General features: G+C 70.7%; 55 protein-coding genes and 1 pseudogene (2 of these 56 only partly in view). 24 read left to right on the forward strand and 32 right to left on the reverse strand.

The window, feature by feature from the left end:
- Window positions 1-134 carry the 5' end (the start) of a toxin-antitoxin system HicB family antitoxin gene (locus tag ACFYSH_RS16710; protein ID WP_359470429.1) on the reverse strand. It extends 379 nt beyond the left edge of the window, so the window shows 134 of its 513 coding nt (coding positions 1-134); the start codon lies at window positions 132-134; the stop codon falls past the left edge of the window.
- Window positions 135-408: 274 nt separating this feature from the next.
- Here ACFYSH_RS16710 and ACFYSH_RS16715 point away from each other — a divergent pair, with 274 nt between their 5' ends.
- A complete protein-coding gene (locus tag ACFYSH_RS16715) occupies window positions 409-1,602 on the forward strand; it encodes a hypothetical protein (RefSeq protein WP_359470241.1) in 1,194 nt (397 codons plus the stop codon).
- Window positions 1,603-1,676: 74 nt separating this feature from the next.
- On the opposite strand, the gene ACFYSH_RS16720 is transcribed toward ACFYSH_RS16715, so the two are convergent.
- From ACFYSH_RS16720 to ACFYSH_RS16735, 4 genes are all read right to left on the reverse strand, one after another.
- Window positions 1,677-3,161 (reverse strand): penicillin-binding protein 2, encoded by a 1,485-nt coding sequence (locus ACFYSH_RS16720; RefSeq protein WP_359470243.1) that lies wholly within the window; start codon window positions 3,159-3,161, stop codon window positions 1,677-1,679.
- 134 nt (window positions 3,162-3,295) lie between these two features.
- On the reverse strand, window positions 3,296-4,141 hold the full coding sequence (locus ACFYSH_RS16725) for an LLM class F420-dependent oxidoreductase (RefSeq protein WP_359470431.1): 846 nt from the start codon (window positions 4,139-4,141) through the stop codon (window positions 3,296-3,298).
- A gap of 356 nt (window positions 4,142-4,497) precedes the next feature.
- Entirely contained in the window at window positions 4,498-6,420 is a 1,923-nt protein-coding gene (locus ACFYSH_RS16730) for an AMP-dependent synthetase/ligase (RefSeq protein WP_359470434.1), read from the reverse strand.
- A gap of 110 nt (window positions 6,421-6,530) precedes the next feature.
- Entirely contained in the window at window positions 6,531-7,808 is a 1,278-nt protein-coding gene (locus ACFYSH_RS16735; RefSeq protein ID WP_388753330.1) for an acetyl-CoA C-acetyltransferase, read from the reverse strand.
- A gap of 74 nt (window positions 7,809-7,882) precedes the next feature.
- Here ACFYSH_RS16735 and ACFYSH_RS16740 point away from each other — a divergent pair, with 74 nt between their 5' ends.
- Together ACFYSH_RS16740 and ACFYSH_RS16745 are read left to right on the forward strand one after the other, a co-directional pair.
- Window positions 7,883-9,205: a 3-oxoacyl-ACP reductase gene (locus tag ACFYSH_RS16740; RefSeq protein ID WP_359470246.1), complete on the forward strand. Its 1,323-nt coding sequence runs from the start codon at window positions 7,883-7,885 to the stop codon at window positions 9,203-9,205.
- A gap of 3 nt (window positions 9,206-9,208) precedes the next feature.
- Window positions 9,209-10,051 (forward strand): MaoC family dehydratase, encoded by an 843-nt coding sequence (locus ACFYSH_RS16745; RefSeq protein WP_388753210.1) that lies wholly within the window; start codon window positions 9,209-9,211, stop codon window positions 10,049-10,051.
- 6 nt (window positions 10,052-10,057) lie between these two features.
- On the opposite strand, the gene ACFYSH_RS16750 is transcribed toward ACFYSH_RS16745, so the two are convergent.
- Entirely contained in the window at window positions 10,058-10,678 is a 621-nt protein-coding gene (locus ACFYSH_RS16750) for a TetR/AcrR family transcriptional regulator (RefSeq protein WP_359470439.1), read from the reverse strand.
- A 239-nt stretch (window positions 10,679-10,917) separates the two neighbouring features.
- On the opposite strand from ACFYSH_RS16750, the gene ACFYSH_RS16755 reads away from it, so the two are divergent.
- Window positions 10,918-12,096, forward strand: coding sequence for an alpha/beta hydrolase (locus ACFYSH_RS16755; protein WP_359470442.1), 1,179 nt, complete (start codon window positions 10,918-10,920; stop codon window positions 12,094-12,096).
- Window positions 12,097-12,165: 69 nt separating this feature from the next.
- Here ACFYSH_RS16755 and ACFYSH_RS16760 read toward each other — a convergent pair whose 3' ends face one another.
- The 5 genes from ACFYSH_RS16760 to ACFYSH_RS16780 form a co-directional block, all read right to left on the reverse strand.
- Window positions 12,166-13,521, reverse strand: a complete 1,356-nt coding sequence (locus tag ACFYSH_RS16760) for a dicarboxylate/amino acid:cation symporter (protein WP_359470252.1) — start codon at window positions 13,519-13,521, stop codon at window positions 12,166-12,168.
- A 403-nt stretch (window positions 13,522-13,924) separates the two neighbouring features.
- Window positions 13,925-14,221, reverse strand: coding sequence for a DUF4229 domain-containing protein (locus ACFYSH_RS16765; protein ID WP_359470255.1), 297 nt, complete (start codon window positions 14,219-14,221; stop codon window positions 13,925-13,927).
- A 144-nt stretch (window positions 14,222-14,365) separates the two neighbouring features.
- On the reverse strand, window positions 14,366-14,893 hold the full coding sequence (locus ACFYSH_RS16770) for a GNAT family N-acetyltransferase (RefSeq protein WP_359470258.1): 528 nt from the start codon (window positions 14,891-14,893) through the stop codon (window positions 14,366-14,368).
- 151 nt (window positions 14,894-15,044) lie between these two features.
- The gene (mqnE, locus tag ACFYSH_RS16775) at window positions 15,045-16,208 is read right to left on the reverse strand and encodes an aminofutalosine synthase MqnE (RefSeq protein WP_031098411.1); all 1,164 of its coding nucleotides are present in this window, start codon (window positions 16,206-16,208) and stop codon (window positions 15,045-15,047) included.
- A 91-nt stretch (window positions 16,209-16,299) separates the two neighbouring features.
- Window positions 16,300-16,755 carry an Lrp/AsnC family transcriptional regulator gene (locus ACFYSH_RS16780; RefSeq protein WP_359470262.1) on the reverse strand — a complete coding sequence of 152 codons (456 nt, stop codon included), beginning with the start codon at window positions 16,753-16,755 and terminating at the stop codon, window positions 16,300-16,302.
- A 121-nt stretch (window positions 16,756-16,876) separates the two neighbouring features.
- Here ACFYSH_RS16780 and ACFYSH_RS16785 point away from each other — a divergent pair, with 121 nt between their 5' ends.
- The gene (locus ACFYSH_RS16785; RefSeq protein ID WP_359470450.1) at window positions 16,877-17,026 is read left to right on the forward strand and encodes a hypothetical protein; all 150 of its coding nucleotides are present in this window, start codon (window positions 16,877-16,879) and stop codon (window positions 17,024-17,026) included.
- A 34-nt stretch (window positions 17,027-17,060) separates the two neighbouring features.
- Here ACFYSH_RS16785 and ACFYSH_RS16790 read toward each other — a convergent pair whose 3' ends face one another.
- Window positions 17,061-17,741 (reverse strand): UbiX family flavin prenyltransferase, encoded by a 681-nt coding sequence (locus ACFYSH_RS16790; protein ID WP_359470445.1) that lies wholly within the window; start codon window positions 17,739-17,741, stop codon window positions 17,061-17,063.
- A 192-nt stretch (window positions 17,742-17,933) separates the two neighbouring features.
- Here ACFYSH_RS16790 and ACFYSH_RS16795 point away from each other — a divergent pair.
- Window positions 17,934-18,293 (forward strand): annotated as a pseudogene (locus tag ACFYSH_RS16795) (rhomboid family intramembrane serine protease); the annotation flags it as partial.
- Here the strand turns inward: ACFYSH_RS16795 and mqnP are convergent.
- Both mqnP and ACFYSH_RS16805 read right to left on the reverse strand, forming a co-directional pair.
- Window positions 18,283-19,194: a menaquinone biosynthesis prenyltransferase MqnP gene (mqnP, locus tag ACFYSH_RS16800; RefSeq protein ID WP_388753215.1), complete on the reverse strand. Its 912-nt coding sequence runs from the start codon at window positions 19,192-19,194 to the stop codon at window positions 18,283-18,285. The pseudogene ACFYSH_RS16795 and the gene mqnP overlap by 11 nt on opposite strands.
- Window positions 19,191-20,648 (reverse strand): menaquinone biosynthesis decarboxylase, encoded by a 1,458-nt coding sequence (locus tag ACFYSH_RS16805; protein WP_388753219.1) that lies wholly within the window; start codon window positions 20,646-20,648, stop codon window positions 19,191-19,193. The genes mqnP and ACFYSH_RS16805 overlap by 4 nt, the downstream gene beginning before the upstream one ends.
- 221 nt (window positions 20,649-20,869) lie before the next feature.
- Between ACFYSH_RS16805 and ACFYSH_RS16810 the strand changes: the two genes are divergently transcribed.
- Window positions 20,870-21,277, forward strand: a complete 408-nt coding sequence (locus ACFYSH_RS16810) for a PLD nuclease N-terminal domain-containing protein (protein ID WP_359470272.1) — start codon at window positions 20,870-20,872, stop codon at window positions 21,275-21,277.
- 43 nt (window positions 21,278-21,320) lie between these two features.
- Here the strand turns inward: ACFYSH_RS16810 and ACFYSH_RS16815 are convergent, their stop codons facing one another.
- Entirely contained in the window at window positions 21,321-21,761 is a 441-nt protein-coding gene (locus ACFYSH_RS16815; RefSeq protein ID WP_359470274.1) for a MarR family transcriptional regulator, read from the reverse strand.
- Window positions 21,762-21,933: 172 nt separating this feature from the next.
- Between ACFYSH_RS16815 and ACFYSH_RS16820 the strand changes: the two genes are divergently transcribed.
- Window positions 21,934-22,629 carry a type 1 glutamine amidotransferase domain-containing protein gene (locus ACFYSH_RS16820; RefSeq protein WP_359470276.1) on the forward strand — a complete coding sequence of 232 codons (696 nt, stop codon included), beginning with the start codon at window positions 21,934-21,936 and terminating at the stop codon, window positions 22,627-22,629.
- Entirely contained in the window at window positions 22,626-23,951 is a 1,326-nt protein-coding gene (locus ACFYSH_RS16825; protein WP_359470279.1) for an aldehyde dehydrogenase family protein, read from the forward strand. Before ACFYSH_RS16820 ends, ACFYSH_RS16825 begins: the two co-directional genes overlap by 4 nt.
- Before the next feature lie 63 nt (window positions 23,952-24,014).
- On the opposite strand, the gene ccsB is transcribed toward ACFYSH_RS16825, so the two are convergent.
- The 7 genes from ccsB to hemL all read right to left on the reverse strand — a co-directional run bounded on the left by ccsB (window position 24,015) and on the right by hemL (window position 31,698).
- Entirely contained in the window at window positions 24,015-25,097 is a 1,083-nt protein-coding gene (gene ccsB, locus ACFYSH_RS16830) for a c-type cytochrome biogenesis protein CcsB (protein WP_388753224.1), read from the reverse strand.
- Window positions 25,094-26,782 (reverse strand): cytochrome c biogenesis protein ResB, encoded by a 1,689-nt coding sequence (locus tag ACFYSH_RS16835; protein WP_388753227.1) that lies wholly within the window; start codon window positions 26,780-26,782, stop codon window positions 25,094-25,096. Before ACFYSH_RS16835 ends, ccsB begins: the two co-directional genes overlap by 4 nt.
- A gap of 6 nt (window positions 26,783-26,788) precedes the next feature.
- Window positions 26,789-27,553 (reverse strand): cytochrome c biogenesis CcdA family protein, encoded by a 765-nt coding sequence (locus tag ACFYSH_RS16840; protein WP_388753230.1) that lies wholly within the window; start codon window positions 27,551-27,553, stop codon window positions 26,789-26,791.
- A gap of 5 nt (window positions 27,554-27,558) precedes the next feature.
- A complete protein-coding gene (locus ACFYSH_RS16845; protein WP_388753233.1) occupies window positions 27,559-28,161 on the reverse strand; it encodes a TlpA family protein disulfide reductase in 603 nt (200 codons plus the stop codon).
- Between the two features lie 67 nt (window positions 28,162-28,228).
- Window positions 28,229-29,485 (reverse strand): hypothetical protein, encoded by a 1,257-nt coding sequence (locus ACFYSH_RS16850; RefSeq protein ID WP_388753236.1) that lies wholly within the window; start codon window positions 29,483-29,485, stop codon window positions 28,229-28,231.
- A 219-nt stretch (window positions 29,486-29,704) separates the two neighbouring features.
- Complete coding sequence (locus tag ACFYSH_RS16855) at window positions 29,705-30,394, reverse strand: histidine phosphatase family protein (RefSeq protein ID WP_388753239.1); 690 nt, start codon at window positions 30,392-30,394, stop codon at window positions 29,705-29,707.
- Window positions 30,391-31,698 carry a glutamate-1-semialdehyde 2,1-aminomutase gene (gene hemL, locus ACFYSH_RS16860; RefSeq protein WP_359470298.1) on the reverse strand — a complete coding sequence of 436 codons (1,308 nt, stop codon included), beginning with the start codon at window positions 31,696-31,698 and terminating at the stop codon, window positions 30,391-30,393. Before hemL ends, ACFYSH_RS16855 begins: the two co-directional genes overlap by 4 nt.
- 292 nt (window positions 31,699-31,990) lie before the next feature.
- On the opposite strand from hemL, the gene ACFYSH_RS16865 reads away from it, so the two are divergent.
- From ACFYSH_RS16865 to ACFYSH_RS16880, 4 genes are all read left to right on the forward strand, one after another.
- Window positions 31,991-32,587, forward strand: coding sequence for a hypothetical protein (locus tag ACFYSH_RS16865; protein WP_388753242.1), 597 nt, complete (start codon window positions 31,991-31,993; stop codon window positions 32,585-32,587).
- A 33-nt stretch (window positions 32,588-32,620) separates the two neighbouring features.
- Window positions 32,621-32,860: a hypothetical protein gene (locus ACFYSH_RS16870; protein WP_388753244.1), complete on the forward strand. Its 240-nt coding sequence runs from the start codon at window positions 32,621-32,623 to the stop codon at window positions 32,858-32,860.
- 91 nt (window positions 32,861-32,951) lie between these two features.
- On the forward strand, window positions 32,952-33,464 hold the full coding sequence (locus ACFYSH_RS16875) for an ATP-binding protein (protein ID WP_359470303.1): 513 nt from the start codon (window positions 32,952-32,954) through the stop codon (window positions 33,462-33,464).
- A 65-nt stretch (window positions 33,465-33,529) separates the two neighbouring features.
- Window positions 33,530-33,901 carry an STAS domain-containing protein gene (locus ACFYSH_RS16880; protein WP_359470305.1) on the forward strand — a complete coding sequence of 124 codons (372 nt, stop codon included), beginning with the start codon at window positions 33,530-33,532 and terminating at the stop codon, window positions 33,899-33,901.
- On the opposite strand, the gene ACFYSH_RS16885 is transcribed toward ACFYSH_RS16880, so the two are convergent.
- Both ACFYSH_RS16885 and ACFYSH_RS16890 read right to left on the reverse strand, forming a co-directional pair.
- Window positions 33,853-35,010 (reverse strand): B12-binding domain-containing protein, encoded by a 1,158-nt coding sequence (locus ACFYSH_RS16885; RefSeq protein ID WP_388753247.1) that lies wholly within the window; start codon window positions 35,008-35,010, stop codon window positions 33,853-33,855. The genes ACFYSH_RS16880 and ACFYSH_RS16885 overlap by 49 nt on opposite strands.
- A complete protein-coding gene (locus tag ACFYSH_RS16890) occupies window positions 35,007-36,683 on the reverse strand; it encodes a SpoIIE family protein phosphatase (protein ID WP_359470309.1) in 1,677 nt (558 codons plus the stop codon). The genes ACFYSH_RS16885 and ACFYSH_RS16890 overlap by 4 nt, the downstream gene beginning before the upstream one ends.
- Before the next feature lie 328 nt (window positions 36,684-37,011).
- Between ACFYSH_RS16890 and ACFYSH_RS16895 the strand changes: the two genes are divergently transcribed.
- On the forward strand, window positions 37,012-37,314 hold the full coding sequence (locus ACFYSH_RS16895; RefSeq protein ID WP_359470311.1) for a hypothetical protein: 303 nt from the start codon (window positions 37,012-37,014) through the stop codon (window positions 37,312-37,314).
- Here the strand turns inward: ACFYSH_RS16895 and ACFYSH_RS16900 are convergent.
- Window positions 37,247-37,819, reverse strand: coding sequence for a TIGR03086 family metal-binding protein (locus ACFYSH_RS16900; RefSeq protein WP_359470314.1), 573 nt, complete (start codon window positions 37,817-37,819; stop codon window positions 37,247-37,249). The genes ACFYSH_RS16895 and ACFYSH_RS16900 overlap by 68 nt on opposite strands.
- A gap of 74 nt (window positions 37,820-37,893) precedes the next feature.
- Between ACFYSH_RS16900 and ACFYSH_RS16905 the strand changes: the two genes are divergently transcribed.
- From ACFYSH_RS16905 to ACFYSH_RS16925, 5 genes are all read left to right on the forward strand, one after another.
- A complete protein-coding gene (locus tag ACFYSH_RS16905) occupies window positions 37,894-38,712 on the forward strand; it encodes a DUF6597 domain-containing transcriptional factor (RefSeq protein ID WP_388753251.1) in 819 nt (272 codons plus the stop codon).
- A 95-nt stretch (window positions 38,713-38,807) separates the two neighbouring features.
- Window positions 38,808-39,557 carry a Mut7-C RNAse domain-containing protein gene (locus ACFYSH_RS16910; RefSeq protein ID WP_359470320.1) on the forward strand — a complete coding sequence of 250 codons (750 nt, stop codon included), beginning with the start codon at window positions 38,808-38,810 and terminating at the stop codon, window positions 39,555-39,557.
- Between the two features lie 120 nt (window positions 39,558-39,677).
- Window positions 39,678-40,013 carry a YnfA family protein gene (locus ACFYSH_RS16915; protein ID WP_103760135.1) on the forward strand — a complete coding sequence of 112 codons (336 nt, stop codon included), beginning with the start codon at window positions 39,678-39,680 and terminating at the stop codon, window positions 40,011-40,013.
- Between the two features lie 108 nt (window positions 40,014-40,121).
- A complete protein-coding gene (locus tag ACFYSH_RS16920) occupies window positions 40,122-40,880 on the forward strand; it encodes an SDR family NAD(P)-dependent oxidoreductase (RefSeq protein WP_359470324.1) in 759 nt (252 codons plus the stop codon).
- Window positions 40,881-41,052: 172 nt separating this feature from the next.
- Window positions 41,053-41,937 (forward strand): hypothetical protein, encoded by an 885-nt coding sequence (locus ACFYSH_RS16925; RefSeq protein WP_359470327.1) that lies wholly within the window; start codon window positions 41,053-41,055, stop codon window positions 41,935-41,937.
- 53 nt (window positions 41,938-41,990) lie between these two features.
- On the opposite strand, the gene ACFYSH_RS16930 is transcribed toward ACFYSH_RS16925, so the two are convergent.
- Complete coding sequence (locus ACFYSH_RS16930) at window positions 41,991-43,184, reverse strand: RtcB family protein (protein WP_359470329.1); 1,194 nt, start codon at window positions 43,182-43,184, stop codon at window positions 41,991-41,993.
- Window positions 43,185-43,356: 172 nt separating this feature from the next.
- Here ACFYSH_RS16930 and ACFYSH_RS16935 point away from each other — a divergent pair, with 172 nt between their 5' ends.
- The 3 genes from ACFYSH_RS16935 (at window position 43,357) to ACFYSH_RS16945 (ending at window position 46,735) form a co-directional block, all read left to right on the forward strand.
- Window positions 43,357-44,187: a DUF3558 domain-containing protein gene (locus ACFYSH_RS16935; RefSeq protein ID WP_359470332.1), complete on the forward strand. Its 831-nt coding sequence runs from the start codon at window positions 43,357-43,359 to the stop codon at window positions 44,185-44,187.
- A gap of 171 nt (window positions 44,188-44,358) precedes the next feature.
- Window positions 44,359-45,195, forward strand: coding sequence for a DUF3558 domain-containing protein (locus ACFYSH_RS16940; RefSeq protein ID WP_359470334.1), 837 nt, complete (start codon window positions 44,359-44,361; stop codon window positions 45,193-45,195).
- Between the two features lie 190 nt (window positions 45,196-45,385).
- Window positions 45,386-46,735, forward strand: coding sequence for a DUF2637 domain-containing protein (locus tag ACFYSH_RS16945; protein ID WP_388753257.1), 1,350 nt, complete (start codon window positions 45,386-45,388; stop codon window positions 46,733-46,735).
- A gap of 67 nt (window positions 46,736-46,802) precedes the next feature.
- Here the strand turns inward: ACFYSH_RS16945 and lysS are convergent, their stop codons facing one another.
- Window positions 46,803-48,563 carry a lysine--tRNA ligase gene (gene lysS, locus ACFYSH_RS16950; protein ID WP_359470339.1) on the reverse strand — a complete coding sequence of 587 codons (1,761 nt, stop codon included), beginning with the start codon at window positions 48,561-48,563 and terminating at the stop codon, window positions 46,803-46,805.
- 147 nt (window positions 48,564-48,710) lie between these two features.
- On the opposite strand from lysS, the gene argS reads away from it, so the two are divergent.
- Together argS and ACFYSH_RS16960 are read left to right on the forward strand one after the other, a co-directional pair.
- Window positions 48,711-50,480: an arginine--tRNA ligase gene (gene argS, locus ACFYSH_RS16955; protein ID WP_359470343.1), complete on the forward strand. Its 1,770-nt coding sequence runs from the start codon at window positions 48,711-48,713 to the stop codon at window positions 50,478-50,480.
- A gap of 275 nt (window positions 50,481-50,755) precedes the next feature.
- Window positions 50,756-51,982 (forward strand): cytochrome P450, encoded by a 1,227-nt coding sequence (locus ACFYSH_RS16960; protein WP_359470346.1) that lies wholly within the window; start codon window positions 50,756-50,758, stop codon window positions 51,980-51,982.
- Between the two features lie 53 nt (window positions 51,983-52,035).
- Here the strand turns inward: ACFYSH_RS16960 and ACFYSH_RS16965 are convergent, their stop codons facing one another.
- From ACFYSH_RS16965 to ACFYSH_RS16985, 5 genes are all read right to left on the reverse strand, one after another.
- Complete coding sequence (locus ACFYSH_RS16965; protein WP_359470349.1) at window positions 52,036-53,307, reverse strand: cytochrome P450; 1,272 nt, start codon at window positions 53,305-53,307, stop codon at window positions 52,036-52,038.
- The gene (locus tag ACFYSH_RS16970) at window positions 53,304-53,921 is read right to left on the reverse strand and encodes an ATP/GTP-binding protein (RefSeq protein ID WP_359470351.1); all 618 of its coding nucleotides are present in this window, start codon (window positions 53,919-53,921) and stop codon (window positions 53,304-53,306) included. Before ACFYSH_RS16970 ends, ACFYSH_RS16965 begins: the two co-directional genes overlap by 4 nt.
- Entirely contained in the window at window positions 53,902-54,258 is a 357-nt protein-coding gene (locus ACFYSH_RS16975) for a DUF742 domain-containing protein (RefSeq protein ID WP_359470354.1), read from the reverse strand. The genes ACFYSH_RS16970 and ACFYSH_RS16975 overlap by 20 nt, the downstream gene beginning before the upstream one ends.
- Window positions 54,255-54,713, reverse strand: coding sequence for a roadblock/LC7 domain-containing protein (locus tag ACFYSH_RS16980; RefSeq protein ID WP_359470356.1), 459 nt, complete (start codon window positions 54,711-54,713; stop codon window positions 54,255-54,257). The genes ACFYSH_RS16975 and ACFYSH_RS16980 overlap by 4 nt, the downstream gene beginning before the upstream one ends.
- A gap of 99 nt (window positions 54,714-54,812) precedes the next feature.
- Window positions 54,813-55,562 carry the 3' end of an ATP-binding protein gene (locus ACFYSH_RS16985; protein ID WP_388753262.1) on the reverse strand. Its footprint extends 1,068 nt past the window's final position, so only the last 750 of its 1,818 coding nucleotides appear in the window; its start codon lies off the right edge, out of view; its stop codon occupies window positions 54,813-54,815.

The following is a 55,562-nucleotide window of genomic DNA, read 5'->3' on the forward strand; positions in this document are numbered from 1 at the left end:
AGCATGGTCAGCCGGGCCGCCGACTCCAGGGGGGCGGTGAGCCGCTCCGCCAGCTCGCGGGCTTCGTCGCCGCCGGCATCGGCGGCCACCGCGAGTTCACGGCGGAGAGAGTCGACATACGGGGTGAGGTCCATGACGCCATTATGGCGCCACAATGGCGCCATGCGCAAGGCGTCCGCCACCACGCCCGCCCCGTTCTCGTTCGAAAACAGCTTGACCTGCGGAAACGTGATGGCATCTTCTTGGGCAACCATGGCACCACGCTCCACCCACACCATGGTGACGCCTACGATGGCACCCGGGTGGCACCACAGGGCGCCACTTCCCCACCGCCGGGCCGTTCCCGCCCCTCCCGTAGTCTCCAGCCGGTCAGAAGATTGACGGGGTGCGATCAACAACGGGGGCCTCATGACATACCTGCGCGCAGCGGTACCGGCACTGCTCGGAGGACTGATACTCACGGCGCTTCTGTGGTGGGCGGGGGCGAGCGTGAACGCGCTGCGCCTGCCGGGGGCCGGCGACGCGCTCGGCGGCCGGATGACCGCCGAACTCCAGACCTGGCTCACCCCCTGGTCGTACGATCCCCCGGACTCGGTCCGGTTCGGCACCGGGGTGCTGGGGGACATCGGGGATCCCGCCTCGGCCGACCCCGCCCGTTACCTCTCGCTGTACGAGACCGGCATGCAGGTCAGGTTCGCCGCGGTCGTCGCCTTCTTCGTGCCCGGGGCGCTCCTGCTGGTCCGCAGACTGCCACCGGTGAACCGCCGGACGCCGGTCACGCTGCTCGCGGTGTGGGCCTGGGGCCTGGTGGCGGGGACCCTGGCGGTGTCCGTCTCCACGCCCTGGCTCATCGCCTCGCACGGGCACGGCAGTTACCGCGTCCTGCCGCAGCTGGCGGCCTCGGGCGGGCGGCAGGCCGTGGTGGTGACCGCGCTCGTCGCGGCGGCCGTCACCGTGCTCGTGGCACGGATCACGGCCAAGGGCGCCGGACCGCTGCCGCTCCATGACGTCCCCGCGCGGGCCGCTCGGTTGGCCGCCACCGCCGGCACCGCCGTGGTCGCCTTCTCCTCGGTGGTCCTGTCCCACCAGTCGGTGGCCGCGTCCATCCAGTCGGTCCACCTGTCCGACGGCCTGCTCTCCGAACCGGGCGACCTGCTGCGCCAGTGGCTGCTGCTCGGCGGCTGGTCGGGGCCGACAGCGGGTTCGACCGGCCACTGGTTCCTGTACCGCCTCGCCGACGCGCTGCTGCTCGCCGTGGTGTGGTGGGCTCTGCGGCTGCTGCCCGTACTGCTCACCCGGGCCACCGTGTGGGCGACGGCGATCGGGGCGGTCTGCGCGACGGTCGTGGGGCTGCTGGCGAACCAACTGCTGCAGGGGGCGGTGACCGGGGCGGACTCGGGGCTGCGCTGGGGCTGGCAGCACCTGTCCGGCAGCCTCGGCCACGGCGTCCCGGCCGCCGTGACCTGGGGCGTACTGGCGGGCCTCACCGCCGTGGTGACCCTGCGGCTGGCCGGAGGCGGCACGGGGGCCGCCTCAGCCACTCCGCCCACCGCACCGACCGCGTCGGCACCCGCGGAGCTGCCGGGCCGACCCGTCGGGTGACCGCGGCGGCCCCCGTCCGGCAGCAGCACATCGCCGGGCGGGGGCCGCCGTACACGGACCGTCGGAGGGCCGTCCTACTTCTGCAGCACCGCCTTCATCACTTCCCGTGCGATCGGGCCACCCAGGCCACCGCCGGAGATGTCCGAGCGGGAGATGTCCATGGCGGTCGGGTCGATGAACACCGCGACCGCCACCGCCTGTCCGTCGGACTTCTTGCCGTACGAGACGAACCAGCCGTACGGGACTTCCTTGCGCACGTCGTTGCCGCGCTGAGCCGTACCCGTCTTGCCGCCCACCGTCACGCCGTCGATCAGGGCGCGCTTCGCGCTGCCCTCCTTGGCGGTGAACTCCATCATCTCCTGGACCTTCTTCGCCGTCTCCTCGGAGACCGCCTGGCTCTTGACCTGCGGCTCGTGCTCCTCCAGGGTCGACAGGTCCGGGCCGAGCAGCTTGTCCACGATGTACGGCTGCATCAGCTTGCCGCCGTTGGCGAGGGCCGCCGTGACCATCGCCATCTGCATCGGGGTGCTCGTGAGGCTGCCCTGGCCCATGCCGGTGAGGGCGGTGCCGGGCTTGTCCAGCTTCTCGGGGTAGAGGCTCTTCGTGGCGAGCATGTCGCCGAAGTCCTCGGAGTAGACGTCCTCGTTGAAGCCGAACTTCTCGGCCGTCTCACGCATCCCCTCGTCGCCCACCTTGAGAGCGGCGTCCAGGAAGACGTTGTTGCAGGAGTACTGCATGGCCGTCTTCATCGACGCCTTGCTGCACGTGGCGTCACCGGCCTCACTGCTGATCGTGCTCGAGGACAGCGGGAGCTTGTACGGGGAGGCGGCGTCGGTCTTCGCGTCGACGTCCGTGACGACACCGTGCTCCAGGGCCGCGGCAGCCGTGAGGACCTTGAAGGTGGAGCCGGGCGGGAAGGTCTCGCGCAGCGGCCGGTTGGCCAGCGGCTTGCCCTTGTCGTCGACCAGCGCCTGGAACTTGTCGCCCTCCTTGAAGGAGTTGCCGGCGAAGACCGAGGGGTCGTACGAGGGTGTCGAGACCAGGGCGAGGACCTTGCCGGTGGCCGGGTCGAGGGCGACGACCGCGCCCCGGGCGTCGAGGTCGGTCAGCCCCTTGTAGGCCGCCTCCTGCGCCTTCGGGTCGATGGTGGTGACCACATCACCGCCGCGCCGCTCCTCACCGGTGAGGATGTCCTTGGCGTGCCGGAAGGCGAAGCGCTCGTCCTGGCCGCTGAGGATGGTGTCGTACGTGTTCTCCAGGAGGGACATGCCCTGCGCCTGCGAGGCGTAGCCGGTGACGGGGGCGTACATCGCGCCCTGCTTGAAGGTGCGCTGGTACTTGAAGTCGGTCCCCTCGACCGCCTTCGACCCCGTGATCGCCTTGCCGCCCACGATGATGTCCCCCCGCGGGGTGGCGAACTGGGCGATCTTGACCCGGCGGTTGTGCTCGTGGGTCGCGAGTTCCTCGCTCTCGGCGTACTGCAGCCAGTTGGCCCGTATCAGCAGGGCCAGCATCAGCAGCCCACAGAAAATGGCTATATGCCGCAACGGCCTGTTCATCGTGCTCCCGCCTCAGGCAGCCGGGCACACACGCACACGGGCCGCACCATCGATGTCCGGAGGTGATAGATGCGATTTTAGCGTCCGTGGTTCCGCCGGAAGATCGCCCCGGCTACTTCACGGACACAGGTTTCTCACAGGTACGCCGCATACGCGTCCAGCGCGCGCAGCACCTCGGCCTCCCCGGCCGGGGGCAGTTGCAGGACGACCTCGTCCACGCCCAGATCCGCGTAGTACGCCAGCTTCCCCGGGGACGGCTGGACGGCGTAGGGCACCACCTGGAGGTGCTTCGGGTCGCGGCCCGCCTCCTCCCAGGCCGTACGCAGCTTCGGCACGGACTCCGACAGACCGCGCCCGCCGATCGGCAGCCAGCCGTCCGCTTCCTGGGCGATCTGCGCGAACAGCTTCGGCCCGGCCGCCCCGCCGATCAGGGTGCGCGGACCGCTCACCGGACCGCGCGGCCGCTGCACCGGCTTCGGATAGGCGTCGCTCGCCCGGACCGAGCCGAACTCGCCTTCGTACGCCGTCGGTTCGTCCGCCCACAGGGCCCGCATCAGGGCCAGCCGGTCGCTGCCGAGCGCGCGCCGGGTCGGCCACTCCACGCCGTGGTCGGCGGCCTCCTCCTTGTTCCAGCCGAAGCCGATGCCGAGCGTGAGGCGGCCACCGGAGAGGTGGTCGAGCGTGGCGGCCTGCTTGGCCAGGTCGATGGGGTCGTGCTGGGCGATCAGCGTGATGCCGGTGCCGAGGGCCAGTCGCTCGGTGACGGCGGAGGCCTGCCCCAGGGCCACGAAGGGGTCGAGGGTCCGGCCGTACTCGGGAGGCAGTTCGCCGCCCGCCGGATACGGGGACTCCCGGCTCACCGGGATGTGGGTGTGCTCGGGCAGGTAGAGCCCGGCGAAGCCCCGCTGTTCCAGCTCGCGTGCGAGCCGGACCGGCGTGATCGTCTCGTCGGTGAGGAAGATCGTTGTGGCGATCCGCATGCGAGGCACCTCCGTCGTCGTCCGTGACGGCTCCACGGTATGCGGTGGAGCGGGCCGCCGAGTCCGCTTCCGCGATGCCCGGTGCGCACCGCTCAGTCGTTCACCGAGCCAGAAGGAGGAGGTGGCGACGCCCGCCAGGTTCGACAGGGCGATGATCGTCGCGATGACCAGGCCCCCGCCGCACATCCAGCCCAGGCGGGGCCCGAAGGCCTTCACCGTCCAGGTGAAGGAGGTGCCGCAGTCCGGCATGACCTTGTTGGGCTCCCGGTAGGCGAAGGCGACCAGCAGCATCGGGAGGAATCCGGCCAGGAACCTGCCGGAGGCGCCCGCCGGCACCTCCGGCGACGCGGCCCCGGCTACGGCCTGCGGTACAGCTCCTCGATCTCCGCGTCGAAGTCCCGCGTGATCGCATCCCGCTTCAGCTTCAGCGACGGCGTGAGATGACCGCTCTCCTCGGTGAAGTCCTGCGGCAGGACGGTGAACGCACGGATGGACTCGGCGCGCGAGACGAGCCGGTTGGCCTCGTCGACCGCTCGCTGCAGCACGGCGCGCAGGTCCTCGTCCCGGACGAGCTCCCGCAGCGGGACGTCCACCTTCTTCCGCATCCGGCGCCAGTGGGCGAGACCGTCCGGCTCCAGGGTGATCAGGGCGCTGATGAACGACCGGTTGTCCCCGACCACCATGCACTGGCTGACCAGCGGGTGGGCGCGCAGCCAGTCCTCCAGCGGGGCGGGGGTGACGTTCTTGCCGCCGGAGGTGATGATGATGTCCTTCTTGCGACCGGTGATCGTGAGGTACCCGTCCTCGTCCAGGGCGCCCAGGTCGCCCGTCGGGAACCAGTCGCCTCCCTCGTACGGTGTGGCCTCGCCGCGCCCGGTGTCCCAGTAGCCGTGGAAGACCTGGCCACCGCTGAGCAGGACCTCCCCGTCGTCCGCGATCCGCACGGCGGTGCCCGGCAGCGGCCAGCCCACCGTGCCGAGGCGGGGCTTGAGGGGCGGGGTGACCGTGGCGGCCGCGGTGGTCTCGGTCAGGCCGTAGCCCTCGAAGATCTGCATGCCCGCCCCCGCGTAGAACGCGGCGAGCCTGCTTCCCAGCGGGGAACCGCCGCAGATCGCGTACCGGACGTGGCCGCCCAGCGCGGCGCGGATACGCCGGTAGACCAGCGGGTCGTACAGCGCGCGGGCGGCGCGGAGACCGAGGCCGGGGCCGGGGCCCGTGCCGTGTTCGGCGGCCTCGACCGCCTCGCCGTAACGCTGCGCGATCCGGGCCGCACGGTCGAAGGAGGAGACGCGGCCCATCTTCTCGGCCGTGGCGCGGCCGGTGTTGTAGACCTTCTCCAGGACGTACGGGATGGCCAGGAGGAACGACGGCTTGAAGCCTGCCAGGTCCGCGAGCAGGTCCTCGGTCCGGATGGACGGCGCGTGCCCGAGCCGGACCCGGGCGCGCATGCAGCCGATCGCCACCATGCGGCCGAAGACATGGGAGAGGGGGAGGAACAGGAGGGTCGACGCGGGGTACTTCGACACCGACTTGAAGACGGGGTGGAGCAGCTCTATGGCGTTGTCGACCTCGGCGAAGAAGTTCCCGTGGGTCAGGACGCAGCCCTTGGGCCGGCCCGTGGTGCCCGAGGTGTAGACGATGGTGGCGGGGCTGTCCGGCCCCAGGGCGGCGCGACGGTCGGCGACGACCGCGTCGGGTACGTCCTGGCCGAGCGTCTTGAGCCGGCCCACCGCGCCCGAGTCGAACTGCCAGACGTGGGTGAGGTCCCCGAGCTGCTGCCGCTCCTGGCTGACCAGTCGCTCCTGCTCCTTCGTCTCCACCGCGCAGGCGACGGCTCCGGAGTCCTGGAGGATCCAGCGCGTCTGGAAGGCCGACGAGGTCGGGTAGACGGGCACGGTGACCAGTCCGGCCGCCCAGGAGGCGAAGTCGAGCAGCGTCCACTCATAGGTCGTACGGGCCATGATCGCGACCCGGTCCCCGCTCTGCAGGCCCTCCGCGATCAGGCCCTTGGCCACGGCCCGGACCTCGGCGGCGAAGGCGGCGGCGGTCACGTCCTGCCAGCCGCCGTCGGCCTGCTTGCGGCTGAGGACCGCCTCGGAGGGGGCCTGGCGGGCGTTGTCGAAGGGGATTTCGGCGAGCGAGCCGTGCCGCACGGTCGGCGCGAGCGGCGGCACGGACACTTCCCGTACGGTGCCGTCGGCCGCCCGGACCTTGGTCGGTTCGACCAGTACGGGAACGGCGGGCGCGGCGGATACGGCGGCGGGGTCGGGCGTGGACACGAGCGGCTCCTCGACGTGGGGTCCGGCGCCGGGCCCGTCCTCGGGGCCCGGCGCCGAGGCGGCTGCTGGGTGCGCGGGGTCGTTCACGTACGGATGGTGGCCTGCGGGGTTCAAGGGCGTTCCAGGATCGCGGTGACCCCCTGGCCGCCTGCGGCGCAGATCGAGATCAGGCCCCGGCCGGGGGCGTCCCGCTCCGCGAGGAGCTTGGCCAGGGTCGCCACGATCCGGGCGCCCGTGGCGGCGAAGGGGTGGCCGGTGGCGAGGGACGATCCGGCCACGTTCAGCGTGGCCCTGTCGACGGGGGCGAGCCCCTGCTCCTCCCAGGACGCCAGGGTGGCGAGCACCTGGGAGGCGAAGGCCTCGTGGATCTCGAAGAGGTCGAAGTCCCCGACGGTCAGCCCGGCCCGCTCCAGCATCCGCGGTACGGCGTACGCGGGCGCCATCAGCAAACCGTCCTCGCCGCTCACGTGGTCCACGGCAGCCGTCTCGTACAGCGACAGGTACGCCAGCGGTTCCAGGCCGCGCGCCTCGGCCCATTCCTCGCTCGCCAGCAGCACGGTGGCGGCGCCGTCGGTGAGCGGGGTCGAATTGCCCGCGGTCATCGTCGCGTCGGGGTGTCCGGCGCCGAACACCGGTTGCAGCGTGGCGAGTTTCTCCACCGTGGAGCCGGGGCGCAGATTCTGGTCGCGGTCCAGGCCGAGGTAGGGGACGACGAGGTCGTCCAGGAAGCCGCGTTCGTACGCCGCGGCGAGCCGCTGGTGGCTGGTGGCGGCCAGCAGGTCCTGGTCCTCACGGGCCACGCCCCACTTCCGGGCGGTGAGCGCCGCGTGCTCGCCCATCGAAAGGCCGGTGCGGGGCTCGGCGTTGCGCGGGATGTCCGGGACGAGGTGGCCGGGCCGGACGGCTGCCAGCGCCTTGATCCGGGCGCCCGTCGACCTGGCGCGGCGCGCCTCGAGCAGGATCCTGCGCAGCCGGTCGTTGACGCCCAGGGGCGCGTCACTCGCGGTGTCGGCGCCGCCGGCGATCGCCGAGTCGATCGCGCCGAGCGCGATCTTGTTGGCGGCGGCGACGACGGCCTGCAGCCCGGTGCCGCACGCCTGCTGGATGTCGTACGCGGGTGTGCGCGGGTCCAGGGCCGAGCCCAGGACGGTCTCCCGGGCCAGGTTGAAGTCCCGGCTGTGCTTGAGGACCGCGCCGGCGACGAACTCGCCGACCTGCCGGCCCCGCAGGCCGAAGCGCTCGACGAGACCGTCCAGCGCCGCCGTCAGCATGTCCTGGTTCGACGCCCGCGCGTACGGGCCGTCGGAGCGGGCGAACGGAATGCGACTGCCACCGATGACCGCGACCCGGCGCGGCTGCGGAAGTGCGAGGGGAATCAACTCGACCAGCTCATCTCGACAACTCCTGACCCTTGAGTAACCTTACTCCGGAGTAAATCTACGACCGAGCAGGAGTCCAGACAATGGCCGACCGCTATCTGCACTTCGCCGGCACCGCACCCGGCCGGTTCCTGACCCGCAAGCTCGGCCTGCCGCAGCCCGCGCCGCTGCGCCGCTGGACGCTGGAGACCCCGTCCCTGGACGGGCCGTTGCTCCACCTCACCGCAGGTGGCACCGACCGCTCCGGCACGCTCGGCCCGGTACTCGCGGCGACCGGCCTGAAGGTCACCGACCGGGCGGAACGCCCGGCCGCCGTCGTCCTGGACGCCACCGGAATCACCACGGCCGCCGGACTCGCCGGCGTACACGCCGCCCTCCACCCGGTCGTACGGTCACTGGCCACCGGCGGCCGCGTCGTCGTCGTCGGCACCACGCCGTCACCCGACGACCACCACCAGGCGGCGGCCCAGCAGGCGCTCGAAGGCTTCGTACGCTCCCTCGGCAAGGAGATCGGACGGGGCACCACCGTACAGCTGCTGCGGCTCGCCCCCGGGGCCGGCGCCGCCTCGGCCGAGTCGACCCTGCGCTTCCTGCTGTCCCCCCGCTCCGCGTACGTCAGCGGCCAGGTCGTCGAACTCACCGCCGACGCACCCGGCACGGTGACCGACTGGGCCGCGCCCCTGTACGGGCGCACCGCACTGGTCACGGGTGCGGCACGTGGCATCGGCGCGTCCGTCGCCTCCGTCCTCGCCAGGGACGGCGCCCAGGTGATCTGCCTGGACGTCCCACAGGCGCGGGAGGAGCTCGTCCGCACCGCCGACCGCCTCGGCGCCACCGCCCTGCCGCTGGACATCACCGCACCCGACGCCGCCGGCCTGATCGCCCGGGCCGCCCCCGACGGCCTCGACATCCTCGTCCACAACGCGGGCATCACCCGGGACCGCCGGCTCGCCAACATGCCGGCCGACCGCTGGGACCCGGTCATCGACGTCAACCTGGACAGCGTCCTGCGCACCACGGACGCCCTCATCGGCTCGGGCACCCTGCGCCGGGGCGGGCGGATCGTCGCCACCGCGTCCATCGCCGGGATCGCGGGCAACAACGGCCAGACCAACTACGCGGCCGCCAAGGCGGGCATCATCGGCCTGGTCCGCTCCCTGGCCCCGCGCGCGGCCGCCGAGCACGGCATCACCGTCAACGCCGTCGCGCCCGGCTTCATCGAGACGAAGATGACGGCCGCCGTGCCCCTCTTCATCCGGGAGGCCGGGCGCCGCATGAACTCCCTGTCCCAGGGCGGGCTTCCGGTCGACGTCGCCGAGACCACCGCCTGGCTCGCCCAGCCCGCGTCCGGCGCGGTCAACGGCCAGATCGTACGGGTCTGCGGCCAGAGCCTGCTGGGGGCGTGAACCATGACCGGCCTGAGCCTGTCCCTCGTCCGCGGAGCCGTCACCTCGCCCTTCAAACGGGCCGGACGCCCCGGCGCCACGTTGCCCACCGGCCGTGCGGTGCTCCCGCCCTCGCGTACGGCACCCGGCCCCCTCGCCGCGTACCGCGAGATCTGCGGTTTCACCGAGCCGGGCCCGCTGCCGCTCACCTATCCACACGTCCTGGGCTTCCCCCTGGCCATGCGGCTGATGACGGGCAGGGACTTCCCGCTGCCGGTGCTGGGACTGGTCCACACCTGGATCGAGATCACCGGGCACCGGGCGCCCCTGCCGACGGACGCACTCGAACTCACGGTGTACGCCGCTGAACTCGCGCCGCACCGGCGCGGCACGGAGGTCACGATGGTGACCGAGGCGCGGCTCGGGGACGAGCTGGTCTGGGAGTCACGCAGCGGTTACCTGTCCCGGCACGCGACCGCAGCGGAGGCACCCCCACCCCCTTCCCGGGCCGCACCCCCGCACCTGCCCGCCGTGGCCGAGTGGCGGCTGCCCGCCGACCTGGGACGGCGCTACGGAGCCGCGTCGGGAGACCGGAACCCCATCCACCTGAACCCCCTGACGGCACGGCTCTTCGGCTTCCCCCGGCACATCGCACACGGCATGTGGACCGTCGCCCGCTGCCTGGCCGAGGCCGGGAGCGGCAGCGACACCGGCGGGCCGCAGGGCCGGATCCTGTCCGTGCGGGCGGACTTCAAGGCGCCCGTCCCGCTGCCCTCCACCGTCACGTACGCCACCGACGGGAACGCCTTCCAGATGCGCGGCGCCGGCCGCGTCCACCTCGACGGCAGCGTGACCCGGGAGGGCTGAGCTCCCTCAGTCCCCCCGGGGCTGCCAGCCACGCCCGTGCATGAGGTTCTCCAGACCCGCCCACGAGAAGTTCATCAGGGTGGTGGCGGCCTCCTTGGCCGAGACGCCGGGAGTGACGTTCGCCCACCCGGCGAGGGCCTCCGCCGCCCCCACCAACGCCTGCGCGAGCCCCGCCACATCCCGGTCGGGCAGCGCAGGATCACTGTGCGCCTGACGCGCGGCCGCACCGATCAGGCCCGTCACGAACGCAACGATCTCCTTGCGCAGCGCCCCCACCTCGCTGACGAAGGGCTCCCCGTGCGAGCTCGCCTGCTGGTGCAGCACCGCCCAGCCGTCCGGGTTCTCGGCGGTGTGCGTGAAGAACGCCCGCAGCCCCGACCACAGTTGCCGGTCAGCCGCGATACCCGGTTCCACGCCCGCCTGCACGGCTTCCACCAGCGCCTTCGACTCACGGCGGATGCACGCGGTGAAGAGCTCCTCCTTGGAATTCAGATACAGATAGACCAGCGGCTTGGACACCCCGGCCAGTTCCGCGATCTCGTCCATCGAGGCGGCCCGGTATCCGCGCTGCGCGAAGGTCCGCACGGCCGCGTCCATCATCTGCTGCTCACGCACCGCGCGCGGCATCCGTTTGCTCTTCACTGCACTCACGTCAGAGATCCCTCCCGCCCCCACTGCGCTACTCCTCGGTAAGAGTACGGCGCGGCCCGGTCCGCCGTCGTCCGGAAGGGCGGTGCCCGGCCACACCGGCCGGTCGTCGTCCACCATCCCCTGGGTGGACCGCGTACGTCTCCGGTCGAACACGGGATCAACCCTGGGTCCGATGCCTTCGCCCTACGCCGCCGCCTAGCGTTCCCGGCATGACGATGAGACTCCGCAGACGGACGGCGGCCACCGCCCTCGCAGCCATGGTCCTGCTGACCACGCCCGTCGCCACCGCCCAGGCCTTATCCGGCCCCGAGCCCGCCACGGCCACGCTCGCACTGCCCCGCCCCACCGGTCCGTACGCCGTCGGCACCGAGACCCTGCACCTCACGGACCACAGCCGCACCGACCCCTGGGTCCCGGAGGCCGGGGACCGCGAACTGATGGTGTCGGTCCACCACCCGGCCAGGCAGGGCGGGACGGGGACCTCCACGCCGTACATGAGCACGCGGGAGGCCGAGGCCCTCCTGGCGGGCCTCGGGCTGGGGGACGACGCCCCCGCCGCGGTCAGCTCCCTCGGCACCCACGCCCGCACGGGCGCGGTCACCGCCCGGGGCCGATTCCCCCTGGTGCTGCTCTCCCCGGGCTTCGGTCATCCCCGGGCGCTACTGACCTCCCTCGCGGAGGACCTGGCGAGCCGTGGCTACGTCGTGGCGAGCGTCGATCACGCCTATGAATCCACGGGGACGGCCTTCCCCGGCGGACGGATCCTCCCGTGCGCTGCCTGTGACGCGGTCGAGGCGGCACCGGACGAGGCCGCCGAACGGGCGGTGGTGAGGACCGTCTCCACCGGACGGGCCGCCGATCTCTCCTTCGTGCTCGACCGGCTCACCGGTCCGCGTCCCGTCTGGGAGCACGCCCGCATGATCGACCGTCGCCGGGTCGCCGCCGTGGGCCACTCCATCGGCGGCAGCGCCGCGGCCTCCACGATGCTCGCCGACCGCCGTGTCGACGCCGGGATCAACATGGACGGCACCTTCTGCGAGCGGATACCCGCGTCCGGGCTCGGCGAGCGCCCCTTCATGATGCTGGGCACCGCGTCCCACTCCCCCGGCGGCAGGGACGACTCATGGGACGAGGCCTGGCAGCGGCTGGACGGCTGGAAGCGCTGGCTCGGCGTCGAGGGCTCCGGCCACTCCAGCTTCACGGACGTCCCCGTCCTGGAGGACCGGATGGACGTGGTCCTGGACCCCACGGTCACGCTCTCCACCGACCGGCAGGTCCGGATCACCCGTGACTACGTCAGCGCCTTCCTCGACCAGCACCTGCGCGGACGGCACCAGCCGCTGCTCGACGGGCCGACCGTCGGCAACCCCGAGGTCTCCTTCCACCAACCCTGACGGCCCCCGCCGAACACAGGAACGCCCCCGGACACAGTGGTCCGGGGGCGGCGCCTGCGTGCTTGAGGGTCACACCGTGACGGGGACGCCCTTCGTCTCCACGTCGTGCACCTCGGGCTCCTCGACCGGGGAGAACGACGCCGAGTTGTAGGCGTCGTGGTCGAGGATCTTCTCGCGGGCCGCGACGATCACCGGGATCAGAGCCTGGCCCGCCACGTTCGTGGCGGTACGCATCATGTCCAGGATCGGGTCGATGGCGAGCAGCAGACCCACGCCCTCCAGCGGGAGGCCCAGGGTCGACAGGGTGAGGGTCAGCATGACCGTGGCGCCGGTGAGACCGGCGGTGGCCGCCGAGCCGATGACCGAGACGAACGCGATCAGGATGTAGTCGCCGATGCCCAGCTGCACGTCGAAGATCTGCGCGATGAAGATCGCGGCCAGCGCCGGGTAGATCGCGGCGCAGCCGTCCATCTTCGTGGTGGCGCCGAACGGGACGGCGAAGCTCGCGTAGTTCTTCGGGACGCCGAGGCGCTCGGTGACCTGCTGGGTGACCGGCATGGTGCCGACCGAGGAGCGGGAGACGAAGGCCAGCTGGATCGCGGGCCAGGCGCCCTTGAAGAACTGCAGCGGGCTGACCTTGGCGACCGTGGCGAGCAGCAGCGGGTAGACGCCGAACATCACCAGGGCGCAGCCGATGTAGACGTCCGCGGTGAAGGTCGCGTACTTACCGATCAGGTCCCAGCCGTACGTCGCGATCGCGTAGCCGATGAGGCCGACGGTGCCGATCGGAGCGAGACGGATGACCCACCACAGGGCCTTCTGGAGAAGTTCCAGGATCGACTCGCTGAGGGCGAGGATCGGCTTGGCCTTCTCGCCGAGCTTGAGCGCGGCGATGCCGGCGACGGCGGCCATGAAGACGATCTGCAGGACGTTCAGCTCGGTGAACGGCGTGATGACGTCGGTGGGGACGATGCCGGTGAGGAAGTCGATCCAGGAGCCGGCGTTCTCGGGCTTGGCGCCGTCCTTCGGGGTGAGGCCGGTACCGGCGCCCGGGTTGGTGACCAGACCGATCGCGAGGCCGATGGCCACGGCGATCAGCGAGGTGATCATGAACCAGAGCAGCGTGCGCGTGGCCAGCCTGGCCGCGTTGTTGACCTTGCGCAGGTTGGTGATCGACACCAGGATCGCGAAGAAGACGAGCGGCGCGACGGCCAGCTTCAGCAGCTGGACGAAGATGCCGCCGACCTTGTCGAGGGTGGTGACGAGCCAGCTCACGTCCTGGCTGCGGGCGAGCCAGCCGAGCAGGACACCGAGCACCAGACCGGCGACGATCTGCGCCCAGAAGGGAATGCTGGGCAGGCGGAAACCGGAACCGGACGGCTTACCGGCTTCGGTCTCTGCGGCGGGCGCGGGATTCGGGGACACGGGCACACTCCAGATGTGACGCATCGGGACGTACGGGGACAGACGTACGGTCGTGCGGTCGAACAGGGGGACGGGGGTGCGGCGCCCGCGTCAGGGGCGGCGCCGCTGCATGATGCCGGTTCAGACGTTGCGGCAACAGGCCGCGGACATACAGCGGCAGAGATCGATATGCAGGCGCACCACGAGCGGGACGCCCAAGGCGTGGTGGGTGCGCACTGCTGTCATCATGCCGAATACGTTAACACTGAAACTTTGAGAACCTCAAAGGTCCACTTCTCGATCAACTCGGTCCGACGGTGGCCGAGGGACTCCGGGACACGCCGAAACCCCGGTACGGGAGCGGTTGCTCCGGCCCGGGGCCTGGTCTGTACGGGGTGCGGGTGTGAGGAACCTTACGCGGCGCCTACCGGGCGACGCTGTCCTCGCGGGTGCGGTTCGCCTCGAGCCTGGCCTTGGTCCGGTCGACCGTCGAGACGAGCTGCTGGGACATCTCGTCGCGCTGCTTGCGCAGCAGGATGAAGCTGAGCGGCGCGGAGAGCAGCAGGCCGAGGAGGATGACCCAGACGGCGTTGGATCCGCCGACACCCGCGGGCAGGACGCCGAAGTGGACCGCCACACCGGCGACGAAGAAGCAGCCGACGAAAATCAGCAGGCGCATGGCGGTGTACCGGATCGTTGCGCTCGGCTTGGCAGCGGACACGGCTGGCCTTCTCTCTACGTCCGACGTTCCTGCGGTCGTGCAGTCTGGGTTCCTGCCCGACCAGTGAAGCATGCCCCGAATTCGATCAGTTCGCAGGGTTGCCGTGCCACGTCTGCCGCATCCCCCCACCAGGCCGTGACGCCGCTACCGCAAGAGCGGGAGCAGCATGATCACATCGTCGCGGTCGTCACCCTCGGCGACCCGGATGGCGTCCGGGACGCGGCCCACCTCCTTGTATCCGCAGGAGGTGTAGAAGCGGTCGGCCCCGGTACCGCCGCGGCAGGTGAGCCGGATGGCCTCGATGCCCTCGATCGCCCTGGCGGCGTCGGCCGTGGCCTCCATCAGTGCCCGCCCGTACCCCTTGCCCTGGTGGCGCGGGTGGACCATCACCGTGTAGGCGCCGATCCAGTGCCGCATGAGCCGGTGGGTGTTGCGGGTGAGGAAGGCGGTGGCGGACACCGTGCCGTCCTCGTCCCGTCCGACGATCAGGTGGGTGCGCCCTTCGACCATCCCGGCGAGGTGCTTGACCAGCTCGGGGCGGACCTCGTCCTCGGTGACGGGCGGCAGGAAGCCGACGGCCCCGCCGGCGTTGCTGACGTCGGCCCAGAGCGCGGTGATGCCGTCCCTCAGGGCTCGGTCGAACGCGGGGTCCACTGCGAAGGTAAGTGCCATGCGGGCAGGTTAGCCATTACGACCGGGGTCACTCAAACCGCGTCCACCTCGCGAGAAAGCCCCGGCCGGGGGACGGCAGGCCGGGGCTTTCGTACAGCGGGACACCCAGGGCACCCGCGACGGGAACGGGGTGCCGGGCGGGTGCGCTACCTCAGACGCGCATCGGCTGCGGCGTCTCGCGCCGGCCGGCGTCCGGGCCCGGGTACTCGCGGAGGATCTCGTACCGGGTGTTGCGCTCCACGGGCCGGAAGCCCGCGTCCCTGATGAGGTCCAGCAGGTCCTCGCGGCCGAGCTTGTTCGGCGTGCCGTAGTCGTCGGCGTCGTGCGTGATCTTGTACTCGACGACCGAGCCGTCCATGTCGTCCGCACCGTGCTGGAGCGCGAGCTGAGCGGTCTGCACGCCGTGCATGACCCAGAAGACCTTGACGTGCGGGACGTTGTCGAAGAGCAGCCGCGAGACCGCGAAGGTCTTGAGCGCCTCGGCGCCGGTCGCCATCGACGTCCGCGCCTGGAGGGTGTTGCGGACCTTGCCGTCCTTCATGTCCACGAAGTCGTGCTGGTAGCGCAGCGGGATGAAGACCTGGAAGCCGCCGGTCTCGTCCTGCATCTCCCGCAGCCGCAGCACGTGGTCGACGCGGTGACGGGGCTCCTCGATGTGCCCGTACAGCATCGTCGCCGGGGTCTTGAGACCCTTCTCGTGCGCGAGACGGTGGATGCGCGACCAGTCCTCCCAGTGGGTGTTGTGGTCGACGATGTGCTGGCGGACCTCCCAGTCGAAGATCTCCGCGCCGCCGCCGGTCAGCGACTCCAGACCGGCCTCGATCAGCTCGTCGAGGATCTCGGAGGCCGAGAGCCCCGAGATCGTCTCGAAGTGGTGGATCTCTGTCGCGGTGAACGCCTTGAGCGCCACCTCCGGCAGGGCTTCCTTGAGCGCGCTGAGCGAGCGCGGGTAGTAGCGCCACGGCAGGGTGGGGTGCAGCCCGTTGACGATGTGCAGCTCGGTGAGGTTCTCGCCCTGCATCGCCTTCGCGAGGCGGACGGCCTCCTCGATGCGCATCGTGTACGCGTCCTTCTCGCCCGGCTTGCGCTGGAACGAGCAGTACGCGCAGGACGCGGTGCACACGTTGGTCATGTTGAGGTGGCGGTTGACGTTGAAGTGGACGACGTCGCCGTTCTTCCTCGTACGCACCTCGTGGGCCAGTCCGCCGAGCCAGGCGAGGTCGTCGGACTCGTAGAGCGCGATCCCGTCCTCGCGGGTCAGCCGCTCGCCGGCCCGGACCTTCTCCTCCAGCTCGCGCTTGAGTCCCGCGTCCACCAGGGCGCCTCCATATCTCCATGTGACAGATCCGGCAGCCCACGGTACTCCCCCGCCCTCCGGTCGGAGGGACCCCCGTCGCCGCTCCGCGTCAGGCCTCCTCGGGAAGTTCCCCGACCCGGTTCTCCCACTTGGTGGAGAGCACGACCGTCGTACGGGTGCGGGAGACCCCCCTGGTGCCGCTGAGCCGGCGGATGGTCTTCTCCAGGCCATCCACGTCGCCGACCCGCACCTTGAGCATGAACGAGTCGTCGCCCGCGATGAACCAGCAGTCCTCGATCTCGGCGAGGTCCTTCAGCCGGTGCGCGACGTCCTCGTGGTCGGCCGCGTCCGAGAGGGAGATGCCGATCAGCGCGGTGACGCCGAGCCCCAGCGAGGCGGCGTCGACGGTCGCGCGGTAACCGGTGATGACACCGGCGGTTTCCAGCCGGTTGATGCGGTCGGTGACGCTGGGCCCGGAGAGCCCGACGAGCCGCCCCAGCTCGGCGTACGACGCCCTGCCGTTCTCTCTGAGGGCCTGGATGAGCTGCCTGTCCACCGCGTCCATGTGACTGAAACCTTCCATTGTTCAGCAGTACCGCGAGTTTACGTGTAGAATCTAAGGCGCAATAGGGTTAAGCCCTGTAAATCTTTTCCATCATCCAAGAAACGCTTTCGAATCCTCAGGAGTGACCTTCACCGTGTACACGATCGAGATGGCCTACGCCCGGATGCGCGAGCTGCAGGACCTGGCCAACCGCTCGCGTGCCCACCAGCCCGCCGCCGCCCACCAGGTCGACCGCACCCGCATCCCGCGCGTGAACAGGAAGAAGCGCTGACCCCACCGGTTCAGGGGCGCCGTCGGGCGGCCTCTCAGCCCCGGGAGGCGCCACCGAGCTCCCCTTCCCAGCGCCGGTACAGCTGGTGCGGCACCCCGGCCGCGTCGAGCACCCGCCCGGCGACGAAGTCCACCAGGTCCTGGATGTGCGTCGCTCCCGCGTAGAACGCCGGAGAGGCGGGCAGCACCACGGCGCCCGCCTCGTCGAGCGCGACCATCTGCTTCAGCGTCTGACCGCTGAGCGGGGTCTCGCGCACCGCCACGACCAGCTTCCGCCGCTCCTTGAGCGTCACGCTCGCGGCCCGCTGCAGCAGATCCTTCGAGAGCCCGAGCGCGACCCCCGCCACACACGCCGTCGACGCCGGGACGATCAGCATCCCCTTCGCCGGGTACGACCCCGAGGACGGCCCGGCCGCCAGGTCACCTGCCGCCCAGTGGCGTACGTCGGCGATGCCCGCCGGAAAGGCGTCCGTCCGGAAGGTGTCAGGCTTCCCGTCCGCGCCCCGCGCCAGCCAGCCACGCAGGTCCTCCTGCCAGTGGGCGTCGCGGAAGGCGATGCCCGTCTCGTCCAGGAGCGTCAGCCGTGACGCACGGCTGACCACCAGATCGACGCTCTCCCCGGCCGCCAGCAGCCCGCGCAGCACCGAAGCCGCGAAGGGTGTGCCCGATGCGCCCGACACCCCGACAATCCAAGGCCTGCGCTGCTGTCGACTCATCGAAGTCCCGGCTTTCACACCACCGAGCCTATCCGGCACCCTCCTCCAGGAACTGAGCCAGGGGCTCCGCACGTTGCACCGGACGGGGCAACAGCCAAGGACAGGGGGTGACCATGACGGGAACACGCACGAGCGCCACCGCACGGGCCGTCACGGCCGGAGCGGTCATGCTCGCCTGGGTCGGCCTGCTGTGGCTGCTGCGCCGCGCTCGGCGGGATACGCAGGTTCGCCGCCGTGGTCCTCGTGGTGATCGTGACCGCCGGCCTCGGCGTCTGGCTCACCGCGCCGGCGCACACGGTGACGCTCGGCGCGTCCGGGGTGGTCTTCGGCCTGTTCGGCTATCTGCTGGTCCGCGGTTTCGTGGACCGACGCCCGCTGGACATCGTCATCGGCGTGATCATCGCCGCGGTCTACGGCTCGCTGCTCTGGGGAGTGCTGCCGACGGACTCCGGCATCAGCTGGCAGGGCCATCTCTTCGGACTGACGGGCGGGGTGGCGGCGGCGTTCTTCTTCCGCCGCCCCCGCCGCCCCAGGAGTCACGTCACGGTGTGAGGCCCCGCACCAGCAGGTCGAGCAGCGCGCAGGCGAACAGCGCGATCCCGATGAAGCCGTTGACCGAGAAGAAGGCCCGGTTCAGCCGGGACAGGTCGTGCGGACGCACGACCCGGTGTTCGTAGACGAAGGCCACGGCGACGATCACCATGCCGATCCAGTAGAAGATCTCCGCGTCCGTCGCGAGCCCGAACCACACCAGCAGCCCGGTCGTCACACCATGGCAGACCCGCGCGCCCCACAGCGCGGCCGGGATCCCGAAGCGCGCCGGGAAGGACTTCACCCCGTGCGCACGGTCGGCCTGCACGTCCTGGCAGGCGAAGATCAGGTCGAAGCCGCCGATCCAGATCCCGACGGCCAGCCCCAGGATCACCGCGTCCCACGACCAGCTCCCGGTCACCGCCAGCCAGGCGCCGATGGGACCGATGGCCTGCGCGAGGCCCAGGATGGCGTGCGGGAAGTTCGTGAACCGCTTGCCGTACGGATAGACGACCATCGGCACGACGGCGACCGGCGCCAGCACCAGACAGAGCGGGTTCAGCAGGGCCGCGGCGCCCAGGAAGACGACGACGGCCACGAGCGCACCGGTCCACGCGGACCTCACCGTGACGGCGCCGGTCACGAGCTCCCGGCCCTCGGTGCGCGGGTTACGGGCGTCGATCTCCCGGTCGATGATCCGGTTGGCGGCCATCGCGAACGTACGCAGCCCGACCATCGCGATGGTCACCAGCAGCAGAGCCCCCCAGTGGAACGTGCCGTCCAGCTGGAACATCGCGGTCAGCGCGGCGATGTAGGCGAAGGGCAGCGCGAAGACCGAGTGCTCGATCATCACCAGCCGCAGGAACGCGCGGGGCTTGCTGCGGGGCTGTGGCACAGCCGCGGCGGAGGCTGAGGCACTCACAGTCCGTACTCCTTCCAACGGCGGTCGACCTTCGCCGCCGTCTCCGGGTCGGACTCGACCATCTCCGGCCAGCCGCCGTCCCGGGTGTACCCCTCCTCGGGCAGCTTCCGCGTCGCGTCGATCCCGGCCTTGCCACCCCAGAACTGCTGGTAGGAGGCATGGTCGAGGTGGTCGACCGGGCCTTCGGTGAGCAGCAGGTCACGGGCGTAGTCGGTGTTGCCGAGCGCCCTCCAGGCCACCTCGTGGAGGTCGTGGACGTCGCAGTCGGCGTCCACGACGACGATCAGCTTGGTCAGCGACATCATGTGCGCCCCCCAGATGGCACTCATCACCTTCTGGGCGTGCTTGGGGTACTTCTTGTCGATCGACACGATCGCACAGTTGTGGAAACCGCCCGCCTCCGGCAGGTGGTAGTCCACGATGTCCGGAATGATGATCTTGAGCAGCGGCAGGAAGAACCGCTCGGTCGCCCGGCCCAGCGGGCCGTCCTCGGTGGGCGGCCGGCCCACCACGATCGACTGCAGCAGCGGGCGCTTCCGCATCGTCACGCAGTCGATCTTCAGCGCGGGGAACGGTTCCTGCGGGGTGTAGAAGCCGGTGTGGTCACCGAACGGCCCCTCCGGCAGCATCTCGCCCGGCTCCAGCCACCCCTCGATGACGACCTCGGCCTGCGCGGGGACCTGGAGCGGGACGGTCTTGCAGTCGACCATCTCGATCCGCTTGCCCTGCACGAAGCCGGCGAAGAGGTACTCGTCGATGTCCCCGGGAAGCGGCGCCGTGGAGGCGTACGTGACGGCCGGCGGCGCCCCGAAGGCGATGGCCACGGGCAGCTTCTCCCCACGCCGGGCGGCGACCTGGTAGTGGTTGCGGCTGTCCTTGTGGATCTGCCAGTGCATGCCGATGGTGCGCTTGTCGTGGCGCTGCAGCCGGTAGAGCCCGAGGTTGCGGATCCCCGTCTCCGGGTCCTTGGTGTGCGTGAGGCCCAGGTTGAAGAAGGAGCCGCCGTCCTCGGGCCAGGTGAAGAGCGCGGGCAGCTGCTCGAGGTCCACGTCGTCGCCGGTCAGGACGACTTCCTGGACGGGGGCGCTGTCACTCTTCACCTTCTTCGGCGGCAGGTGGGTCATCGACCCGAGCTTCCCGAACGCCTCACGCATCCCGACGAAGCCCTGCGGCAGCTCCGGCTTGAGGAGACCGCCGATCTTGTCGCTGATCTCGGCGTAGGACTTCAGCCCGAGTGCCTTGAGCAGTCGCCGGTCCGTCCCGAAGACGTTCATGGCCAGGGGCATGGACGCCCCCTTGACGTTCTCGAAGAGCAGCGCGGGGCCGCCCGCCTTGTTCACCCGGTCGACGATTTCGCCGACCTCCAGATAGGGGTCGACCTCGGCCTTGATGCGCTTGAGATCGCCCTCGCGCTCCAGAGCCCGGAGCAGGGAGCGAAGATCGTCGTAAGCCATGACGTCCAGTTTGGCATCCTCCCCGGCGAAGCCTGCCAGGGCTCCCCCACCTCAGCCGTCGACGGCGCGGTCACACAGAGGGGGACCGCGGTTTCCCGTCGCGCCCTCCATGCGGGCGGACGATCGGCTCTTCACCGGGCCGTCACGGGCACCCGCTACCCTGGGCCGTCACCGGGGGCGGTCCGTGCGCCTCCTCACCTCACCTCGGGGGATCTTGCACGATGCTCAGGGCCCTGATCTTTCTCCTGCCTCTGGCGCTGACGATCTTCGCGTTCATCGACTGTCTGAACACCCCGGAGGACGAGGTCAAGCACCTGCCGAAGGTGGCCTGGGTGTTCATCATCCTGCTGTTCTGGATCGTCGGGCCGATCGTCTGGCTGGCCGCCGGCAGGACGCGCACCGTGCCGGGCGGTGGCCGCACCCCTTCGGAGTGGCACCGCAGGCACCGCACCACCTGGGTGGCACCCGACGACAATCCGGACTTCCTGAAGTCGCTGAAGGACGAGAACAAGAAGGACGAGTCCGTCCTCAAGGACTGGGAGGCGGACCTCCGCCGCCGCGAGGAGGAGATCAAGCGCCGGGAGGACGGCGCCGGTCCCGAGGACACGGCCCCGCCGGCCACGTCATGAATCCCGCCACGTCATGAATCAGGTCGTGCGCCACGTCGTGGCGTCATGACGACAGCAGGCGCCCCAGCCGGTCGAGCAGGGGCAGCAGGGCGGTGCGCTCCTCGGGGCTGAGGGCCTCCAGCGCGCCGTGCACCACGCGCATCTCCCCGCGGATGCGATGCGCCAGCTCGGTGCCCTCCGCGGTGCGGGAGGCCACCTTGGAGCGGCGGTCGCCGGGCGCCGGGGTGCGCGTCACCAGGCCGCGGGCCTCCATACGACCGATGAGGCCGGTGGCGTTGGACGCGTCGCACACCAGATGACCGGCCAGCGCGCTCATGGGCATGGGCTCGTTGAGGGCGATCAGCGCCCGCGCCTGGGAGGTACTGAGACCGTGCCGGCCGGCGACGGCGGTGAGGTCGTCGTGATGGCCACGGACGACGACTGCGAGGGGTTCCAGCAGTTCGTCCGGAGTAGGGACGGCGCGGGGTGCCGGTTCCGTCGTCATGGTCGGTCATCCTTCGATCCGTGAGCGGCGTCCGGAGGTCCGGACTCCGTCCGCCACGCACCGCAGTTATTTGACATGCTCAACTTTAGCCCGTTACATGAAGGGTATTGCTTGAGCATATCAAGCTTCATGTTCCGCGCGTCTTCGTCCCGCGTCTCGTAGGGAGCCCCCCATGCCCTCCGTACTCTTCGTCCTCACCGGTGCCGACCACTGGACCCTCAACGACGGCACCACCCACCCCACCGGCTTCTGGGCCGAGGAACTCGCCGCCCCGCACCGCGTCTTCACCCAGGCCGGCTTCGACATCACCGTCGCCACGCCCGGCGGGGTCGCCCCCACCGTGGACGGCGCCAGCCTCGCCGCCGAGGCCAACGGGGGCCAGGAGCAGGCCGACGCCGTGGCCTCGTACCTCGCCTCGATCGACGAGACGCTCCGCATCCCCGCCCGGCTCGAGGACGTCGTGCCCACGTCGTACGACATCGTCTTCTACCCCGGTGGCCACGGCCCGATGGAGGACCTGGCCGTCAGCGAGGTGTCCGGCCGGCTGCTCACCCAGGCCCTGGACTCCGGCACCCAGGTGGGCGTCCTGTGCCACGCCCCCGCCGCCCTGCTGCCCGCCCGCCGCGAGGACGGCAGCTGGCCGTTCGCCGGCTACCGCATGACCGGCTTCAGCAACGCCGAGGAGACCCAGGCCGGCCTGGCCGCCAAGGCGCCCTGGCTGCTGGAGAACCGTCTCGTCGAGCTCGGCGCCGACTACGCCGCCGCCGACCCGTGGGCGGTGCACACCGTGCACGACCGCAACCTGCACACCGGCCAGAACCCGGCCTCCTCCGAGCGGCTGGCCCGCGAGATCGTGGCCGCACTGTGAGCACCGTCGACACCCTGAGGGAAACCCCGGCCGAGGTCGTCGCCCGGCTCCGTGCCGCCTTCCGGACCGGCCGCACCAGGGACCTCGCCTGGCGTACGGACCGGCTGACGCGCCTGCGCGCCCTGCTCACCGAACGGGGTGACGACCTGGCCGAGGCGCTCCACGCCGACCTCGGCAAGAGCCGCAAGGAGGCCTACCGGACCGAGATCGACTTCACGGTCCGCGAGATCGACCACACCCTGGAGCGGCTGGAGGGCTGGCTGAAGCCCGAGCCCGCCCCCGTACCGGCGGTGCTCGCGGGGGCCACCGCGCACACCGTGCAGGACCCGCTCGGCGTCGTCCTCGTCATCGCGCCCTGGAACTACCCGGTGCAGCTGCTGCTCGCGCCGGTCGTCGGCGCGCTGGCCGCCGGCAACACCGTGGTGGCGAAGCCCAGCGAGCTGGCACCCACCACCTCCGCCGCCCTGGCCCGGCTGCTGCCGGAGTACCTGGACACCGACACGCTCACCGTGGTGGAGGGCGCGGTCCCGGAGACCACCGCCCTGCTCGCCGAGCGCTTCGACCACATCTTCTACACCGGCAACGGCACGGTCGGCCGGATCGTGATGGCCGCCGCGGCCAAGCACCTCACGCCGGTGACCCTCGAACTGGGCGGCAAGTCGCCCGCGTTCGTGGACCGCGACACCGACCTGAGGACCGTGGCCTCCCGGCTGGTGTCCGGGAAGTTCCTCAACACCGGCCAGACGTGCGTCGCCCCCGACTACGTCCTCACCGATCCGGAGACCGCCCCGGCCCTGACGGACGCGCTCGCCGCGGCGGTCGAGGAACGGTTCGGGCAGGACCCGTCCACCAGCCCGGACTACGGCAGGATCGTCAACGAGCGCCACTTCGACCGGCTGGTCGGCCTGCTGGACTCCGGCCGTACGGTGACGGGTGGCACCCACGACCGGGGCGAGAAGTACATCGCTCCGACCGTGCTGGCCGATGTCGCCCCGGACTCCCCCGTGATGCGGGAGGAGATCTTCGGCCCGGTGCTGCCGGTCATCACCGTGGACGGGCTCGACGAGGCCATCGGCTTCATCAACGACCGTGACAAGCCCCTGGCGCTGTACGCGTTCACGCAGTCCCCCGCCGTGCGCGAGCGGCTGCTGACCGAGACCTCGTCGGGCGGGGTCGGCATGGGCCTGCCGCTGGCCCATCTGACCGTGTCGGACCTGCCGTTCGGCGGCGTCGGCGAGAGCGGCATGGGCCGTTACCACGGCCGGTACTCCCTGGAGACGTTCAGCCACCGCAAGGCGGTCCTGGACACCCCGCTGGGCTGATGTCCGTACATGCCGCGAGGGCGCGACCGCTTCGGTGCGGTCGCGCCCTCGCGGCTGTAGCGGTCAGACCCCGGCGTAGGAGTGCTTGCCGGTGACGAAGATGTTCACGCCGTAGTAGTTGAAGAGCCAGCAGCCGAAGGCGACGAGCGCCAGGTAGGCGGCCTTGCGGCCCTTCCAGCCGGCCGTCGCGCGGGCGTGCAGGTAGGCGGCGTACGCGACCCAGGTGATGAAGGACCAGACCTCCTTGGGGTCCCAGCCCCAGTAGCGGCCCCAGGCGTCGCCCGCCCAGATCGCGCCCGCGATGATCGTGAACGTCCACAGCGGGAAGACGGCGGCGTTGATGCGGTACGAGAACGTGTCCAGGGTCTTCGCGGCGGGCAGCCGCTCCAGCACCGAGGTCGCGAACTTCCCGGGCGTGATCCCGTTGGCCAGCTTGTTCTCGTAGCTGTCGCGGAAGAGGTAGAGCAGGGTGCCGACAGCACCGAGGTAGAAGACCGCGCCGCACAGGATGGCGGTGGAGACGTGGATCCACAGCCAGTAGGAGTGCAGCGCCGGCACCAGCTGGTCGCTGTCGGTGTAGAGCCAGGTGGTGGCGATTCCGAGGTCCAGCAGGACGGTGGTCACCAGCACCAGGCCGATCCAGCGGACGTTCTTCCTCAGAGCCAGCAGGACGAGGTACGCGCCGACGGCCACCGTGGAGAAGGTGATCGAGAACTCGTACATGTTGCCCCAGGGGGCCCGCTGCACCGACAGGGCGCGCGCGACGACCCCGGCCGCCTGGACGGCGAAGGCGACGACGGTCAGCGAGACCGCGATACGTCCCCACAGGTCGCCCTTGAAGGTGCCGCCCGCGGCGCCGGGGCCGTCCGGGACGTCACGCGTCCCGGCGGCGGACCGGGTGATGACCTCGGGGCGGTCCAGCACGGCGGTGCCGCCCCGCTGCGCGACCCGCGCCTTCACCGTGGAGCTGCCGGCGGCCCCGTCCGCCTTGAGCGCGGCGGCCGTGCGGCCGACCTTGCTGCGGCTGCCGAGCACCCACTCCGCGATGTGTGCGAAGAAGGCCAGCATGTAGACGGCCATCGACGAATAGATCAGCGTGTTGCTGGCATTCGCCAGGTTCTCGTTGGTTGCGGCGGCGAGATTCACTTCTCAGCCCCTTCGGCAGGCTCTTCGGAGGGTTGTTCGGGCTCGGGTTCGGGTGCGGTGGGCGCCACGGTGTGGAGCGCGATCGCGAGATCGCCCAGTTCCTCGGGGAGTTTCGCGGACTCGCTGCGCCCCAGACCGGCCATCTCGACGACGGTGACGCCGTCCGGCCCCTTCACGGCCCGCACCCACACACGGCGGCGCTGGATGAAGAGCGAACCGGCGAGGCCGGCGATGGCGGCGACGGCGCCGGTCAGGGCCCAGCCGCTGGCGGGCTGGCGGGTGATCTGGAAGCTGGCCCACTCCTCGACGCTCTCGAAGGTGATCGAACCCGCGCCGTCGGGGAGCTTCATGGTCTCGCCGGGGCGCAGCCGCTTCTTGAGCTGGTCCCCGTTGCTGTCCTTGAACTCCTTCATCTTGGACGTGTCGAGCTGGTACACGTTCTGCGGCAGCCCGGAGTCGACGCCCAGGCTGCCGTGGTAGCCGTTGAGCGCGAGGACCGGGTAGTCGAGGCCGGGGTACTGCGAGAACATCGTGCCCTGGCCGTCACCCGCGAACGTCGGTACGAAGAAGGCCTGGAAGCCGAGCTGGTCCTTCTGACCGTTCTCGTCCTTGTAGCCGTCCATCACCTTGATCGCACCGGTCGAGGTGACGTTGTTGTCGATGGGCAGCAGGGGCACGGCGTTCCTGTAGACCTCCTTGCCCTTGCCGTCCTTGACCGAGATGACCGGTGCGTAGCCGTGGGCGTTGAGGTAGACCTTCGTACCGTCGACGACGAGCGGCTTGTTGACCTGGACGACCTTCTTCTTCGCCGTCCCGTCCGCGCCCTCGGTGTACGTCACCCTGGCCTCGTAGGTCCGGGGTGTACCGCGCTGGGGGCCGCTGCGCTCGTACGTGCCGACGAAGTCCTGGAGGTCGAAGCTGAAGGGGGTGAGGTCGTCGTTGTCGAAGAGCGAGCCGGACTTGAAGTCGTCGTACTGGGTGAGGGTGTTGGAGAACCCGTCCCCCTCGACGACGAGCTTGCCGCCCTCGGACTTGAAGAGCTGCCCAGCGGCGAACGCGACCAGCATGACGATCAGCGCGATGTGGAACAGCAGGTTGCCGGTCTCGCGCAGATAGCCCTTCTCCGCGGACACGGCGTCGCCCACCACGTGCGAGCGGAAACGCCTCTTGCGCAGGATGCCGAGGGCGGCCTCGCGGACCTCGTCGGGCCCGGCGTCGGTGCGCCAGGTGGTGTAGGCGGGCAGCCGGGTCAGCGTCCTGGGCGCGCCGGGCGGCCTGCCGCGCAGCTGTCCGACGAACTGCGCGGTGCGCGGGACGATGCAGCCGATCAGCGAGACGAACAGCAGGATGTAGATCGCGGAGAACCACACCGAGCTGTAGACGTCGAAGAGCTGCAGCTTCTCGTAGATCGGGGTGACGGTGGTGTGGGCCTCCTTGAAGGTCTGCACCTTCAGTTCGTCCACGCTGTTCTGCGGGATCAGCGATCCGGGGATGGCGCCGAGCGACAACAGGAAGAGCAGGATCAGGGCGACCCGCATCGAGGTGAGCTGCCGCCAGAACCAGCGGGCCCATCCGACGACGCCCATGGCGGGCACGGCGTTGGCGGACTCCTCCCGCGGGGCGGTGGAGAGCTGTTCCCCGGCCTGGCCGAGGTCGCGCTCGTCCGTGGTGTTCGTGTTGCTCATCAAAACTCAGATCCCCACAGTGAAGCCGTTGGACCAGACCTGCATCTCCTGGATGAGCACGTCCCAGGCGCCCGTCAGCAGGAGTATCCCGGTCACGATCATCATGCCGCCGCCGATCCGCATGACCCAGACGTAGTGGCGCTTGACCCAGCCGAACGCGCCGAGCGCCTTGCGGAAGGCGACGGCCGCCAGGACGAAGGGGACACCGAGCCCGAGGCAGTACGCCACGGACAGGATCGCCCCGCGGCCCGCGGTCGCCTGGTCGAACGCGAGCGCGTTGACGGAGGCGAGCGTCGGGCCGAGGCACGGGGTCCAGCCGATCCCGAAGAGGGCGCCGAGCAGCGGCGCGCCGGCCAGTCCGGTCACCGGGCGCTTGTGGATGCGGAACTCGCGCTGCGTCATCCAGGGCATGAGGCCCATGAAGAAGATCCCCATGAGGATCATCAGCACGCCGAGGACCTTGGAGAGCGTCCCGCCGTACTCCTGCAGTGTCTGGCCGAAGAAGCCGAAGAGGGCGCCGCCCGACACGAAGACGACCGTGAACCCGAGGACGAAGAGCGAGGCACCCGCGACGGTCCTGCCCCGCCGGCTGTCGGCCAGGTCGGTGCCGCTGACGCCGGTGACGTAGCTGAGGTAGCCGGGCACCAGGGGCAGGACGCACGGCGAGAAGAAGGAGACGAGACCGCCGAGCAGGGCGATGGGCAACGCCAGCAGGAGGGCCCCGTTGAGGACCGTCTCGTTTCCGCCGGTGACCGCGGCCGTCTCGATCACCGGAGTCACTTCTCCGCGATCAGCGGGTCGATCATCTTCCGCAGCTTCTCCGCGTCGAGGGCGGCGAGCGTGCGGGCGGCGAGCTTCCCGTCCCGGTCGATGACCACGGTCGACGGGATGGCCTGGGGGTTGAGCGTGCCCTTCGGGAAGCGCAGGAGGAGCTTTCCGGTCGGGTCGTAGATGCTCGGGTAGGTGACTCCGAAGTCCTTCTCGAAGTTGACCGCGAGGGACTTCTGGGGGTCCCGGGTGTTGATCCCGACGAACTGGACGCCCTGGTCCGCGGTCTCCTGCGACACCTTCTGGAAGTGCTTGGCCTCGGCGCGGCAGGGGCCGCACCAGGATCCCCAGAAGTTCAGGACGACGACCTTGCCCTGGTAGTCGGTGACGTCGAGCGCCTTGCCGTCCAGGGTCGGGCCGTCGAGCTTCGGCGCGTCCGTGCGGTCGCCCTTGGGGACGGTGGAGACGCCACCGCTGCCGGTGACGAAGTTCGTGTTGCCGCCACCGCCGGCCTTGGTGCCGCCGCTGCATGCGGACAGGACCAGGACACCGGCCACGGCCGTGGCGGCGAGCAGGGTGAAGCGGCGTCGGGGTGCGCGGCCAGAGCTCATGTGAAAAGTTTCGCATGGCAGTTCCACGGATCTTGGGCACCCCCCTCGGTGCCCGTAAAGCCCCTTGTCAGGCTTGTTTAAAGAAGGTGTTCCAGCCTCCTTCGGGAGACTGCCCCACCTGGAGCGTACGCAGCTTCTCGAGCACCGCCGGATCCTGTACGTCGAGCCAGTCGACGAACTGCCGGAAGGAGACGAGGCGCACATCGGGCTTGCCCGCGATGTAGGTGAGCGCGTCCTCGACGGCGTCCATATAGATGCCGCCGTTCCACTCCTCGAAGTGGTTGCCGATGGAGAAGGGGGCGCGGTTCGTCTCGTAGGCGCGGTCGAATCCGGAGATGTACGCCTCGGTGGCCTGGGTGCGCCACCCCGGATAGCGCGAGGGCATTCCGTTGGTCGAGTTCTTCGACTGGTTGGCGAGGATGTTGTAGTCCATGGAGAGGACTTCGAAGCTGTGGCCGGGAAACGGAATTCCCTGCAGCGGGAGGTCCCAGACGCCTTGGCGCTTCTCGGGCCACATCTGACGGCCGCCGGGCGAACTCGCGTCGTAGCGCCAGCCCAGCTGCTTCGCGGTGGGCAGGAGATTGTCCTGGCCGAGCAGGCAGGGGGTGCGCCCACCGACCAGTTCCTTGCGGTAGTCGAACGGCAGCGGGTCGAGGTCGTCCCAGCCGGTGTTCGTCCGCCATTCGGTGACGAACGAGACGGCCTGGTCGATCTCGCTCTGCCATTGCGCGGGCGTCCAGTCGCCGACCGATCCGGAACCGGCGCAGAAGTGCCCGTTGAAATGGGTGCCGATCTCGTGCCCGTCGAGCCAGGCCTGGCGTACGTACTTCAGGGTCTGCTTGACGTGGTCGTCGGTGAGATAGCCGATGTCGGAGGCGCCCCGGGGGTTGTTGGGCGGTCGGTAGAGGGACTTCTTCGACTCGGGGAGCACATAGAGCCCGGAGAGGAAGAAGGTCATCGCCGCGTCGTGTTCCTCGGCCAGTTCGAGAAAACGCGGAAAGAGCCCGTTGCCGACCTCTCCCGCCCCGTCCCAGGAAAAGATCACGAACTGCGGCGGCGTCTGGCCGGGTTCGAGCGGGACGGGGGCGGCGGGCTGTTTCGGCTGTTTACCGGTGTCCGCCGTGGATCCGTCGCCGATCAGCCTGATCTGCTTTCCGGGAGCGCCTCCGCCGTTCCCGTGCGTCCCTTTACCGCCCTCGGGGCTCTTCTCGGGATCAGCTCCGCCGCTGTCCGAGGGGCCGGAGGAGCCGCAGCCGGTCATCGACAGTGCGGCTGCGGCTCCGAGTCCGGCCCCGAGCAGGCCCCTCCGGTTGAATTCACGCATAGCGTCCCCATCTGCGGTCGTATTACCTCATTGCCATACAAACTGGCGATGGCTTAGATGAGGAAAACAACACGACGGTTCCGCTGATAATCATAAAAGTTGTTACGTACAGGGACCCTTACGGACACCGCACGCGACCTGCGGAACGGCGGGGCACGCGGGGTTGCAGGCGCCCCGCACACGCGGCGTACGAGCGGCGAACGGGGTCGTGCGGGGAAGTTACGCCCCGAACGCCTTGGACTTGCCCTTGACCGGCTTCGCGCCCGCGAGCAGGTGCGGCGGCACCAGGTCCCGGGCGGGCTCGGTGTACCCGACGGAGACGATCTCGTCGCCCCGGTAGGTGAAGGTCGTCAGCGAGGCCAGTGTGCACTGCCGCTTGCGCGGGTCGTGCCACAGCCTGCGCCGCTCCACGAAGCTCCGCACGATCCAGATCGGCAGCTGGTGGCTGACGCAGACCGCCTCGCGCCCCCGGGCGGCGTCGCGCGCCGCGTCCAGGGCGCCCATCATCCGTACGACCTGCTCGATGTACGGCTCACCCCAGGACGGTTTGAAGGGGTTGGTGAGGTGTTTCCAGTTCTCGGGCCTGCGCAGCGCGCCGTCGCCCACCCCGAAGGTCTTGCCCTCGAAGACGTTGGCGGCCTCGATGAGGCGCCCGTCGGTGGCCAGGTCCACGCTGTGCGAACGCGCGATCGGCAGGGCCGTCTCCTGGGCGCGCTCCAGCGGAGAGGCCACGACGTACGTGATGTCGCGCTTCTCCAGGTGCTCGGCGACCCGGTCGGCCATCCGGCGGCCGAGGTCGGACAGGCTGTAGCCGGCGCGGCGCCCGTAGAGCACGCCGTCCGGGTTGTGCACCTCACCGTGGCGCATCAGGTGGACGACGGTGATGTCGTTCTCCGTCCGCCCGCTCATGCCGTGGCCTCCGACGCGGCGCGGGCTGCGGCGGGCAGCGCCGCGGCGATCCGCTCCAGAGCCGTCGCGTCATGGGCGGTGGAGACGAACCAGGACTCGAAGGCGGACGGCGGCAGATACACGCCCTGCTCCAGCATCGAGTGGAAGAACGCGGTGAAGCGGAAAGCTTCCTGCTTCTTCGCGTCCTCGTAGTTCCGGACGGGCTCGTCGGTGAAGAACACGGAGAACATGTTGCTCGCCGCCGACACCGTGTGCGCGACACCCGCCTCGGTGAACGCCTCGCCGACCAGTGCGCGCAGCTCCGCGGAGACCGCGTCCACCTTCGCGTACGCCGCGTCGTCGAGCAGCCGCAGCTGAGCGAGGCCGGCGGCGGTCGCGACCGGGTTCCCGGAAAGGGTGCCCGCCTGGTAGACGGGACCGGCGGGGGCCAGGTGGGCCATCACGTCGGCCCGGCCGCCGAAGGCGGCGGCGGGGAAGCCACCACCCATGACCTTGCCGAAGGTCATCAGGTCGGGCCGCACCCCGTCGATGCCGTACCAGCCGGCCTTCGACGTACGGAATCCGGTCATCACCTCGTCGGAGATGTACAGCGCGCCGTTGGCCGCGCAGATCTCCTTCAGTCCGGCGTTGAAGCCGTCCAGCGGCGGCACGACGCCCATGTTGCCCGGCGACGCCTCGGTGATCACGCAGGCGATCTCACCCGGCTGCGCGGCGAACGCGGCCCGCACGGCCTCCAGGTCGTTGTACGGCAGCACGATCGTGTCGCCCGCCTGGGCGCCGGTCACGCCGGGCGTGTCGGGCAGACCGAAGGTGGCCACCCCGGAGCCGGCGGCGGCCAGCAGCGCGTCGACGTGCCCGTGGTAGCAGCCGGCGAACTTCACGACCTTGGCGCGCCCCGTGAAGCCACGGGCGAGCCGGATCGCGGACATGGTCGCCTCGGTGCCGGACGACACCAGCCGCACCTGCTCCACGGGCTCGATCCGGGCCACGATCTCCTCGGCGAGCGCGACCTCGCCCTCACCCGGCGTACCGAAGGAGGTACCCCGGGCGACGGCGTCCTGGACGGCCGCGGTGACGTCGGGGTGCGCGTGGCCGAGGATCATCGGCCCCCACGAACACACGAGGTCGACATACTCACGGCCGTCGGCGTCGGTGAGGTACGGACCCGTACCGGACACCATGAACCGGGGCGTACCGCCCACGGCCCGGAAGGCACGCACGGGGGAGTTCACGCCGCCGGGCGTCACGTGGGACGCACGGTCGAAAAGCGTCTGCGAAACTGGGGCTTCGTATGAATACGCCACTTTGGTCCTGATCTGCGATTCGGGATTCGGGGGGGCCTGGCCGGAATTCCCGGCCGCCGGTGAGCAGGGAGCGCGCTCTCCCGTATGAGGCTCGTACAACGAAAGGGCGTCAGTCTCCTCGCGTCTGCAAAACTGGGGCGTCATAGGGAAGGCTCACACATGCCATGGTGTCAGAGGCATCGGCGGTCTTGCGGACAGGTGTTTCACCGCACGCCCGTGGGGGAGGTCACTGACGATGATCGGGTTGCGCGGCGGGGCTGTGTCTCCTAAGAAGTAGTCGGGTGGATGAGATATGCATCGCGGTGGCGGAGTGGGCGAAGGGACCGACGACCTGGGGCCCGAGCCTGCCCGGCGAGGGCGGCACCGGCGCAAGGCGGAACGCGAGGCCGAGCGTGTGCGTGACGCGCCGGCCGGGGGTGTCGACGGGTCGGGGAGCAGGAGCAGTGGACGGGTGGGGGTGACCTACAAGTACTTCGGTGCGCCTGACGGGGCCACCGCCGCACGTGTGCCCATTTCCATGCGCCCCGAGGAGCTGGGCGGCGACGAGCTGGGCATGGGCGGCATGTTCACCAAGATCAAGCCCGAGACGGTGGCGGCCATGGTCCTCACCGGCATACAGGGCATACCCCTGAACGCGGTGCCTCCCCTGGAGCTGGTCGTGCTCCACCCCGACTACGCGGTGGTCAAGCTGCCGATGACGGTGGTCGACCCGCTCCGGGACGTGGGCGAGGAATCGGTCGGCGCGGCGGCCTTCATCTGGTCCACGGTCCCGGACCGCGGCGGCCCGCGCGACGCGTACAACGTCTACCAACTGCTCCACGAGTGGCAGGACTTCTCGCACCGGCTGCACGACGCGGGACACCAGGCGTACTGCCTGGTGTGGCCCTGACACGGAGGGCGGCGCGCGTGCCGCGCTCCCGCCGTGGAGGCCACGGCACATGAGGGCGGACGCACCGCGGGTGACCGTGGAGGCCCCGGACGGCGGCCGAGGTGCGCCGACTCGACGGGCCCGCACGCCGTGCCGCACGCCCGGCGGAGGCACGACGAGGCCGGTGTGCGGCTGGTGGCGGCGGGGCCGCTGACGACGGGCGTGCGCAGGCTCTTCGAGGTCTCGGGCACCCTCGGCGCCTTCGGCTCCGCGGCCGCGGCACCGACATGCTGACCAGCGCGTAGGGACGCCTCAGGACCGCCTTCCACCCGCTCGGACCCCCGGCGAGCGTGTGACGGGAGTCATGCCGGGAAGGCGCGGTGACATGAGCGGGGAGCGAGAGGCGCTGACGAACGGCAGCGATCCGACCGGAGGCCAGGGGGCCGCCGGGGGCCCGCCTTGTCGGGCGGAGGCCGTCGACGCGACGGGCCTGCGGGCAGCGGCACGCACGGGCCCCCCGCCCGGCGTACCGCAGAGCGCGGCAGCCGCGCGTGACACCGTCACCCGGCTCCTGGAAGCACGCTTCTGCGCGCTCGACGAAGAGGGCCTCGCCGATGTCGTGGTGGCGGACGCCCTGTTGGTCACCTCGGAGCTGGTGACCAACGCCATCCGACACGGTGGTGGGCTCACCGGATTCAGGGCGGAGATCACCGACGACGGCCTCCTCCTCACCGTCGCCGACGCCAGTCCACGGGCACCGGTCACCGCGGAACGCGATCCGTCCGACGTCCCGGCCGGCGGCTACGGCTGGCTCCTGGTACGCCGCCTGGCGAAGCGGGTGTCCGTCACGTGCCTCCCCGGCGGCAAGCGCATCGTCGCGCTGGTCGCCCTCTTCTGAGTGGCCCGGCCCGGTGGGGGCGGGCGTCCGCCCGGGCGGGCGCGGGTGCTTGGCATAATTTCCGCATGGTCCGCGAGCACCTCGACAACTTCGCGTCGGCCGACCTGCCCGTGGTGGCGGCCGAAGGCGAGATCAACGGCTACTGGGTCGTCCGGGCCCGGGGCGACCTCGACTCCGACAACGTCGATCCGCTCTTCGTCGCCCTCTGGCAGGCCGTGGCCGGGCATGAGGTCGTCGTACTGGACGCGTCCGCGATCACCTTCGCGGACTCCTCGTTCCTCAGCCTCCTCATCGAGGCGCACCAGCGGACGGAGCTGCGCATCGCCGCACCGGGCGCCGCTCTGACGCGGCTCCTGCGGACCGCGGGTGTCGACCGGGTGCTCCGGATCTACCCGACGCTCGAAGCCGCCCTGGGCGCACCGCCGATCGCCTCCTGACCGGGCGTGCGGCCATCCGGGACTCCGGGGTCGTGGCCTGCGGTCGTCGCCAGGAAGGTGCCCAGGGCGGCGCCCGCCCGGTCGAGCAGCCGGGTGGCCCGGGGGAAGTCCTTGAGCTCCGCGCCCAGGACGTCCAGCACCGGTGTCAAGGAGGCGGCCGGGACGCGCCGGGCTTCGAGGATGCCCGCGGTCCACACCAGGAAATCGGTGAAGAGGCCGTCGTCGTCCATGTAGAGGGCCACGCCCAGGTGGTCGACGGCATGGGCGATGTCCTGCGCCGTGTGCTCGCGTTGCCGCGCGGTGTAGGCGGCCGCCGCGGGGAAGCGGCTCTCGAGCTGTGCCAGCACCTCCCGCACGAGCTGCGGCCTGCTGCGGACGACGAGGGTGTACTCCTGGTCCCCTAGGTGCGGCAGATCGTCCGTCTGCTGCCGCCCGGCGGCCGGCACCGGCGCCGCGATGCCGTCCGCGATCCGGCGCGCGGCGGAACGTGCGTCGGGCTCCCACGCGTCGGCGCCCAGCCGGTGCGCATGGCGTCCGTCGGTACCGAAGGCCGCCCCGCCCACCAGCACCGGTACTCCCACGGCCTGGCAGGCGGTGATCGCCGCGTGCGCGGTGGGCAACCGGGTGGGGATCGAGGAGGACAGCGCGACCACGTCCGCACCGTTGCTGTGCAGGTGGCCGATGAGGTGCGGCGTGGGCACCTGCGCCCCGAGGAAGTCGACCTGCCATCCGCGCAGCGTGAGGACCTCGGCCAGCAGACGCGCCGGCAGCACATGCCATTCCTGGTCCACACAGGCCACGGTGACCCGGCCCGGCGCCGGCGTGGTGCGCACGGCCGGGTGGTGGGCGAGCACGGCGATGACCCGCTCGGCGATGGCGCTCGCCGCGTGCTCCTGCGCCACGCCGAGGCGGTTCGCCGCCCATTCGGTGCCGACCCGTGCCTGTACGGGGGCGATGACGTCCAGCAGCACGGACTCCGCGTCGATCCCGTCGTCCAGTGCGGTGAGGACCACCGCGGCGGCGGCGCGTTCGTTCCGGTCGGTCACCGCGGCCCACAACCGGTCCTGGAGGCCACGCATCCTGGGCGTGGTACGCGTGTGTGGGCTCATGCCGTGTACCTGCCCCGGGTGTGGCCGTCCACCGCGCTGAGGTGAGTGGTCAGCGGGGCGGTGATCGCGACGAGCGCCATGTCGTCGTGCCGGCCGTCGTGCAGCCACTGGGACGCGAGCATCTGTACACGCTCGACCACGGCCGTGCCCGGCATGCCGACGCACTCCTCCAGGGCCCGCACCAGACGCTCGTCGCCGAACAGTTCGTCACCGAGGGGGCCGCCGCGCGCCTCCGTCACGCCGTCGGTGTAGAGGAGGCACGTCTCGCCGGGAAGGAGGTCGGTCTCCACGGTGCTGACCTCGACGTGGCGCAGGGCACCGACCAGGGTCCCCCGGGTGTCGATCTCCTCGACACGGCCGTCGTTACGGATCACCAGGGGAGCGGGGTGGCCCGCCGACGTGAGGCGCAGGCGCACCCGGTTCCCCTCACGCCGGACCGAAGCCAGCACCAGGGTCGCGAAGCGGGTGTGGTGCGAGGTGAGGAGCGCGTCGTTGAGCAGCCGCAGCATCCGCTCGTGGTCGCCGGTCATCGGCGTCAGCGCCTGGAGCGTGTTACGGATCTTGCCGGTGAGCACGGCGGCGTCCAGGCCCTTTCCGCACACGTCGCCGAGGACCGCCAGCGACGCGTCGTCGGGCGTGGCGCCGGGGTGTACGTCGTAGAAGTCACCGCCGACCCGGTCCCGTGCGGCGGCGGGCTGGTAGCCACCGGCGAACTCGACTCCGTGCACACGGTTCAGCTGCGGAGGCAGCAGATCCCGCATCAGGGTCCGGGTTATGCCGCTCTGTTCCGCGTACAGCCGCGCGGCGGACAGCGCGGCACCGGCCCGCGCGGCGAACAGCCGGGCGAGCGCCTCTTCGCTCTCGCTGAACTCGGCGGACTCCGTGCTGCGCAGCAGGACGAGGACGCCTGCCGCGGCCCCGTGACCGGGCAGAGGGGTGACGGCGGCCGAACCGACGGAGCCGGTGAAGTCCTCCGGGATGAGCCACGCCGGCAGCGAGGCAGGGTCGATCCACCGGGAGGGCAGGGGCGGGAAGCCTTGCAGCGCCTCACTCAGACCCGGGACCTGTGCGGGGTCCGCCGTCACGGTGCGGCGGTGGGTGGTCCGGCCTTCGACCGCGTACGCCATGGGCAGCTTCCGACCTGTGGCAGGGCCGATGACGACGGCGGCCTCGGCAAGGTGCCGGGAGGCGAGTTGGGCGGTGACCTGCATACAGCGGTCGGTGTTCAGCGAAGCGAGGAGCACGTTCGACGCCTCGGTCAGGAAGGTGGTGCGCGCCCGCTCGGCGGCCAGTTCCTCCTCGGCGATCCGCCGGTCGGTGTCGTCGGCCAGCCACCACACCACGTCGCCGTCGCGGTTCGGGACGGGCCGCGCCTCGAAGTTCCGCGTGCCGATGCACCCTCGGAAGGGGGCGCGGCGTGCCGCGGAGGCCGGACGACAGGCGGGGTCCGCCTGCTCCTGGTGGGCACGTGCCAGCCAGGCCGGCGCCGTCTCCTTCAGCGCGTCGCCCCGGGCCGCGCCTTCGATCAGCGCCTCGGCGGCCGGGTTGAGGTCGACGACCGTTCCGGCCGGGTCGACGACGATGACGGCGTACGGGGCCGCGCCCCACACGTCCGCCTCGGACTCGGGATTCTGCTGGGTTCTTGTCGCGATGGATTCCTTCAGATGTGCCATGAGGGGGGACCCGCCTGCGGCGAGTCGCACCACCTTCCAACTGGACGAAAAATACTTTCCCTCCGGCAACCATTGCCCAGTCGAGGAGCGGATGGCAACCCACCCCCCCTGCGCCGAGGCGCCCCACGGAGCGGCGTGCACACCGTCTCCACAGCGGACCTTCACGGCAGGGGCACAGGTCGTGCGTGCCGTCGCACCCGGGTTCGCGGCGCCGTGGGCCGCCGTGGGCGGAAGATCGCTGTTCGGCCATTCACTGGCCGAAGAGTGATCTTCAGCCGCGCCGCCGGGCCTGCCGATGCCAGGATCACGACTCCTGAGGAGGCCCCGCATGGATGACCTGCTGCTGGCCCTGACCGTCCCGGCCGTGGTCGTGGCGAGCGGGGTGTACACCGTCTGCGCATGCCGACGGCAGCGCCGACACCCGCCGTCGCCGTACACCCGCCAGGCGGCCCGTCGCGCGTCCCGCGACGCACTGGACCTGGCCGAGGCCGTCGTCGACGGCGCGTACGCCGCCCTCGGCGGGCTCTACGCCGCCCCGCCCCCGGCCGAGGGCTCCCCCGCCGTCACCCGCGGGGCGGACGCCAGCCCGGATCGCGACCCGTCAGGGCGAGCAGCCGCTCGAAGGCCGTAGCCCCGGGCGCCACGGCGAACGGCTCACCGAACACCTTCATCTGCCGCGCCTGCGGGGCCATCGCGGCCAGCCCCGGCTCCAGCTCCGTCACCACGACCGGGTCCGGCCCGAAGTCCTGGCCCGTCGCCCGGGCCAGGTCCCAGGCATGCACGGTCAGGTCACCCAGGACCATGAACCCGACCGTCCTGGCCGGCATATCCATGCCTCCGGCCTCCCCTTCCTCGGCGCCGGGCCGGCCCCATGCCTTCACCAGCAGGGCTGTCTCGTCCTCGAAGCGGCCACGCCAGTCGCCGGTGACGACGTCCTGCGTCCGGCTGAAGTCGGTGGATCCCTTGGCCGCGAGGACCCGGAAATTGTCGATCACGAGGAAGAGGTGGTTCAGCAGGGCCCGTACGTCGTACTCGCCGCACGGAGTGACGTCGGCCAGCCGGCCGTCGTCCAGGCCCCGCACGACGGGCACCGCCCGCACGGCTGCCCTCTCGAGAAGTTCACTGATCGTCTTCATGCTTCCGACGATGTACCCGGCCGGACGCGCCGTCTTGAAGAAACGCGCCAGGGGCAGCCCTTAGGATCCGGCCCATGGCAGGACCCGGACGCGAGACGCGGGGCATCGTCGGCGCCCCCGAGCTGTTCACCCGCGTCCACTTCCGTCTCCGCGATCCCGCACCCCCGCTGAGGCCGCATCTGGAGCACTACTGGCTGATCGACTGGGACCTCACCGAGCCGTACACCTCGCACGTGGTGCCGCACCCGAGCGTCCACCTGGTCCTCCAGCGCACCGAGCCGGGCAGCGAGGCCGAGCGGGACGGCTTCGCCGAGGTCTACGGCATCGTGCGGGGACTGTTCAGCCGGCGTCTGGAGGGCAGGGGGCGGGTGTGCGGCGTGAAGTTCCGGCCCGGCGCCTTCCGTCCGTTCGCCCCGCACCGGCCCGTGTCGGCATGGACCGACCGCCGGCTCCCGGCCGACGAGGCGCTGGGCGCGGGGGCACCGCAGGCGCCCGCGGTGCTCGGCCCTGCCGACGAGGACGCCCGGGTCGCGGCCCTGGACTCCTGTCTGCTGCGTCTCCTCCCCCCGCCGGATCCGCAGGCGGAGCTCGCGACGCGCCTCGCCGAGCTGGTACGCACGGACCGCTCACTGCTGCGGGTCGACGACCTCGCCCGCGCGGGCGGCCTGTCCGTGCGCTCGCTGCAGCGGCTGTTCTCCACGTACGTGGGGGTCGGGCCCAAGTGGGTCATCCTCCGCCACCGCATCCACGAGGCGTTGCAGCGCGCCGGGACGGACCCGGAGCCGGACTGGGCGGCACTCGCCGCCGATCTCGGCTACAGCGACCAGGCGCACCTGGTCCGGGACTTCACGGCCACGGTCGGTGTGCCCCCGACGGCCTTCGCCCAGCGGTGAACAACCGGCCGCCGCCGGCCGGACCTCGAAGGCCCCTGACCGCCGCAGCGGGAAACCTCTCGCTGCCGCGTCCCGCGCGATGGCATCCTGACCAGGTGAACGGACCCGAGATCACCCTCGAAGTAGCCCCCGAACTGCGGCTCTTCGTCGCCCACGACCGCCGCCGGGGACGCACCGCCGTCACGACGGACGGCTCCTCGACCCTCGGACACGTCGTGGAGTCCCTCGGCGTCCCGCTCACCGAGGCCGGACAGCTCCTCGTCGACGGCCGCCCCGTGCCCGTGTCGCACATCCCCGGCGCGGGCGAGCTGGTCGAGGTGCGGGCGGTGCGACGCCCCCAGCAGGTCCCGGGCGCACCGCTGCGTTTCCTGCTCGACGTCCACCTGGGCACGCTCGCCCGGAGGCTGCGGCTCCTGGGCGTGGACGCCGCGTACGAGAGCGAGGACATCGGCGACCCGGCGCTCGCCGCCCTCTCGGCGGAGCAACGACGCGTCATGCTCTCGCGCGACCGTGGACTGCTCAGGCGCAGGGAGATCTGGGCGGGGGCGTACGTCTACAGCGACCGGCCCGAGGAACAGCTCCGTGACGTCCTGGGCCGCTTCGCCCCCGTGCTCGCGCCGTGGACCCGCTGCACCGCCTGCAACGGGGAACTCGCGGAGGCGGACAAGGACTCCGTACGCTCCCACCTGGAGCAGGGCACGCAGGCGGCCTACGACGTGTTCGCCCAGTGCACCGCCTGCGGCCGGGTGTACTGGCGGGGCGCCCACCACGCCCGGCTGGAAGCCGTCGTGACGGACGCCGTACGCGAATTCGGCGGTACGGGGAGCCAGGCACCCACGGTCTGAGAGGCGGCCCGGCCGGTCCGTCCTCGGAAGACGCCCGCACTCCGAAGACGTGAGCGTCGCACGTGGAAGGGCCGGCACCCCGTGGATGTCGTCGCACCACACCCGTGCCACCCTGGCCCCATGCTCGTCGCCCGTTCCGTCGCCCTCTTCGTCGTTGCCGCGCTCTTCGAGATCGGGGGCGCCTGGCTCGTCTGGCAGGGGGTGCGCGAGCACCGCGGCTGGATCTGGATCGGGGCGGGCGTCATCGCCCTGGGCGCGTACGGCTTCGTGGCCACCCTCCAGCCGGACGGTGACTTCGGCCGCATCCTCGCGGCGTACGGCGGGGTGTTCGTCGCCGGCTCGATCGCCTGGGGCATGGTCGCCGACGGCTACCGGCCGGACCGCTGGGACGTGACCGGCGCGCTGATCTGCCTGGCCGGCATGGCGTTGATCATGTACGCCCCCCGCGACCACTGAACCATCCGCCCTGCGAGCCCGGGGCACTTCGAGAGCCCTGAGCACCCTGCCCGCCCTGCGGGCCCGCCTATCCTGGCCCCGTACCGATCAGCTGTCCGAGGAGTTCGCATGGCCGCCACCCCCATCGCCGTCATCACCGGTGCGAGCAGCGGCATCGGCGCCGCGACCGCCAGGCAGCTGGCCGCCGCCGGATACCGCGTGGTGCTCACGGCACGCCGCAAGGACCGCATCGAGGCGCTGGCCGCCGAGCTCACCGGAGCGGGCCACCAGGCGACTGCCTACGCCCTGGACGTCACCGACCGCGCGGCGGTCGACGAGTTCGCCACCGCGTTCCGGTCCCTCGCCGTCCTGGTCAACAACGCCGGCGGCGCGCTGGGCGCCGACCCCGTCGCCACGGGCGACCCGGCCGACTGGCGCCAGATGTACGAGACCAACGTCATCGGCACGCTCAACGTCACCCAGGCCCTGCTCCCCGCGCTCACCGCGAGCGGGGACGGCACGATCGTGATCCTCTCCTCGACGGCCGGCCACTCCACCTACGAGGGCGGCGGCGGTTACGTCGCGGCCAAGCACGGCGAACACGTGCTGGCGGAGACCCTCCGGCTGGAGATCGTCGGCACGCCGGTCCGGGTGATCGAGGTCGCCCCCGGCATGGTCAGGACCGAGGAGTTCGCCACCACCCGTTTCCGCGGAGACACCGAGAAGGCCGCCAAGGTCTACGCGGGCGTCGACGCCCCGCTCACCGCCGACGACGTGGCCGACACGATCACCTGGGCCGTCACCCGCCCCAGCCACGTCAACATCGACCTCCTGGTGGTCCGCCCCCGCGCCCAGGCCTCGAACTCCAAGGTCCACCGCACCCTCTGAGGACGGCGTACACACATGGGCTCTCGACACTCGTACGGGTGATCGCGACCCGTCACGCACCACGGCGTGGGCAGCCCTGCCTATGGTCTTTCACAACAGCACACAGAACGGCCCCCGGTCCGGATTGCAGTCCTGCCCGGGGGCCTCACCACCAAGGAAGTAGGGCTTCCCCGTGGCTGAACACGACCCTAGCGCCCCCGGCCTTTTCGACGTCGACGGGATCCTGTCGGTCGGTAGATCGTTCATGGACCTCGAAGATCCGCGTTATGCCTATATGTTCGGCTTCCTGCAGGCCGACGGCCATCTTGCTGCGGGAACAGGCCGGAAGGGGCGGCTAACCGTCGAGATCAGCGTGCGGGACATCGCGATCCTCCACGAGTTCCAGCGTCTGACCCCGTACAACAGCAGCATCACCGAGCGCGTCCGGTCCACGAACTTTTCGGAAAGACACCACTCGGCCACCTGGACCCTCTGCGCCCTGGAAGCCAGGAACAGGATCAACGGGCTGGGGCTTCCGTACGGGCGGAAATCTAAGCGGATCACACCACCCCGAGTGGAGTTCTCCCGCCGCGACTACTTGCGCGGCATCATCGACGCCGATGGTTCCGTCGGCCGCACGAGCCAGGATCTGCCGTTCATCTCACTGACAACGGCCAGCGCAGCCGTGGGAGCCTACTTGTGCCGGTACGCCAAGGAGGTCACGGGCGCCCGCCGGGAGATCAAACCTAATGCGCGGGACAAGATCTACAACGTCCTGTACACGAAAGAAGCTGCTGTCGATCTCGCCGGGCATCTCTATTATCCGGGGTGCCTCTCCCTTGCACGCAAGCAGGCGGCGGCCGAAACCGTGTGCTCCTGGGAGCGTCCCGCAGCAATGCGCGTACGGCCACCAAGTCGCCACTGGAAGCCATGGGAGGACCGCATTCTGCTGGATCTCGGCGACGCCGCCGCCTCAGCCACCGAACTGGGCCGGAGCGAGGCGAGTTGCTCGGTACGTCTTTGGCGGTTGAAAACCGGGCAGGTAGAGATGCCACCGCATGCTCCGCCCGGCCGGTAGGCCCTGGATGAGACGGGCAGAAGGCCTCTGAATTCCGTGTCCTCCTGCCCGTCTCAGCCCTTCACGCACACGATCTGCTTGATTTTCGCGACGACCTCCACCAGATCCCGCTGCTGCTCCATGACCTGCTCGATCGGCTTGTACGCCGCCGGGATCTCATCCAGGACGCCGGAGTCCTTGCGGCACTCCACGCCCCGGGTCTGCTCCTCCAGGTCGCGCGTCGTGAAACGGCGCTTGGCCGCGTTGCGGCTCATCCTCCGACCGGCGCCGTGGGAGGCCGAGTTGAACGCCTTCTCGTTGCCGAGGCCCTTCACGATGTAGGAACTCGTTCCCATGGAACCCGGGATGATCCCGAACTCGCCGGTCCCTGCCCGGATCGCGCCCTTTCGGGTGACCAGCAGGTCCATGCCCCCGTACCGCTCCTCCGCGACGTAGTTGTGGTGGCAGGAGATCTCGCGCTCGAAGACCGGCTTCGACTTCTTGAACTCCTTGCGGACCACGCCCTTGAAGAGCGCCATCATGATCGCTCGGTTGTACTTGGCGTACTCCTGGGCCCAGTACAGGTCGTTCCGGTACTCGGCCATCTGCGGAGTGTCCGAGATGAAGACCGCCAGGTCTCGATCGACCAGTCCCTGGTTGTGTGCCAGCCCCTGAGCGATCCCGATGTGATGTTCGGCCAGCTCCTTGCCGATGTTCCGGGATCCGGAATGGAGCATCAACCAGACCACCCCTGCCTCATCGAGACAGAATTCGATCATGTGATTTCCCGATCCAAGCGTTCCCATCTGCTTCGTGGCACGTTCCTGCCGGAATTTGACCGCATCGGCGATGCCGTCGAACCGCGACCAGAAGTCGTCCCAGCCGCCGGCCGGGAAGCCGTGGAGCTTCCCCGGGTCGACCGCGTCGTCGTGCATCCCCCGGCCCACCGGAATCGCCTGCTCGATCTTCGACCGGAGCCGCGAGAGGTCACCCGGCAGGTCGTTGGCCGTGAGCGACGTCCTCACTGCCGACATCCCGCAGCCGATGTCCACGCCCACCGCGGCCGGACAGACCGCACCGTGCATCGCGATCACCGAGCCGACGGTCGCACCCTTGCCGAAGTGGACGTCCGGCATGACGGCGAGGCCCTTGATCCAAGGCAGCGTGGACACGTTCCGCAGCTGCCGCATCGCGACGTCCTCGACCGACGCGGGATCCGCCCACATGCGGATCGGTACCTGCGCACCCGGCATCTCTACATACGACATAACCCCTCGATTCCCCCGAAAAGACTGAAAGCGCAAAACCGGTGCCGAGGTCGGGCATAAAGGTCGGCCGACCGGCATTCACAGCGGCGCGTGCGATAGACATTGTGTCCATCGGCCGCTATCGAGCGGCAACCTGTTTTCGTACCGAAGGGAGCCTGGGACCGTGCGACACATGGCGTACGCACCCGGCGTCGCGCTTCTCGTGGCGCTCGTCGCCGGCTGCAGCGCCGGCTCCGACGCCGACGACCCCGCCGCCGACAGCAAGCCCGGCAGCCCGACGGTCGCGGCCGCGCCTCCCGGGAAGTACCGGACACTGCCCGAATCCTGCCGCGCGGTGCCGCGTTCCACTCTCGAGGACCTGCTGCCGGGCACCGCCGACATGCCCGAGGAGCAGCGGGAGAAGGTGTACGAGGGCACGGCCACCGTCACCTACGACACCGACCGCAAGGTCGGCTGCCGCTGGAAGTCGGACGCCCCGGACGCCTCCCGGAACCTTTCCATCGACTTCGAGCGCGTCGTCTCGTACGACCCCGCCGTGAGTGACGACGACCGCGCACGGGAGGTGTACGCGACGAGGGAGGACGCCGCCGCCCTCCCCACCGTGGCCGGTGCCACCCCCAGCGAGAAGGCCACCGGGTCGGCCTCCGCGTCACCCGGCGGCACACCGTCCGGCTCCCCGAGCGGCACGTCCTCCGCCACACCGTCGGACGGCTCCTCCGCCGACCCGTCCGGCAGCACGACCGGCGTCGACCCCGACCAGGACCTCCGGCCGCGCCTGCTCGACGAGCTCGGTGACGCCGCGTTCCTGGACGACGCGCTCACCCGGGCAGGTTCCACCGCACAGCACCGCACCGTGAGCGTGGTGTTCCGCACATCGAATGTCATCGTGACCATCCAGTACACCGAGCAGCCGGCCCGTGTCACCGAGGTCCCCGACAGCAGGGAACTGCAGGAGAAGGCCCAGGCCCTGGCCCGGAACCTCGCCGAGACCCTCAGCGACTGACCGGCCTCCCGAGGGGCCCGGGCCAAAGGCCCCGGCACCCCCCGGGGCCTTTGGCCGAAGGCGGCACCCGGTCGCGGTCCGTCGTACCGTGGCCCCGACCGACGTACGCCCGACCGACCGCTGCAACCGCCCGCACGACCGAGACCGCCGTGCCGTCCGAGTGAAGGAACCATGCACCGATCAGCCCCGCGACTGTCCCGCATACTCGCCTGCGCCGCCGTTCCGGTGATGCTCGTCGTCGCCGGCTGCTCGTCGGACTCCGGCGACGAGAAGGCCTCGGACTCCTCGACGTCCCCGAGCGCGAAGCAGACCGAGCCGACCGTCGAGCCCGCGAAGTACGACGCACTGCCCGACGCCTGTACGTCGATCGGCAAGAAGACGATCGAGGACCTGGTCCCGAAGACCAAGAACAAGGGCGGCACCCCGGGTAAGTCCAGCGACACCGCGAGCCGCGGCGGCTGTTCCTGGAACGGCCTGGACGACAACGGTGTGAAGGGCTCGCAGTACCGCTGGCTCGACGTCGGTTTCACCCGCTTCGCCTCGGACCAGTCCCTGGGCAGCGGCGCGAAGCGCGCGACCGCCGAGTACACGAAGCAGGTCTCCAAGGCGCAGGCGGCCGAGGGCGCCCAGAAGGCCGCGGCCAAGCCCGTCGCCGGCCTCGGTGACCAGGCCACGTCCGTCACGTACGGCCTCGCCAAGTCGAAGGAGGACTTCGAGTACGCGACGGTCGTGGCCCGCACGGAGAACGTCGTCGTGAGCGTCACCTACAACGGTGCCGGCTTCGCGGGCTCCAAGAAGCCCTCCTCCGCCGACATCCTCAAGGGCGCCCAGAAGGCCGCCGAGGAAGCCGTCGCCGCTGTCGGGACCGACACGTCCTCGGCCTCCCCCTCCGCGAAGGCGTCCGACAAGGCGACGGACAAGGCGTCCGACGATGCCTCGGGCAAGGCGTCGGACAAGTCCACCAAGGCACCGGTCAAGTCGTCCGCGAAGGCCGGCACCACGTCCTGACCCGGCCCCGGCCGGAGCGCGGACTCACCGGCCGGGAGGCGTCCTGGTGAAGCCCGGTGCTCCCACGAGTACCGGGCTTCGGCCCCTCCCCGCGCAACACGCCCGCCCGGCGTGTGCCAGGCTGTGCCCGCGCCGGATGCCGAAGTGGTGCCGGTTCGTCGAAGTCGGGAGGGGATCGCGGGTGGCCGCAATGCAGCTGACACGCACACACCGCGTACTCATCGGGGTCGTCGTCGCCGGCGCCGTGCTCATCGCGGCGATCGGTTTCGCGGGGTCGTACGCCGCGGTGCGTGAACTCGCGGAGGAGAAGGGCTTCGGGGAGTTCTCCGTCGTCTTCCCGATCGGCATCGACGCGGGCATCTGCGTCCTGCTCGCGCTGGACCTGCTCCTGACGTGGATGCGCATACCCTTCCCGCTGCTGCGCCAGACCGCCTGGCTGCTGACCGCGGCGACGATCGCCTTCAACGGCGCCGCCGCCTGGCCCGACCCGCTGGGCACCGGCATGCACGCGGTGATCCCCATCCTGTTCGTCGTCGCCGTCGAGGCCGCGCGGCACGCGGTGGGCCGGATCGCGGACATCACCGCCGACAAGCACATGGAGGGCGTCCGCCTCACCCGCTGGCTGCTCTCCCCCGTCCCCACCTTCAAGCTGTGGCGCCGGATGAAGCTGTGGGAGCTGCGCAGTTACGAGCAGGTCATCAAGCTCGAACAGGACCGGCTGATCTACCAGGCCCGCCTCCAGGCCCGCTTCGGCCGCAACTGGCGCCGCAAGGCGCCCGTCGAGTCGATGATGCCGCTGCGCCTGGCGAAGTACGGCGTCCCGCTCGCCGAGACCGCCCCGGCCGGCCTCGCCGCCGCGGGCATCGAGCCGGCCCTGCTGCCACCGGCCCCGGCAGCCGTGGCGGCCGTGGAGACCGAGCAGCACCCTGAACTCCCGTACGTCCCGCAGCCGCTGGAACAGCACGACCAGCAGGCACAGCGGCAACCGCCCCGGCAGCAGGACGAGTCCGCCCCGCACGACTCGTCCGCTCAGCAGCACCAGTACCCCCAGGACCACCCCGGCTCGCACGACAGCCCCTGGTTCGCGGCCCCCAAGGTGCTGGACGACGCGTACGAGGGCGACTACGACCCGGGGTACGACGAGGGCATGGAGCCCGCCCCGGTGATGATCCCCTCGGGCCCCGGCGGCCGGACCCGCCCGCTCGGCGACGTGGGCACGATCGGCGCGTTCCCGCACCAGCGCTCGTCCGGACCTGGCCCCGGACAACCACGGGAGCGAGAGCCGGAACAGAACGTGGCTCAGGAAGCCGACTCCGCCGAGTGGGCCGAGGACGAGGCCCAGTTCAGCGCGCTGGCCTACGAGGCGTACGCCGAGTACACACACCAGCACCAGACCCACCCGAGTGCCGAGGCGCTCGACATCACCCTGTCGGACGTCCACAACGTCCACCACCCGCGCAGCGCCGCCCTCCTCCGACGGCTGCTGCCCGGCTTCAAGCAGCGCTTCGACAACGAGATGGCCGCGGACCACATCGCGTAGACGCCGAAGCGGACAGCGGAAACGGGCGGGCCGCTCAGCGGCCCGCCCGTTCTCACCTCCGTGGTGCCTACGCCCCGAGCAGCGTCCGCACCCGGTCCGCCCCGACCGCCAGGAGCAGCGTGGGCAGGCGCGGACCGGTGTCCCGGCCGACGAGCAGCCGGTACAGCAGCGCGAAGAAGGAACGCTGGGCGACCTTCAGTTCGGGCGTCGGCCTGGCATCGGGCTCAAGCCCCTCCAGCACCTTCGGCACGCCGTAGACGAGCGTGGTCAGGCCGTCCAGCGACCAGTGCGAGTCGAGCCCGTCCAGCAGCAGCCGCAGCGACTCGCGGCCCTGCTCGTCCAGGGAGCCGAGCAGCTCCTTGTCCGGCTCGCCGCGGACGATGGTGCGGGCCTCGGCCGGGACCTGGGTGGTGATCCAGTTCTCGGCGCGGTCCAGCCGGGGCCGCGCCTCGTCCAGCGAGGTCAGCGGGTTCTCCGGGTCAAGCTCGCTGAGGATGCGCAGCGTCTGGTCCTGCGCACCGGCCGTGATGTCGGCGACCGAGGCGAGCGTGCGGTACGGCAGCGGGCGCGGGGTGCTGGGCAGCTCCCCGGCCGCGGTGCCGACGGCCCGGGCGTACGCGGCGGCGTCGGCGGGCAGCACCGTGCCGTCGGCGACCTTGCGGGCCAGCGAGTCCCACTCGTCGTAGAGCCGCTGGATCTCCTGGTCGAAGGCGATCTTGAAGGACTGGTTCGGCTTGCGGCGGGCGTACAGCCAGCGCAGCAGCGGCGCCTCCATGATCTCCAGCGCGTCGGCCGGGGTCGGTACGCCGCCCTTGCTGGAGGACATCTTCGCCATGCCGGAGATCCCGACGAAGGCGTACATCGGGCCGATGGGCTGGACCCCGTCGAAGACCTCGCGGACGATCTGCCCGCCGACGACGAAGGAGGAGCCGGGCGAGGAGTGGTCCACGCCGCTGGGCTCGAAGATCACGCCTTCGTAGGCCCAGCGCATCGGCCAGTCGACCTTCCAGACCAGCTTGCCGCGGTTGAACTCGTTGAGCCGGACCGTCTCGGCGAAGCCGCAGGCCGAGCAGGTGTAGTTCAGCTCGGTCGTGTCGTCGTCGTAGGCGGTGACGACGGTGAGGTCCTTCTCGCAGTTGCCGCAGTAGGGCTTGTACGGGAAGTAGCCGGCCGCGTTGGAGCTGCCGTCGTCCTCGTCCGCCGCGCCGGAGCCCTCGGCGGCCTCCAGCTCGGCCTCGTCGACCTTCTTCTGCTGCGGCTTCCTGCCACCCTTGGCGCCTGCCGCGCCGTCCTTCTTGGTGCGGTAGCGGTCCAGTACGGCGTCGATGCCGGCCCGGTGCCTCATCGCGTGCAGGATCTGCTCGCGATAGGTGCCCGCCAGGTACTGCTCGGTCTGGCTGATGCCGTCGTACTCGACGCCGAGCTCGTCCAGCGCCTGGGTCATCGCGGCCTTGAAGTGCTCGGCCCAGTTCGGGTACGCCGACCCGGCCGGGGCGGGCACCGAGGTCAGCGGCTTGCCGATGTGCGCCTGCCAGGAGTCGTCGACGCCTTCGACGCCGTTCGGCACCTTGCGGTAGCGGTCGTAGTCGTCCCAGGAGATCAGGTGGCGCACGGTGTGGCCGCGGCGGCGGATCTCGTCGGCGACCAGGTGCGGGGTCATGACCTCGCGGAGGTTGCCCAGGTGGATCGGGCCCGACGGGGAGAGACCGGAGGCGACGACGACCGGTTTGCCAGGCGCACGTCGCTCCGATTCGGCGATGACATCGTCCGCGAAGCGGGAGACCCAGTCGGTCTCGGTGCTGCTCTGACTCGAAGCCACGGTCGGCACGTCCTTCTCTCGTGTAGGACTCGTAGGGGCGTCCCCCATGAGGGGCACACCCATTCTCCCAGGTACCACCCGCAGCGCGAAAACGGCTTTGCACCCCGTGGGATACTGGAGTGATCCTTTGTCTCCTACGGAAACGGCAGCCGGCTCATGGCTTCGGTCCCTTCCCTCGCTTCCACGCTCCAGCAGCAGCTGGCGGACGCCCTGACGGCAGCTCTGCCGGAGGCCGGCACCGCGGACCCGCTGCTGCGCCGAAGCGACCGGGCCGACTTCCAGGCCAACGGGATCCTGGCGCTCGCCAAGAAGCTCAAGGGCAACCCGCGCGAGCTGGCCTCCAAGGTGACCGCCGCCCTTCCCACGGGTGACCTGATCAAGGACGTCGAGGTCTCCGGCCCCGGATTCCTGAACGTCACGCTGACCGACCGGGCGATCATCGGCACGCTCGCCGAGCGGGCCGCCGACGGCGACCGGCTCGGGGTCCCGCTGAAGGCCGCCCCCGGTACGACCGTGATCGACTACGCCCAGCCGAACGTGGCCAAGGAGATGCACGTCGGCCACCTGCGGTCGGCGGTCATCGGCGACGCGATGGTCCAGATCCTCGAGTTCACCGGTGAGAACGTCGTCCGGCGTCACCACATCGGAGACTGGGGCACCCAGTTCGGCATGCTCATCCAGTACCTCTTCGAGCACCCGGGCGAGCTGAAGCACGAGGGTGACGAGGCGGACGGCGAGGCGGCGATGTCGTCGCTGAACCGGGTCTACAAGGCATCGCGGGTCCTGTTCGACTCCGACGAGGAGTTCAAGGCACGCTCCCGTGACCGGGTGGTGGCCCTCCAGGCCGGTGACCCGGAGACGCTGGCGCACTGGCAGCGCTTCGTCGACGAGTCGAAGATCTACTTCTACTCGGTCTTCGACAAGCTCGACATGGAGATCGACGACCCCGACATCGTCGGCGAGTCCGGCTACAACGACATGCTCGAGGAGACCTGCCGGATCCTGGAGGAGACGGGCGTCGCCGTCCGCTCCGAGGGCGCCCTGTGCGTGTTCTTCGACGACGTCAAGGGCCCGGACGGCAACCCGGTCCCGCTGATCGTCAAGAAGACCAACGGCGGCTACGGCTATGCGGCGACCGACCTCTCCGCGATCCGCGACCGGGTGCAGGACCTCCAGGCCGACACCCTGCTCTACGTCGTGGACGCCCGGCAGTCCCTGCACTTCAAGATGGTCTTCGAGACGGCCCGCCGCGCCGGCTGGCTGAATGACGACGTCAAGGCGCACCAGCTCGCCTTCGGCACGGTCCTCGGCAAGGACGGCAAGCCGTTCAAGACCCGTGAGGGCACCACCGTCCGGCTGGAGGACCTCCTCGACGAGGCGGTCGAGCGGGCCACCGCGGTGGTCCGGGAGAAGGCCGAGAAGGTGGGCCTGACCGAGGACGAGATCGTCGAGAACGGCCGGTACGTCGGCGTCGGCGCCGTGAAGTACGCGGACCTGTCGACCTCCGCCGTACGGGACTACAAGTTCGACCTGGACCAGATGGTGTCGCTCAACGGCGACACGTCGGTGTACCTCCAGTACGCCTACGCCCGGATCCGCTCCATCCTGCGCAAGGCGGGCGACGCGAAGCCCGCCGCGCACCCGGAGCTGGAGCTGGCCCCGGCCGAGCGCGCGCTGGGCCTGCACCTGGACCAGTTCGGCGAGGTCCTGGGCGAGGTCGCCGCAGGGTACGAGCCGCACAAGCTGGCCGCGTACCTCTACCAGCTGGCCTCGCACCTGACCACGTTCTACGACCAGTGCCAGGTGCTCAGCCCGGACAACGCGCCGGAGGTCGTCGAGAACCGGCTGTTCCTCGTCGACCTCACCGCCCACACCCTGCACCAGGGCATGAAGCTGCTCGGCATCAGGACGCCCGAGCGCCTCTGACCCTCCGACGCGCCGTGGACGGCCACGCGACCCCCCTCACACCGGTGAGGTCGCGGGGCCGCGGCGTGTCCGGGCGGTGTGTTCCCGTTCCCGTCGTCGCAGGGCTCCGGCCACGACACCGACGCGGACACCGGGTGCCGTGAAACGCGTCGACAGGAAGCGATTTTCGGCCAACGGTCGCTCCCCGCCCAAGCGGGGCGCCGACGGGGCTGTCCCGTCGGACAGTTGATCATTAGCCTGATGCGGAAGGTCAGTTGCTGATCCGAGGGAGCCCCATGACCACCGCGCAGGACGTACCCGACATCCTTTCGCCCGAGTTCGCGGCGGATCCTTACCCTGTCTACCGCGCGATGCGCGAGACCGCGCCCCTCGTCTGGCACGAAGCCACACAGAGCTACCTCATCTCGCGCTACGAGGACGTCGCGCACGTCTTCAAGGACAAGGGCAACGAGTTCACCACCGACAACTACGACTGGCAGCTCGAGCCCGTGCACGGGAAGACGATCCTCCAGCTCAGCGGCCGGGAACACGCCGTGCGCCGCGCCCTCGTCGCCCCCGCCTTCCGCGGCAGCGACCTGCGGGAGAAGTTCCTTCCGGTCATCGAGCGCAACTCACGCGAGCTCGTCGACACCTTCCGGCACACCGGCTCCGCCGACCTCGTCTCCGACTACGCCACCCGCTTCCCGGTCAACGTGATCGCCGACATGCTGGGCCTCGACAAGGCCGACCACCCCCGCTTCCACCGCTGGTACACGGCCGTCATCGCCTTCCTCGGCAACCTCTCGGGCGACCCCGAGGTGGCCGCGGCAGGTGAACGGACCCGCGTCGAGTTCGCCGAGTACATGCTGCCGATCATCCGTGAACGCCGTGACAACCCGGGCGACGACCTGCTGTCCGCCCTGTGCGCCGCCGAGGTCGACGGCGTACGGATGAGCGACGAGGACATCAAGGCGTTCTGCAGCCTGCTGCTCGCCGCCGGCGGCGAGACCACCGACAAGGCGATCGCCGGCATCTTCGCGAACCTGCTGCTCCACCCCGACCAGCTCGCCGCCGTCCGCGCGGACCGCGGTCTGATCCCCCGGGCCTTCGCCGAGACCCTGCGCTACACCCCGCCCGTCCACATGATCATGCGGCAGTCCAGGTCCGAGGTGGAGGTCAGCGGCGGCACCATTCCCCCCGGCGCCACCGTCACCTGCCTGATCGGCGCCGCCAACCGTGACGGGAACCGCTACGCGGAGCCCGACCGCTTCGACATCTTCCGCGACGACCTCACCACCGCGACAGCCTTCTCCGCCGCCGCCGACCACCTCGCCTTCGCGCTCGGCCGGCACTTCTGCGTCGGCGCACTGCTCGCCAAGGCCGAGGTCGAGACCGGCGTCAACCATCTGCTCGACGCCATGCCCGACCTACGACTCGCCGACGGCTTCGACCCCGTCGAGCAGGGCGTCTTCACCCGCGGACCGCAGTCCCTGCCGGTGCGGTTCACCCCTGCGGCCGCCTAAACCCGCGCCACGGCCGACGTGGTGGACCCCACCCGGGGCCCACCACGCCCGGCCTACTGCACGACCGGGGTGAACTGCACCGGGAGGGATGCCAGCCCCCGCATCCAGATCGACGGACGCCAGGTCAGCTCCTCCGGCTCCACCGCCAGCACCATGTCGGGCAGCCACTCCAGCAGCGTCTCGACCGCCGTCCGCGCCATCACGTCCGCCAGCAGCGGGGCGGGGTAGGGGCAGCGGTGCTCGCCGTTGCTGAACGACAGGTGCGAGGCGTTCTCCGCCCCCACATGTGACTCCGGCCAGATCTGCGGATCGGTGTTGGCCCCGGCCAGCCCCAGTACCAGGCAGTCACCGGCCCGGATATGCCGCCCACCGAGCTGGGTGTCCCGCGCGGCCCAGCGCCCGATGTAGTTCTGCGTCGGCGTGTCCAGCCACAGCGTCTCGTTGAGCGCCTCGCCCACGCTGAGCCGGCCGCCCGACACGTTCAAGGCGAACCGCTCGTCCGTCAGCAGCAGCCTCAGCGTGTTGCAGATCCAGTTCGCCGTCGGCTGCTGAGCCGCGGCGATCACCGCGGTCAGGTCCTGGACGATCTCCTCGTCGGTCAGCCCCGACGGATGCAGCACCATGCGTGAGGTGATGTCCGGACCGGGGCTGGCCCGCTTGTCCTTCACCAGCTGCCTCAGCCGCTCGCCCACGCGTGCGTGCGCCGCCACCGGGTCGTCGCCCTCCGACGCGTCCAGGGAGATCCGCAGGTCGTCGACGAGCTGCTGGGTCTCCGTGCCCGAGATCGGCATCCCGCACATCTGCACCACGGCCCGCATCGGCAGGGCGTGCGCGTAACCGGACATCAGCTCCGCCTGGCCGCTGCCCGCGAAATCGGCGATGAGCTGCTCGGCGATCACCTGGCAGTCACGGGCCAGCTCGAACTGGTCGACCTCCTCCAGCGCCTGGGTGATCACCCCTGACCGCTGCCGGTGCTCCTCGCCCTCGGTGAACATCACCGACGGCTGGTACCCGACGAACGGCAGCAGCGGCCAGTCCGGCGGGATGTTCTCCCACTGGTTCCAGCGCCGGGAGTCCCGAGCGAACAGCTCGTCGTGTTCCGTCACGTAGGTGACCTCGGAGTAGCCCAGCACCAGCCAGGCCGGGATGTCCCCGTCGAGCAGCACCGGTGCGACCGCACCGTGCTCCCGGCGCAGCGCGCGGTACAGCTGCGACGGGGTCTGCTGGTACGCGAGCCCTCCCAGGCGCAGCGCGTCGTCACCACCGGCATGGGCGGGGCACCCCGGGGGAGCCGGGTGTGCGGAGAAGGAACCGGGGTCGGTCACGGTGTCGCCTCCTGGGCCATGGCCATTGTGTAGAGGTGGTCCACGAGGGTGATCAGCACGTCCTTGCCGGAATCCCTGAGCCGGGCGTCGCAGTCGACCATCGGAACGTGCGCGGGCAGCGCGAGCGCCTGTCGGATCTCGTCCAGGGAGTGCCGGGCGGTGTCGTCGTCGAAGCGGTTGACGGCCACCACGAACGGCGTCCGGTGGTGCTCCAGCCGGTCGATGGCGTACCAGGAGTCGTCCATCCGGCGCGTGTCCACCAGCACCACCGCACCCAGGGTGCCGGAGAAGAGGCTGTCCCACACGAACCAGAAGCGCTCCTGGCCCGGCGCGCCGAACAAGTACAGCACCATGCGCTCGTTGAGACTGATCCGCCCGAAGTCGAACGCCACCGTCGTGGTCGACTTCGTCGCCACGCCGCCGGTCTCGTCCACGCCCACGCCGGCCTGCGTCATCACCTCCTCGGTGTTCAGCGGCCGGATCTCGCTCACCGAGCGGACCAGGGTCGTCTTGCCGACGCCGAATCCGCCCACGACGACGATCTTCAGGCCGGTCTCCGCCCCGTCGGCCAGTGGCGTGCGGTGGGAGGGCAGTTCAGAGATTGCGGAGCCCATGGAGCACCTCCTTGAGAAGGTCGGTATCGGGGAGCGAGGCGGCGGACCGGGGCGCGGGCGGGTGGCGGGCGGTGATGCGGCCCGTGTCGAGCAGGTCGCCGAGCAGGATCCGCACCACCGTGATGGGCAGCTTCAGCTCCGCGGCGATCTCGACCACGGCCGTCGGGTGCTGGCACAGCTCCAGGGTCCGGGCGTGCTCCGACTGCATACCCGGTGTGGGCCGGCACTCGCTGACGACGAGGGTGACCAGGTCGAAGACGTCGTCGGCGCGGCTGCGCCCGCCCGTGACCGTGTAGAGCCGGTCGGGGTCACCGGTGTCCACGGGTTTGCGTATCACGATGCGGCACTTCCCCGGACGGGTCCTCGGGGCTCGGCTCGCAGGTGCTCGCCGATCTGCTCGACCAGCTCCGTCATCTGGTGGCCCACCACCCCGGGGTCGGCGTGCTCCTCGGCGACGACCGCGAGGTGCGCCCCTTCGCCGGCTCCCACGATGAACAGCAGGCCGCCGTGGAATTCGGTCATGGAGTGCCGGACGCCGCCGGTGCCGTCACCGAACTCCATGGACGCGCCCTGGGCGAGGGCCTGGATGCCGGAGCAGATCGCCGCCAGCTGGTCCGCCCGGTCGAGCGTCATGTGCTCGGTCCAGCACAGCTTGAGGCCGTCCCTCGACAGGACCAGGGCGTGCCGGGTGCCGGGGGTGCGCTCCACGAGGCTCTGCAGGAGCCAGGTGAGGGTGTTGTCGGTGGTCTGCATGCTGGGTGACGGGACGGTGGTGCCCGGCTGACCGGTCACCGGCCCGTTCCTCCAATCTCACGAGCTCGAGGGGAAGTGTGCGCCCGGGGCCCCGGGCGCACACGGAAAGCACGGCGGGGCTGTGGAGCGGCCGGTGCTCTACGGGGCGGCCGGCGGTTCTGATCCGGGCCAGGCGTCAGGACCGGCGGCGCCGTTCCCGGACCGGCGTCCGCGGTGGAAGGCGCCGAACCGCGAACCGGCGTCGCGCGCCTGGCGCTGCTGGGGCGGGCCGCTGTCCGCCGCCTCGGACGCCAGCCGGCGCTGCTCGCGCTCCTGTTCCGCCTCGGCCATGGTGCGGCCGGGGGGCCGGACGGGCAGACCGTTCGGCGTGGAGCCGCCGGCGTTGCGGCCCCGTCCCTGTGCGGGCAGCTCCGGACGGGCGGCGGGCAGCTCCGGACGGGGGGCGGGCAGCTCCGGACGGGCGGCGGGCAGCTCCCGGACGGCGGCGTGCGGGGGGTGCGGGGTGACACCGGTCGGCGGGACCGGGGCCGGCGGCGCCGCGTGGGTGGGTCCTGGCGTGGGCACGGCCACTTCGGCCGGGCGGCGGGACGGCTCGTGCGGTGCCGAGTCGCGCTGCTGAGCGAGCAGTTGCAGGGGCAACAGGACGACGACGCCGGTGCCACCGTGTGACGAGGGGCGGTAGTTGACGCTGATGCCGTACTTCACCGCGAGCCGACCGACCACGGTCAGACCGAGCCGGGTGCCCTGCAGCGAGGCGAGGTCGGTCATACGGCCCGCCACGGCCTCCTCGGCGCGGCGCATCGCCGCGTCGGCCATCTTCAGACCGCTGTCCTCGATGGTGACGACGATGCCGGCGCTGCGCTGCTCGACGTAGACGTTCACCACGTC

Source organism: Streptomyces sp. NPDC005791 (genome assembly GCF_042871485.1).
GTDB lineage: Bacteria > Actinomycetota > Actinomycetes > Streptomycetales > Streptomycetaceae > Streptomyces.

Excerpts from the sequence above, each read along its gene's own strand:
- ACFYSH_RS16715 (WP_359470241.1), top strand. The coding sequence starts at position 409 with ATGACATACCTGCGCGCAGCGGTACCGGCACTGCTCGGAGGACTGATA.
- ACFYSH_RS16720 (WP_359470243.1), bottom strand. The coding sequence starts at position 3,161 with ATGAACAGGCCGTTGCGGCATATAGCCATTTTCTGTGGGCTGCTGATG.
- ACFYSH_RS16725 (WP_359470431.1), bottom strand. The coding sequence starts at position 4,141 with ATGCGGATCGCCACAACGATCTTCCTCACCGACGAGACGATCACGCCG.
- ACFYSH_RS16740 (WP_359470246.1), top strand. The coding sequence starts at position 7,883 with ATGGCCGACCGCTATCTGCACTTCGCCGGCACCGCACCCGGCCGGTTC.
- ACFYSH_RS16745 (WP_388753210.1), top strand. The coding sequence starts at position 9,209 with ATGACCGGCCTGAGCCTGTCCCTCGTCCGCGGAGCCGTCACCTCGCCC.
- ACFYSH_RS16750 (WP_359470439.1), bottom strand. The coding sequence starts at position 10,678 with ATGCCGCGCGCGGTGCGTGAGCAGCAGATGATGGACGCGGCCGTGCGG.
- ACFYSH_RS16755 (WP_359470442.1), top strand. The coding sequence starts at position 10,918 with ATGAGACTCCGCAGACGGACGGCGGCCACCGCCCTCGCAGCCATGGTC.
- ACFYSH_RS16770 (WP_359470258.1), bottom strand. The coding sequence starts at position 14,893 with ATGGCACTTACCTTCGCAGTGGACCCCGCGTTCGACCGAGCCCTGAGG.
- ACFYSH_RS16780 (WP_359470262.1), bottom strand. The coding sequence starts at position 16,755 with ATGGACGCGGTGGACAGGCAGCTCATCCAGGCCCTCAGAGAGAACGGC.
- ACFYSH_RS16790 (WP_359470445.1), bottom strand. The coding sequence starts at position 17,741 with ATGAGTCGACAGCAGCGCAGGCCTTGGATTGTCGGGGTGTCGGGCGCA.
- ACFYSH_RS16805 (WP_388753219.1), bottom strand. The coding sequence starts at position 20,648 with ATGGCTTACGACGATCTTCGCTCCCTGCTCCGGGCTCTGGAGCGCGAG.
- ACFYSH_RS16810 (WP_359470272.1), top strand. The coding sequence starts at position 20,870 with ATGCTCAGGGCCCTGATCTTTCTCCTGCCTCTGGCGCTGACGATCTTC.
- ACFYSH_RS16815 (WP_359470274.1), bottom strand. The coding sequence starts at position 21,761 with ATGACGACGGAACCGGCACCCCGCGCCGTCCCTACTCCGGACGAACTG.
- ACFYSH_RS16820 (WP_359470276.1), top strand. The coding sequence starts at position 21,934 with ATGCCCTCCGTACTCTTCGTCCTCACCGGTGCCGACCACTGGACCCTC.
- ACFYSH_RS16835 (WP_388753227.1), bottom strand. The coding sequence starts at position 26,782 with ATGAGCAACACGAACACCACGGACGAGCGCGACCTCGGCCAGGCCGGG.
- ACFYSH_RS16845 (WP_388753233.1), bottom strand. The coding sequence starts at position 28,161 with ATGAGCTCTGGCCGCGCACCCCGACGCCGCTTCACCCTGCTCGCCGCC.
- ACFYSH_RS16850 (WP_388753236.1), bottom strand. The coding sequence starts at position 29,485 with ATGCGTGAATTCAACCGGAGGGGCCTGCTCGGGGCCGGACTCGGAGCC.
- ACFYSH_RS16855 (WP_388753239.1), bottom strand. The coding sequence starts at position 30,394 with ATGAGCGGGCGGACGGAGAACGACATCACCGTCGTCCACCTGATGCGC.
- ACFYSH_RS16865 (WP_388753242.1), top strand. The coding sequence starts at position 31,991 with ATGCATCGCGGTGGCGGAGTGGGCGAAGGGACCGACGACCTGGGGCCC.
- ACFYSH_RS16875 (WP_359470303.1), top strand. The coding sequence starts at position 32,952 with ATGAGCGGGGAGCGAGAGGCGCTGACGAACGGCAGCGATCCGACCGGA.
- ACFYSH_RS16880 (WP_359470305.1), top strand. The coding sequence starts at position 33,530 with ATGGTCCGCGAGCACCTCGACAACTTCGCGTCGGCCGACCTGCCCGTG.
- ACFYSH_RS16885 (WP_388753247.1), bottom strand. The coding sequence starts at position 35,010 with ATGAGCCCACACACGCGTACCACGCCCAGGATGCGTGGCCTCCAGGAC.
- ACFYSH_RS16890 (WP_359470309.1), bottom strand. The coding sequence starts at position 36,683 with ATGGCACATCTGAAGGAATCCATCGCGACAAGAACCCAGCAGAATCCC.
- ACFYSH_RS16895 (WP_359470311.1), top strand. The coding sequence starts at position 37,012 with ATGGATGACCTGCTGCTGGCCCTGACCGTCCCGGCCGTGGTCGTGGCG.
- ACFYSH_RS16900 (WP_359470314.1), bottom strand. The coding sequence starts at position 37,819 with ATGAAGACGATCAGTGAACTTCTCGAGAGGGCAGCCGTGCGGGCGGTG.
- ACFYSH_RS16905 (WP_388753251.1), top strand. The coding sequence starts at position 37,894 with ATGGCAGGACCCGGACGCGAGACGCGGGGCATCGTCGGCGCCCCCGAG.
- ACFYSH_RS16915 (WP_103760135.1), top strand. The coding sequence starts at position 39,678 with ATGCTCGTCGCCCGTTCCGTCGCCCTCTTCGTCGTTGCCGCGCTCTTC.
- ACFYSH_RS16920 (WP_359470324.1), top strand. The coding sequence starts at position 40,122 with ATGGCCGCCACCCCCATCGCCGTCATCACCGGTGCGAGCAGCGGCATC.
- ACFYSH_RS16930 (WP_359470329.1), bottom strand. The coding sequence starts at position 43,184 with ATGTCGTATGTAGAGATGCCGGGTGCGCAGGTACCGATCCGCATGTGG.
- ACFYSH_RS16935 (WP_359470332.1), top strand. The coding sequence starts at position 43,357 with ATGGCGTACGCACCCGGCGTCGCGCTTCTCGTGGCGCTCGTCGCCGGC.
- ACFYSH_RS16940 (WP_359470334.1), top strand. The coding sequence starts at position 44,359 with ATGCACCGATCAGCCCCGCGACTGTCCCGCATACTCGCCTGCGCCGCC.
- ACFYSH_RS16945 (WP_388753257.1), top strand. The coding sequence starts at position 45,386 with ATGCAGCTGACACGCACACACCGCGTACTCATCGGGGTCGTCGTCGCC.
- argS (WP_359470343.1), top strand. The coding sequence starts at position 48,711 with ATGGCTTCGGTCCCTTCCCTCGCTTCCACGCTCCAGCAGCAGCTGGCG.
- ACFYSH_RS16960 (WP_359470346.1), top strand. The coding sequence starts at position 50,756 with ATGACCACCGCGCAGGACGTACCCGACATCCTTTCGCCCGAGTTCGCG.
- ACFYSH_RS16970 (WP_359470351.1), bottom strand. The coding sequence starts at position 53,921 with ATGGGCTCCGCAATCTCTGAACTGCCCTCCCACCGCACGCCACTGGCC.